The sequence below is a fragment of the Dolichospermum sp. FACHB-1091 genome, assembly GCF_014697585.1.
In the GTDB taxonomy this organism is placed as follows: Bacteria; Cyanobacteriota; Cyanobacteriia; order Cyanobacteriales; family Nostocaceae; genus Dolichospermum.
Genome location: NZ_JACJSB010000004.1, coordinates 1 through 57671, shown reverse-complemented (window position 1 = coordinate 57671; position 57671 = coordinate 1). Strand labels below are relative to the sequence as shown.

The following is a 57671-nucleotide window of genomic DNA, read 5'->3' as shown; positions in this document are numbered from 1 at the left end:
TCCTAATTCAATAACCACATTAGAAATGAGTCCAGTTTCCTTTTCAATGCTGGCAGCTACCGCTCGAAAAAAGGCATTGATGCGAGAAATTGTAGCGGGGTCAACTTCACCTTCTACAGAAATTTCTCGTTTCTTTTGTTTAGTAACAATATAGGGTTTGAGGATTAATTCATCAGTCCAATTTCGGTAGAAACCATAACTATCTTGCGCCCGAATTTGTTGAACTAATGATTTCAAAAAAGGGGTTAAAATTACCTCTAAATTGTTACCAGTCCCATTCACATTATTTGTACTCATACTGTTGCTTCGTTTTCAATTTCTTCAGCAAAACTAGGTTTTTTCTGTTGTAAAGCTTTTCGTAACCAAGGTGGAGGATTACCCTTGAGAGTTTTGACTAATTTATCGAGAATTTCTGCAATTTTTTCCTCTTCAGATTTAGCCTTAACTGGGGTTACACCTTTCTTAATTAAACGAGCCGCTGCACTACCACCAATAGCCACAACATAAACAATTGTGCAATCATTAAGTGCTTGAAGTTTAGGGGTAATTTTATCCTCATTACCATCTTCTTTTAGATCACCTTCAAATTTGAGAGTTTCTACAAATTCATAGCCGTTGTCGGAAATTTCATAAACATCAATTTCCTTAGCCCAACCAAAGTGAGCATTAACATGAATTCTGTCATTTGTCGTAAAAGCAATTTTCACTTTCATTTGTCCTTTATTGGTTGTCAGTTGTCAGTTGTTATTTGTTAATTACTGATGACCATTGGTTCATCATTGATGATTCTTCATGTTCTATGAATAGGTTTCCCATGCCGAAAAGAAGCTCAATAGTACCGCGATAGCCTACTTTGGTAAATAGACCATTTCCTAATCGGTCATAAATGGGAATACCTAAACGATAGAGGGGAATAGAAAGGCGTTTAGAGATGGTATTTACGTGAGAATTACCAATTAATAAATCAGAACCTATTGCCAATTTTTCAAAATCTTCTAAATCGCCAATGGTGACATCTTTAATAGGAAGTTCTTGAAGTAAGGGAGAACGAGTTGTGGTGACAGCATTATGAATTTCTGCCCCCATTGATTGCAAAAATTTAACTATAGTCCATAATAAATCTGGTTCTAAAGCTAAAGATACTCTTTTGGCACTAAAATAAAAGTGAGTATCTAACATTGCATCTTGCAATTGACGACGTTGACGACGATATTTTTCAGGAACGGGATTTCCACTTAATAAAGATAATTTTTGCAGAAATTCATCTACAGGTTCTAATCCTATTAGATCTCTGAATACTTGATAGTTAGTTCCGAAGCGTTCTTCTAAAATTTTCGCCGCCTGGCGCATACTTTCACCTAAGGCTAAGGTAAAAGCTGAACTACCCAAAGAACGTAATTCTTTTAAAGTTGTTCCACTAGCAGTTATAGCAGTATAACCATCTTCTAAATGTCCATCTAATGAAGCTCCTAAATCAGGAACAAATATGGGTTCTAGTCCGAAAGATGTAACTATTTCTCGAATTTCTTGAACATCTCCAGGAGTGAGAGCAGCACCAGCTAAAATTGTGATTTGTTCTGGTTTAATTCCCCCTGCTTTGGGAATTTCCTTAACAATACTTTCTACTGCGACTGCAAAACCGTCTTGTAAAGCACCTTTAAAATCGGGAGTGGGAGCAAAAATAATGGCTAAATGATTAAGTTCGGGGTGACGTTCTCGAATATCTTTTAAAAAACGTTCAATATCATCACCTCTAGTTTCTGTTAGCCCAGTAGTGCATAAACCAATGATTTCCGGTTGTACCTTTTCGACTAAAGTGAGAATAGCTTGCTCCACATTTTCCTCACCACCCAAAATAGTAGTAACTTCTGTCATTGCAGTGGTCGCAAGGGGAATTGCTTCCCGAAAATGTCGAACTAAAACTACTTTTGCAAAGGCTGTACAACCCTGAGAACCATGAAATAAGGGCATAGTTCCCTTTAAACCCAAAAAAGCTAAAGAAGCGCCTAAAGCCTGACTTTGTTTGAGGGGGTTGACAGTCACAGACTTTTCTGGAACAATTGCGATCGCCATAAATTAATCTTTGATAAATTATAGAACATCTAGAACATCTAAAAATCTTGTGGGATGGGCTTCTAGCCCGTCTGGGGTAGTGCTTCTAGCCCGTCTGGGGTAGTGCTTCTAGCCCGTCTAGGGTAGGGCAGGCAAGATGCCTACCCCACAATAATTAAATTAACCAAGATAGTTTTCTGTTTTTACTCCCTGTGTAAGACAATTACTCCCAAGGAGCCGGCTTGCGAATTTGCTCCCACACAGGACTATATAAAGCCTCTGTCAACTCCTGCGCCATTTCCACCATACCCACATAACCCGCGTAGGGATGATGACGTTCTTGGTTAATATCTAAAAAGGGAATTCTGGCTTTTAAAGCAGTATATTGATTTCTACCGCCAGCAATCAGCATATCTGCGTTAGTCTCTGCAATTAATTTCAGGAGTTCGGAAGCGTTTCCTTTCTCCAGCATAATACCATCATTACCCAACAAATTTTTAATTTTAGCTTTATCTTCTTCCGTACTTTTGCGGGTACTTGTGGCCACAACTTCAATTCCCAAATCCTTCGCAGCGGAAATAATTGACCAACTTTTCACACCACCAGTATAGAGAACAATGCGTTTTCCTTTTAATTTTTCTCGATAGGGAGCAAGAGCAATATCTAAGGCCGCAGTTTCTTCAACAATGAGTTTTTCTGTGCGTTCCTGTAAATCAGCATCACCTAATTTAGCCGCCACAGTTCGCAAACAACGGTTAATATCATTAATGCCATAAAATGACTCTTCAATATAGGGAATACCGTAACGTTCCTCCATTTTTCGCGCCATATTTAAAAGCGCTCGTGAGCAGATCATGACATTTAATTTTGCCCGGTGAGCATAACGCACTTCTTGATAACGAGCATCACCTGTAATTTTTGATAAAACCCTAATTCCTAACTTTTCAAATAAGGGTAAAACTCCCCACATTTCCCCCGCAATATTGTATTCACCTATTAAATTAATATCATAAGGGGTAGTATATTCAGGTTCAGCAGTTCCCACTACATATTCTAGTAAAGCTTCACCACCAAAACGATTACCTAAGTTTTTACTACCAATAAATCCCGGAGCAATAACAGGAATGACAGGAGTTCCAATTTTTTCCGCTGCTACCTTACAAACCGCATCAATATCATCACCAATTAGGGCTGTAACGCAGGTGGCGTAAACAAAAATCGCAGCAGGTGTGTAATTTTGATTAACTTCTAAAATCGCTTTATAAAGCTTTTTTTCACCGCCGAAAATTACATCATTTTCCCCAACATCGGTAGTAAAACCGGTTTTATAAAGCATTGGACCTGAAGACAAACTCCCACGACTTCCCCAGGAATTTCCAGCACAAGCGATCGGACCATGAACCAAATGAGCCGCATCAGTAATTGGGACTAAAGCAATCATCGCACCATCAAAAGCACAACCCCCTTGAGCCGCACCTGGTTGAGCTTGTTGGGTACAAGATTTATTCTTTTTTTCTCCCTGTTTTTTTTGATTATGTTCACATCCTGATTCACTCAGCAATTCGTTAATTTTACTTTGGGTGATTTTCATTTTTATTCTCGCTATTAACAGTACAAATCTTGATGAAAGTCCATCATCAAAATGATGATTTCTACAAAATTACAGCCGACTTCACATATTTAGACTACAGTTTAAATTAATATATTTCTTCCTTTGCGTCTTTGCTCCTTTGCTTCTGAACGAGAAGCAAGATTAACTTAATATTTACACAGATCAACCTGCAAAAAAGATATGTATTTATCTATATTGTCCAGAGTGGGGTTTTCATAACATTGATTAACGCTGATGAAAACAGATCATTTTTCTAGGAACTTATGGGAAAATTCATCTGTCAGGTAGATGAAAGGAACAAAGATTAGGCTAGTTAAGCTAATGGAACTGAAGATAGGGGAGAGGATTTTAGGGAATTTACCCAATTTCCTGTCCCCTTTACTTATTTGCGACGGAAAGGAGGGGAAAATCCCACCCCTAGATAATTCTTAACGAACTAAGTCGTAGGAAATATCGGTTTGACCAGGAACATTAGTAGTACGGTCAATTTCTTCAAAGACTGTGTTAACAATCCAGTTCAACAGGTTAATAACACCTTTATAACCAACAGTTGCGTAACGGTGGTAGTGGTGACGGTCCATGATAGGATAACCAATTCTGACCAAAGGTACACCACAATCACGCCATAAATACTTACCGTAGGAGTTACCAATTAATAAGTCTACGGGTTCGGTAAATAACAGAGAGCGTAAGTGCCACAAGTCTTTACCACCCCAGATTTTAGCAGACTTACCGAAGGCGCTAGAATCTAACAATGCTTGCAATTCTTTCTCAAATACTTCATTGGTGTTGTGAACCAAGATGTGTACTGGTTCAGCACCCATTTCTAACATGAAACCAACTAAGCTGTAAACTAAGTCAGGATCACCATAGATAGCGAAACGCTTACCATGTAACCAAGCATGGGAGTCAGTCATTGCGTCAACTGCGCGACCACGTTCGATTTCTAACTCTTCAGGAATAGCCTTACCAGTCATTTCGCTGAGTTTCATCAAGAACTCATCAGTTCCCTTGATACCCCAAGGACGAGAAACACAAACGTCTTGACCCCATTCCTTAGCAATGTATTCACGGGTCTTGGCTGTGGAGTAAGCTTGAAGAGCAATAGTAGCTTTACCGTTAATGGAATCTGCTGCATCTTCTAGCTTAGTACCACCTGGGTACATATTGTACGCACCATCACAAGGTGAGTCAACATAATCACTGTTGTCAGATAATAAGGTGTAGTCAAAACCGAATAGGTTAGCAATGCGCTTAACTTCGCGGTTGTTTTCTACGTAGGTATCAAAACCAGGAATAAAGTTGATTTTACCGTTGCTCTTGGCTTTCTTCTTACCTGCGGTTAAGGTAGAAAGGATTCCCTTCATCATGTTATCGTAACCAGTGATGTGAGAACCAACAAAGCTAGGAGTGTGAGCAAAAGGAACTGGGAAATCTTGAGGAACTGAACCAGCTTCTTTAGCGTTACCAATGAATGATTGTAAGTCATCACCGATAACTTCTGCCATACAGGTGGTACAAACAGCAATCATTTTAGGATTGTATAGTTTGTAAGAGTTAGCCAAACCATCAATCATGTTTTGCAAACCACCGAATACAGCCGCGTCTTCTGTCATGGAAGAAGAAACACCAGCAAATGGTTCTTTATAGTGACGGGTTAAGTGGGTACGGAAGTAAGCCACGCAACCTTGAGAACCTTGAACGAAGGGAAGAGTACCTTCAAAACCTACGGCCGCAAACATAGCACCTAAAGGTTGACAACCCTTAGCTGGGTTAACGGTTAAAGCTTCCCGCGCAAAGTTCTTTTCCCGATATTCCCAGGTTTTTGTCCAGTCTGCTACCCGTTGTACTTCTTCGGAAGTGTGGCCATTTTCAAACTGTTTTTTGTTTTCAAACAGTTGTTGGTATTCTGGTTGGTGGAATAGCTCAACGTGATCCTGAATCTTTTCTGGATTCTGAGGCATTTTCTGTATCTCCTGCGGTGTATGATGTTTGCGTTTGGTGGAGAGTCGGAAATACCACTCAAGATTCAGAATGCAAAATTCAAAACTGAGAATTTTTAATTTTGAATCTTGAATTTCCAACTCTCCTGGGGTAAAACCCCAGATTTTTGTTCCCTAGACGGCCGCTTTAGCTTTAACTTTAGCTTGAGCTTTTTTGTTCCAGGGAGCGCCAATTAATCCCCAGGTTGGGCTGTTGAGCGCCAAGTCCATGTCACGAGCGAAAATTGCAAATCCGTCGTAACCGTGGTAAGGACCGGAGTATTTATTCTGCTGGTTTAATAGATATCTCCGAAAAAAAATTGTAGGGACAACTCATAAATGAGTTGTCCCTACAAGGGTTTGAGTTTATGCAGATTTAGTTACCGCAGATACCTATTTCATTGACATTAGACATCTCCAAAAAAAAATCTGAATTTACGGAGAGGTCTATTTTATTTATGTCTCCTTCAAAGGGTCTGAAATTTTAACACTTTGCATCATACCGTTATCTTCATGATCCAGAATATGACAGTGTAAAACAAACTCGCCTGTAAACTTAGTATAACGAGAACGAATCCTTAGAGGATTTTTCGTGGTAACTAGTAGTGTATCTCGCCAAATACGCTCTTGATTTCCATCAGGTCCTATACGATCATATTGAAAGGGATTGACATGAATATGGAATGGATGGTTAGCGAGTAGTGATTCTAATTTCCATTCTTCAGCTTGATTAAGTTGCAGATATCGGACTTGTTTAGGATCAAAAGGTTGACCATTAACTTGGTATTCGGTTGGTTTTTTGAGAGGGTCAATGTTAAAAGAAACAACTTGATGTTGATCTCTCCTTAATTCATCATCACGGATATCTTCAGGTGCATCATCTTTTTTAGCTTTAGCTAATCTATATTTAGTAGGTAAAGACATATTCAATGGTTCACCTTTAACAATCACTGTAGCTAAGATATGTTTTCGCTCTGGAACTCCTAACAAAGATTCGTTAGCATTGGTGGGTTTGTCAATTAGGACATACTCTTGACTTTGTTGTCCAGGTAATAATTGTTTGGCTTGAACAAGTACATCACTGCGATAACCAGATTCAAGCTCAACAGGATCATTATTCCAAGAGTCGAGCTTTCCTAAAGGAATACCATCAACAGCAATTTCATGAAGTGGAATCTGTTGATCAGTATACTGCTCTCGTAATTCTAAGTTGATACTTTCTCTGATACCTCCGTGAATAAAACGCCAACGTTGTACTTCTCCTGGTCGCATTGTAATTTTTGGCATGATCTGACCATTAATCGTGATAAAGCGCCCTGATTCTTGCCATTTTTTAGGTCCAAACACATCATAATTTTCTATTACACCGTTGTTATCATAGGCAATTTCCTCGAACATAAATACTTGTTCTTTGGCCTTGGCAATTTCTGGGATTTTATCTAGTCCACCACCTTCAATAATTAATGCTCCAACCATACCACTAGAGACTTGTAATGCTGTTGAGCCATGAACATGAGAGTGATACCAAAAGGTTCCCGACGGATGATCTTCAGGGATTTTAACTTTAATAGCATACTCTGGTGCAGGGTCTCCGTCTTGTTTCCTCGGATTCATCACTCGTAAAACGTTGTCACTACAACTGCCTGGATCAACATGAAGACCATGGGTATGAAAATTAGTAGTATTGAAGTTGTGTGGTATATTTATATTGTTGGTCGTGGTTTCTAGCTCGTATGAGCAATCTGGAGATGAGATTTTAGATGACATTTTAGCGGTAACGTGATCTGAAACGTGATCTGAAGAAGTTGGGTTGGGAGGCAAATCATTAACCAGTGTAATCTCCAGCGTATCTCCTGGTTTTGCTCGCAAAGTAGGACCGACTAACTTGCCATTGTAAGAACGAAGGTTAACCTGACAGTCAGCAATTTTGTTTTGTGCATATTTGACCGTCAGGGTTGTCTTTAATGTCTTTGAGTCCTTTTCGGGCTTAATAGATTCTGGATTCTGAAATGGATGCCCAACATAATCAGTTTGATTAATGTCGAGGGGTACTGCATATTCGCAACCAGGCTTAGAATCAGTAGTGCCAGTTGCCGCATCTGCGTTATTGGTAGGATAAGCTAACAACAGTAAAATTATGAGAATTGTCAACAGTCTTTTCATCGTTACCTCAAGGTTAAGTTACAAAGTTGTGATTCCGAAATTACGGTTAAACACGGACACACATCACTCTTCTCATAAGGGTGACATTAAAACCCAACAAGCAGTTTAAGTGAAAAACACGGTCAGTATAGCATAGGTAGTTTTTTAACTCTGAAGTTAGAAATATTTTGTAACATTGGCGATCATTACTAACCTTTCTGAACCCACCGGTAAAGCAGAATCTCCGATGAAGGCAGATATACGCCAAAAATTTAAAATTTAAATTTAATACATAAGATTTATATAGGAATAATATTTGATTTTTGATAGCTTGCGTGGCGTAGCCCTGACTCAGTAGGTATCAATTCTGTCTTTCTTCCAGTTAAGAGTTTCCTGTTCCCTGACCACACAAGTAAATTCACAGAATCAAACCGGATTCCTATATTAGACATCTCCAGAAATTAAATATGCGTTTCCTAGAACCCTTGTAGAGACGTGACCTGGGTAGGGATTCTCGGCTCTACATTCTTTTTTGGAGATGTCTATTATATTGCCGATACCTAATCCTGTAAATCCTCAAATCCAGCACATCCTGATTCTGACAAGTGCTATAATGCTATTTTAGCAAAGCTTAGTGAGGACATTATGACCATCACGACCTTAACAAAATTAGACTTTGGACAATTCTTACAACAACGTCCCGATGATGGTATTTATGAATTAGTAAATGGAGAAATTGTTAAAGTGGAAGCAATTAGAGCGCGTAAAAATGTAGCCCGATATTTAATGTTTGGTTTTAATGATGAAATTCGGCGGTTACAACTTGATTATATTGTAGATAAAGATATTGTCATTAGAACAGTTACCAATAGGGGCGATCAAAGAGGAAGAAACCCAGATGTGAGCGTAGTCAGTGCATCTTTATGGAACTCTAATGTCACAACTTATGGAGCTTTAATTGACGCGATTCAATTAGCAGTAGAATTAACATCAACAAATTGGGAAGATGACTATATTGATAAATTAGAAGAATATGAAAATCTGGGAATTAAAGAATATTGGATAGTGGATTATTTAGCAATCGCTTCTCGAAGTTATTTAGGAAATCCTAAATTACCAACAATATTTGTTTATGAATTAATTGACGGAAAATACCAAGTTAAAGCATTTACAGGAACAGAAAAAATTATTTCTCCTACCTTTTCTGAGTTAAATGTTACAGTTGAGGAAGTAATTAAAGCTAGTCAAATTCATAATTTATAATCATCATAAATATCGTCCAAAATTGCACTAAATATAAGATAAAGGTTCTGATTCTCTGCGTGACCCGGATTTATACATTTGATCTATCAGCCAATTTTTATTTCTGGTCGAAAGCGTGAAAAAGTTAGGGAGAAACTATGTTTGCATGAGACATATTTATTTTTCTAGTAAATATAAACTAAACAGACTTCACCCCAACCCCTTCCCTAGAAAGAGATTTTCCCCCCTCTCCTAAGAGGAGAGGGGTAGGGGGAGAGGTTTATTTGTAACTCTCGCAAAACATGAAAACAAACTTAGCACAGGAAATACAGCAGGTAAATCTGCGTTTGAAGTCTGCAAAAACCAGAGTAACAATCCGAGAATCAAATGGATGTCTGCAATTACGGGCAACTTTACCTATTAAACCAGGTGATGCAGATATCAGAAGAACGGGAAAAAAACAATACAATCTCAGTTTAAATATTCCAGCAAATTTATCAGGACTGAAAACTGCGGAGGAAGAGGCTTATGAATTGGGTAAGTTAATTGCTAGAAAAACCTTTATTTGGAATGATAAATATTTGGGAAATTTAGGAAATGAAGGTATTAAAAAAGAGTTAATAACTATTGGTAAGTTATTAGCAAAATTTGAAGATGAATATTTTAAAAGCCATAAACGCACTACTAAAAGTGAACATACTTTTTTCTATTATTTTTCCCGAATTAAACGTTATACAAATGCCAATGATTTGGCTAATGGGCAAAATTTGATTAATGCAATTGATAAAATAGATAAGGAATGGGCTAAATATAATGCTGTTCGCGCTATTTCTGTATTTTGTCAAGTTTTTAAAATTGAAATTAATTTAACTAATTATGCTAAAGTTCCTGAAAGTAATTCTCGCAATATTCCCACTGATAAAGAAATAGTTACTGGATTTTACAAGTTTGATGAATATCTAAATAACAGAGGTAAACAAGTTAATCAAGATGTCAAAGATAGTTGGCAACTTTGGCGTTGGATCTATGGAATGTTGGCGGTTTTTGGTTTACGTCCCCGTGAGCTTTTTGTTAATCCTCATATTGATTGGTGGTTAAGTGATGAAAATATAGATTTAACTTGGAAGGTTGATAAAAACTGTAAAACTGGGGAAAGAGAAGCTTTACCTTTATATAAAGAATGGATTGATGAATTTGATTTAAGAAATCCTAAATATTTGCAAATGTTAGCTAGAGAAATCAGTAAAAAAGACCAGAATAATCATGCAGAAATCACGGCTTTAATCCAAAGGGTGAGTTGGTGGTTTAGAAAAATTGGTTTGGATTTTAAACCCTATGATTTACGTCATGGTTGGGCAATTCGAGCGCATATTTTGGGCATTCCTATTAAGGCTGCGGCGGATAATTTGGGTCATAGTGTGGAAATTCACACGAAAACTTATCAACGTTGGTTTTCTTTAGATATGCGGAAATTAGCAATTAATCAGGCTTTGAATAAACGGCATGAAGTTGAGTTGATTAAGGATGAAAATACGGGGTTGAAAATGGAGAATGAACGGTTGAAGATTGAGGTGGAAAAGTTGAGAATGGAAATGGTTTATAAAAATAGTTAAGTTTGCTTATAAATTGATATAAGCTGTACTGCATTTAATTTGTGTAATTATAGCGGGCATTACTTGTACTGAGCTTGGCCGTTGTATGCCTGCACCACAAGATTTAGCCATATTAGGATTCTACAATTTAGCTGCGGCAAAGCTTACTTATAACAAAATATATAAGTATTATCTAAGCTTGAATTAGGATGCGTAAATTAATCGCTAATAATCGCAAATACATATACTTATTTAATAAATAGGCATTGCTGATATAGATTATCAAATTTAAAGCGAAACATAATTCATATTTGCATGATGCAACGCATAAACTTAACCATTTATTGTACTTTGCTTATTTTATTGTTAACCTTCCAGTGCCAATATCTTAACTGTTCAGATTAGTTCTTTGTTACTTAATCGTCCAATCAAAACTGAGTGTCTCATGCTGTACCTAGTTCTTGTATCGAAGAAGAGATAATAGCTCAACTACAGTCTCCAAAGACCCAATGACGAGTTTTTATATCTTTTGTTCCTTGTCAAGAAAGATTTTCAGAGCATGGTTGCTCAAGTTTTAGGTTAGACCCCCTGTGGGAATAAAAACCTGGTTTCTGACCTGACGGGTAATGTAATTAAAAAACTGAACTGGCACGTAAAAACGAAATCAACAAAAAAATTCTTAATATAATATGCCTACAACACTAACCGGCTTCTCTTCCTTTCCGGCTGCAACCTACTCCAGTAGCGTCTTTTGGGACACATTTACATCCGGTGGTCAAATTACTGGTAATACCAATGGTGTCACCGTACCTTTCACTACTCTTGGTCTGCCCCTTGGTGGTTTCAGTTCCATGCAAGTTGGTAACAATGGCACTTACTGGTTTCAACCAGATAACGGTTATGGTCAAAAAACTAACAGTGCCGACTTTTTGTTACGTGCTTACCAAGTTAACCCAAACTTAAAAACAGCGACAAATCCTACAGGTGGTAGTGTCCAGTTCTTGAACTCTATTCAATACCGCGACCCAGACAGGAAGATTAACATTCCTAACTTCACTCTGGTTAACGAAAACACTCCTGAGAGAAACTTAACAGGTGCTGACTTTGATATCGAGTCATTCGTCTTTGATAAAGACGGCACAATCTGGGTGGGAGACGAGTTCGGTCCTTACCTATTGCACTTTGATGCTACTGGTAAGTTGCTAGAAGCTCCCATTGCTGTACCTAACGTCTTCGCTCCCCAAAACCCCAGCGTTAGTCCTACAAACCCAGCTAACTTAGGTTCTAGAGGGTTGGAAAGTACAGCAATCAATACCAGCAAGACCAAGCTCATCACCGCTTTGGAAGGTCCCGTTACTGGTGACAGTGCTACCAACGATATTATCCGTGTCTACGAATTTGACTTAACCAGCAAAACCTTCGGCACACAATACAAATATAAACTGGAGAAGACTTCTAACTCCCAGTCAATCAATGACTTGACAGCTATCAATGATAATGAATACTTGGTCATTGAAAAAGACCGCTTAACTGGGGCTGCTGCTGAATTCAAAAGGATTTATAAAATTAACTTGACCCAGGTAGACGCAAATGGCTTTCTCATCAAGCAAGAAGTCGCTAACCTATTAGACATTCAAGACCCCAATGACTTGAATGGTGATGGTTCAACCAGCTTTAAATTGCCATTCCAAAACGTTGAAGCTTTCACTATCGTTGACAAAAATACCATTCTGGTAACAAACGACAACGATTTTCCTTTCGTTGCCGGCAGCAGAACCCCCGGTCAAGTAGATGGAACTGAAGTCGCTCTATTGAGACTAGACACTCCTCTTAACATACCCAGAAGATTGAGCATCAGTGATGTAACTGTGGTAGAGGGAACAGATGCTGTGGTGAGAGTGACTCTGAATGAAGCTAGTACTACTGCTGTAACAGTTAACTACGCTACCACTGCTGGTACTGCTACTGCTGGTACTGACTACAGTGCTGCTCCTGGTAACGCACTCAGCGGCACACTCACCTTTACTCCAGGGCAGACCAGCAAGACTATCACCTTTAAGACTACATCTGATACAACTGCTGAAGCGGATGAAAAATTCACCGTCACATTAAGTAACCCCGTTGGTGCAACTATCCCCTTCGTTACTGGCACAGTAACTATCGCTGATACCGTTAACTCTGCTGCTACTGCTACATTAGCGACAACAAAAACAAACCTAACCCTAACTGGAACTGCCAATGTTAATGGTACAGGTAACACCGCTAATAACACCGTTACAGGTAACAGTGGTAATAACCAGCTTAATGGTGCTGATGGTAATGACACCCTCATTGGTGGTGCTGGTAATGACACCCTCATTGGTGGTTTAGGTGATGACAATCTTGATGGTGGTGCAGGTAATGATACTTATCTCTTCACTGCCACTGCAACTGCCAATGCACTAGGTAACGACATCATTAGGGATGCCTCTGGTATAGATACCATTAGCTTTGCTAGTACTACATTAGCTGCTCGTGTGAATTTGGGTGTCACCACTGCTCAAACCGTTGTGGGTACTACAAAAATCACATTAACTGCGGTAGATGCCATTGAAAACGCCATTGGTGGTTTGGGTAATGACCGTCTCATCGGTAATACTCTTAACAACCGCTTAGACGGTGGTGCTGGTAATGACACCCTTGTTGGTGCTGCCGGTGATGACACCCTTGTTGGTGGTTTGGGTACTGACCAGTTAATTGGTAGTGCTGGTAATGACCAGTTCGTATTCAATGGCACTGCAGCTTTCAGTGCAGCTTATGGTTTAGACAACATCGCTGACTTTAGCGCCGGTGACAAGATAGTTTTGAGCAAGACAGTATTTACGGCTCTAACCAGTGTTGCTGGTGCCGGATTTAGTGTGGCCTCAGACTTTGCAGTTGTTACAGATGATGCTGACGCAGCAACAAGCAGCGCTCTAATTGTTTATAACGCAGTCTTCGGTAGCCTCTCCTATAACCAAAATGGTAGTGCTGCTGGTTTTGGTACTGGTGGTGAGTTTGCATCTGTAAGTATCCTTGGTGCTCCTACTTTGGTTGCTAGTGATTTCATTGTTACTGTTTAATCTGGGCTTATTACTTAGACTCGGATTTTTCACAAACAATAACTTAGTTGATTGATTTTACTCATGCGGGGAAGTTTGACTTCCTCGCTTTTTTTGATTGGATATTTTTGTAAGTTGCTATAATCAAAACAAATTGATAAAAATCCTGAATTGATAAAAATCCTGATATGATAGCCATTCCTCAACAACCGGCAAAAATGACCATTGAGGAATATCTTGCATGGGAACTTGACCAGGATATTCGCTATGAATACAATACATCAACGGCGAAGTTTTCGCCATGACAGGTGGTTGAAAGAAGAATTAGGATATTCTCGTAGATTTTTAGAAGAAGCGATAGGTAGTTGGGAAGGTGAAACGCTTGGATTGAGGATTGATGATTAAAATCCTAATGTAATTTGATGATATTATGAATACAGTTGTTTAAGGTACTTTAAAATTCGTGCTTCTATGAATTTAACCGATAGTTTTCAAGATCAACTACAAACATATCAAGACATTTTAAAAAGTGCTAAAGATTCAGGTAATCTTTATCAAGAGGCTAATGCCTATACAAATCTTGGTTCGACTTATATGTCTATGGAAGAATATGCTGAATCCCTCAAATTGTTCAACCAAGCATTAACTATTTTCCAGAAGACAGGGAATCTAAGGGAACAGGTATGGGTACTTAATAACATTGGTACACTTTATTTTACGATTACTCAGTATAATGAGGCTATTGATGCTTATCAAAGAGCAATCCTGGCTTCTAAATTAGCAGGAGTTCTTGTCAGAGAAGGCTGGGTTTGGCGCAATCTGGGAGGCACTTATCGTGCTATGTCCCAATATGACAAGGCAATTGAAGCCTTTCTGGAAGCAATTAAAGTTTTTCAAGCAACTGGCAGTACAGAAGATCAACTAGAAACTGTTCATCTTTTACAAGAGGTTCAGCAAGAGTTTAGCTGATTGACTCCTAATTCCTAAAGCTCTTTCTTTATTTGTGAGATCGCACTCTTCCAAATCCCAAAGAGCGATCGCACCAAAATCTCAAATATCCTAAATATGGAAAGATGATAGAATTATTAAGACATCAGGGTTTTTTAGATGCACGTTATTACTCGTAAACGACTGAATGAATTTGCTAAAATCTATCCAGATACAAAAAATTCTCTAGCTCAGTGGTATCAATTAGTCAAGGAAAATGAATTTACCTCATTTGTAGAACTCCGGGAAATGTTTCCATCAGCAGATCAAGTTGGTAAATTGACAGTATTTAACATTGGTGGTAACAAAATTAGACTCATTGCTGCAATTCATTACAACCGCCGAAAAATCTATATTCGTGCTGTATTAACTCATCCAGAATACGATCAAGGAAAATGGAAAGAATAATGCAAAGTTTAAACATCAATCAAACTATTACCGCTTGGTCATCCATTGCCGAAAATGTTTTTGTCCCTCACACAGAAGCAGAATATGAATACTTGGTTAATATACTTGATTCTCTTATTGATCAAATTGGTGAAGATGAAACCCATCCTCTCGCATCTCTTATGGAAGTCATTGGTGCATTAATTGAAAATTATGAAAATGAACATATTCCTGAGTTATTGTGATCTATAAAAATATGCTAGAAAAACTAATCCTTCATAATTTCAAAAGCCATAAATCAACAGAACTCAATTTCGATAATTCCCGATTACATGGACTTGTAGGCAAAAACAGTGCTGGTAAAACAACAGTTCTCCAAGCATTACATAATCTTAGTAGGCTTGCCGCTTCACCATTTAAAAATATTTTTCAGTATGATAAATCACCTGAATTTCTGACAACAATGGGGGAAAGAAATATGTCTGTTACTGCTAGTGGTTTTTGGGGTTACAAAAATCGCCAAAATTGGCAATCTGCCTATAATTGGAAACAAGAAAATAATGATTATTGGCATCCCACAGCATCATGGAAAATAAATGGAAAAGAAAATGCTTTAGAAGGATGGTTAAGTTCTTTAAGTGATTCTCCAGATGCAATTCGCAAATCTTTAAGACATACTGTTTACCTAAAATTAATTGCCAGCAACCTTGCCAAAGCAGCTTACAGTGAAGAAATTACACCGAGAGTTGAGTTTGATGGTTCATTATTAGCACCAACCTTAGATTTTTTGCGTGATGAAGCACCAGATAAATTTCAATTAATAGAAGAAAAACTGAGTCGAATTGTCCCAAATGTCCGCAAAGTTGGCATAAAACGAGCAAAAGTTCCAGTCATTCGCAAACGTTTAATCGAAGTAGATGGTAAATCTATTTCCTATGAAGAAACTCAGGAAATGACAGGACAAGAGGTGGTACTAGACATGAATACAGGTGAACGTATTCCAGCCCATGCAATTAGCGAAGGAACAATGTTAACATTAGGATTATTAACTGTACTAATGAATCCTAATCAACCTAATTTAGTTTTATTAGATGATGTGGAACAGGGACTTCATCCTCAAGCACAACGGGAGTTAATGACTGTGTTTAAAGAAATCATCGCAGAAAATCCCAACTTGCAAATTATTTTCTCTACTCATTCCCCTTATATTATTGATGCACTTACTCCTTCTCAAGTTCACATCTTAAATAACAGTAAATCAGGTTTCACAATGTCCAAACGTTTGGATGAACATCCTGATGTAGAATGGGCAAAAGAAACCTTGACAACAGGTGAATTTTGGGATGCTGAAGGTGAAGATTGGGTAACAGAAGGAGAAGTCTGTGATTGAGTTTATTGTCATAGTTGAAAGTGGTGCAGATGCCAGAACAGCTACTAAATTAGCCGAGCGAGTTTTACAAGAAAAATTCGATTGGTTAGATGATGATAGTCTTCAATATCATTTTCAGTGGACTGGGTTAGAGGAAGGAACACAACATTCTTGTTGGAGAGACATTAGAAAAATAATTGATGATGCAAAATCACAAATAAAATATAAACATTCTAGATTTATAGGTCATCATAGTATACCTTTAAAAGCTGATGGAGCAGCATCTATTAAAGTTCTTAATTTGGTACGGTTTCTGCAAAAAACACGACATATTAAAGCTGTTTTATTTATTCGTGATTTAGATAATCAACCGGAACGTAAAGAAGGAATTGAACAAGCACGTTCAGAACATATTAATAAAACGCCGAAATTAGAAATTATCATTGGTGCTGCTGATCCAAAACGTGAAGCATGGGTTTTAAATGGGTTTATTCCATCAAATCAGCAAGAAGAACAAATACTAGAAGAAATCAAAAATAAATTGAGTTTTGATCCTTCCATAGAGTCTCACAGATTACGTGCTACTTTAGAGAAAGAACCTGAACGAATCAGAAATGTAAAAGTAGTTGTCGAAGAACTCACAGGAAAGGATATGGAACGGGAAAAGCTATGTTGGGAAGAGACAAATTTAAAACATCTACGAGAAAGAGGAGTTGATACAGGGTTGACAGATTATATCTGTGAAGTTGAGGAACGATTAGCTGCAATTCTTTGGTCTGATTAAGAACTATTTTCCTATCAATTGCTATAATCAAAACAAACCGATAAAAATCCTGATATGATAGCCATTGCCCAACAACCAGCAAAAATGACCATTGAGGAATATCTTGCATGGGAACTTGACCAGGATATTCGCTATGAATACATCAACGGTGAAGTTTTCGCCATGACAGGTGATACAATTCCCCATAATGATATTGCTCTAAATCTTTACACATCTTTACGTCCACACCTCCGTCCTAGAGGTTGTCGAATCAATGTATCAGATGTAAAAGTACAAGTTACCTCTAACGGTCCATACTTCTATCCTGATCTTATCGTCAGTTGTCACCCTGAAGACATCAATACCCGTAAATTTATTCAAAATCCTAAATTAATTGTTGAAGTTCTTTCTCCCGGTACAAGCGGTAAAGATAGAGGGGAAAAATTTAGATATTATCTCACCATACCCACCTTACAAGAATATATCTTGATTGATTCTGAAAAAATTTCTGTTGAACGTTATTGTCGAGGAGAAGGAAGATTATGGCTTTATTATCAATATACAATGGGAGACATAATCACCTTCTCAAGTATTGCATTTGAATTTCCCATAGAAATGCTGTATGATAGTGTGGGACTGGAAACAGAAACATAAAATCACATTTCCCAAATAAATTCGATTAATGTCAGCTAAAATTTAATCCCTTATTAAAATTATGGCCAAGCGTAAAAAAAGCAATCTTCAATGGATTAAAGAAACCCTAGAATTAAGCCCAGACCATCACTGGGAAGGACCTGATGATTATAAGATTTTTGTGGCTGGGAGGGGTGCAGTTCGCTTCAATGTTCCCCAAAATTGGGTATTTGAACCACAGGAAAAATCTTTCAAGTTCATGGATAAAAAACCACCTGATGATGACTGTTGTTTAGAGTTATCTTACAATCATTTACCTCCTAATGACTGGACACTTTTTCCCCTTAAACACACTTTAAAAAAAATCATGGAAGATGATAGTCGTAATGTGATTGAAAGAGGAGAAGTTATAACTGTAAAAAGACAAACTGCTAAAATAATGTGGTGTGAAATTAAATTTATTGATACTCAAACCGAACCCAGGGAAGCTTTTTCTCGGACTTGTGTTGGTTTAGGTTCTAATATTCAATGTTTAATTACCTTTGATTATTGGGCAGATCAAGCAGAGCAATTAATACCTGTTTGGGATGAAGTCATGCGGAGTTTAACACTAGGATTATATATCAGAGATCCTAGAACCGGTTTAGCTTTTCCTGATTAAAAGGTTAATTAACAAATCATCTGTGTTTATCTGCGTTTATCTGCGTTTAATTATGATTTATTGTACCTAACTTGAATGGTAATTACTGATGGTAACTATTTATAGTAGTTATAGTAGTTATTGGACTAGATTGGCACAATGTGGTTAGATGTTATGGAAAACGTAATTTCCTTTTTCATACTTCCTCTTAATATGCAAACCGATCTTATTAAACAATTACAAGTCAATCTTTCTGTAACTACTGCTACTATAGCCTTGTTGGTGACAGCGCCATCCATGGCTCATGGTCAGGTTAATCGTACCATCACTAAGCCAGCCTCATCAACTCCTAAGACATCAGTAGTTAATATATCCATTACTGAGGCTGAGGTGCTGGCTGCTCAGAAAGCCTGGGGTCAAGCATTGGTTAATATCAGCACTACCTATGATGAGAAAGGAATGGCCGCTGCTAAGAAATTAGCTGACGATATAATAGATACACTATACGCTTATCAATCAGGATTGGTGTTGTTTAAACCTACCTTAACAACTGGAGATCAGACCTTCCGCACAACACACAAAGGAGCTTTGTCTTATTTTGTGGGTGGTGATTCCTCTTTCCCTAAAGATACTGGTTTTGCTCTCAACGGATGGCGAAAGGTGGAAATTCGCAACGCTGGTATTTTTATTGTTGGTAATACTGCTACCACTATGGGTAATGTTTCCATAACTGATAAAACAGGTAAAGTGACAACAGTAGATAAAACCTGGCAGTTTATTAGAGGTGGTGATGGGAAATTGCGTATTATTCTACACCATTCTTCTCTGCCCTATAGTCCAAAATAAATATGAAATAGATCCCCGAATTCTCCCAGAAGTCGGGGCTATGAAATATCTCTATTAAAGATCAAAATGATTTTACATTTCTTTACAGAGTTTATTTTTCATGCCAACTTATTTATTTTCAAGATATTGGGTAAACTAGAAGCGATAAAGTAAACCATTACACAGATTGGTAATTCAATATTCATGGCAAATCCCACCGCAACTCTGGAAACTTCCCTTGGTACTATTACTCTTGAGCTATTTACCGATGTTATGCCCATAACGGCGGGAAATTTCATCAAATTGGCCAAAAGTGGGTTTTATGATGGGCTACATTTCCACCGTGTGATCAATAACTTCATGGTGCAGTTTGGTTGTCCCTACAGCAAAGATCCTAGCTCCCCCCGTGCAGGAACAGGTAATAGTCCTGATGGGTGTATTCAAGATGAGCATCCCGCAGATGGGAAACTTTCTAATGAACCGGGAACTCTATCTATGGCTAATACCGGGAGGCCTAATAGTGGTAGTTGCCAGTTTTTCATCAACACTGTCCACAACTCCTATCTGGATTGGTTTACCCCCGGTCAATCTAAGCATCCCGTGTTTGGTCGAGTTACTGAAGGCATGGATGTATTAAAAGCCATCGAAACAACTCCAACAGGATCTGGCGATCGCCCCAAAACTCCGGTGAAAATGATCAAAGTAACTATCCACGAATAAACTAGAATAAACCGAAAAATTGGTGCGGGGATTTTCGCCGCACATCCCTATTTTCAGGCAAAATCCTCTGTTTTTTTCATTGTTCACCCGACAAACTAGATCCCCAATTTCTCAGATCATTAAATGATAGCATGGTAATTACTGATGGTAACTATTGACTGGGTTGGCACAACGTGGTTAGATGTTACTGAAAACTTTTGTAACTTGCTCTTAATATGCAAACCAATCCGATTAAACAATTACGAGTCAATCTTTCTGTAATTGCTGCTACCATAGCCTTATTGGTTACATTGTTGGTGACAGCGCCATCAATGGCTTATGGTCAAGTTAATAGTACCATCACTAGGCCAGTCTCATCAACTCCTAAGACATCAGTAGTTAATATATCCATTACGGAGTCTGAAGTGCTGGCCGCCCAAAAAGCCTGGGGTAATGCGTTAGTTAATATCAGCACCACCTATGATCAAGAGGGGATAGCCGCCGCTAGAACATTGGCTGAGAAAGTGATAGATGAATTATATGCTTACCAGTGGGGATTGGTGTTGTTTAAGCCAACCTTGACAACTGGAGACCAGACCTTCCGCACAACACACAAAGGAGCTTTGTCTTATTTTGTGGGTGGTGATTCCTCTTTCCCTCAAGATACTGGTTTTGCTCTCAAAGGATGGCGAAAAGTGGAAATTCGCAACGCTGGTATTTTTATTGACGGTAATACTGCTACAACTATGGGTAATGTTGACATTACTGATAAAAAAGGTAAAGTCACAACGGTAGATAAAACCTGGCAGTTTATTAGAGGTGGTGATGGTAAATTGCGTATTATTCTACACCATTCTTCTCTGCCTTATAGTCCAAAATAAACATGAAATAAACCGCCGACTTCCCCCGGAAGTCGGGGATATGAAATGCTGTTGCTTAACTCAACCTACAAATTACTCCTGTGTTTCTTCCTCAGTAAAAACAGGAGGCCATAATTCAGAAATAGGCAATTCCCAACCTGGTAAAAGTTCGGGTAAAGTTAAAATATCATTGTTTCTAAAAACAATTGGTTCACCTAATGTGCGATAAACTGTAACAGTTTCTTCATCAGGATCAATTAAAATTCCGACTACAGCACCCAAATTAATAAAATTGAGAATCTTCTTTTTTAAAGTCTTAATTCTATCACTTTGAGATTTAATTTCTACTACTAAATCAGGTACAAGTTCACCAAAATAACGAGGACTTTGACGTAACCTTGCAGCACGGACAAAGGAAACATCGGGAGCAGTTAAATTACTATCTGGTAAAATAAAACCTCCCGCAGAATCAAATACTCTTCCTAAGCGACGGGGATTTATCCAAGCAAAGAGGAAAGCAATTAAACGACTGCTAATTTCACTAGATACAATATCCGATGGACCCACAATAGAAATTCTCCCGTTTTCTAATTCCATATCATAATCTAAACCTGCATCATTGATAGCAGTTTGCAGTTTTTCTACATCTTTAATAGTCATGATCGGCATAATTTGGGACTCCTGAAAGATAAGATATAGTTGATTAATATTTTACATTAGACCTGTTGTGAAATGTAAAAATATGCTGTTAACGAGAAAAGATATGGAACAAGAAAACGTGATTAATTAGTGAGCGATCGCTGTGGTACATTGTCTGATAGCGTAGCGTGGCGCAAGCCATATCAGGATTTCCAGGATTTCAGGATTTACAGGATGAGGTATCCGGCGGTTAATTGTCTGATAGCGTAGCGTGGCGCAAGCCATATCAGGATTTCCAGGATTTCAGGATTTACAGGATGAGGTATTCGGTGGTTAATTTGTGTTTTGCATTATCATAGCGAAATATTAAGTTGTTTTCATTATCTTGATAATGGAATGAATAAGAGAGCTTTTCTAATGATTCTTGTAGATCAATATATTCTTTGAAAAATAAGCGACTCCCCCGTGAAAATTCTAAATTTCCCTGGATAAACCCGACATAGTTTCATCTAGCATCTAAGGAGAAATTAAAGGATATAATCCACCCTTGGTTCACGTATTTTTGAATAACGACAAGAATATCAGCTTGGTAATTGTTGAGTGACATATTCTATAGTATCCAACTTTTGTAAAGCATTAATTAATTTGTCCTTAATTTTAATTTCTCCTGCCCAACTTACATATTCATCGTCCCCTCCTGATAGGTTTTCTGCTGTCCAATTAGTCAAGAAAAATTCTGATGAAACTTGATATTTTGTTTCAAATTCTTGCAATAATTTATTAGTTTTCTCTAAGGATCTTTGTAAATTTTTAATCTCAGATTCAATAGCTCCTTTAATTAGGTTTTGGACGATTTCAACGTCGGGAGAATCAGATTTAATTTGTACTTGTAACATAAGGTTTACTGTTTGTCGTTACTAATTAATTGTAGCATTTATCTGATAGCGTGGCGCAAGCTATATGAGGATTTACAGGATGAGGTATTCGGTGGTTAATTTGAGCGATCGCTGTGGTACATTGTCTGATAGCGTAGCGTGGCGCAAGCCATATCAGGATTTCCAGGATTTCAGGATTTACAGGATGAGGTATTCGGTGGTTAATTTGAGCGATCGCTGTGGTCAATTGTCTGATAACTTACAGGATGTGATTTATCATTTTAAGCGATCGCTTTCTAGTATCAAACATTAATTATTTAAAAGCTTCAATCTGATCCAAATAAATATTAATTAACTGATGATCAGCCACTAAAATTTCAATTTCTGGCCAAACTCTGGACAGGAGTGAGTGAAATTGACGTTTTCGCACATTCCCAAAGCGTAGATGTACTACTTTAGGCGGGAGTAAATCAACCATTATGCGATCAGAAAAATCTGCATCTTTGGTAACAATTACCAGTTTTCTTTCTTTCGCATACTGCCATATTTGGGTATCACTTGGACTGTCACCTAAGATGGAAACATGGACAATGGGTAAAGATGGGGTAAATTGAATTTTCACGGGTAGATTTTCATCGAATAAAAACCCATTCATGCGATTTTTCTCACTTCGTAGTGATTCCCCATCAACTTTGCTGCAAATTGAATACAAGCATAAATATCTTCTCGTTGTAGAGAGGGGTACTCTTCCAGAATTTCCTCAATTGAATCACCAGCACCTAAAAACTCCATAATTGTTTGTACAGAAATTCGAGTATTAGTAATAATAGGTCGTCCATTGCAAATATCTGGATGAATAGTTATTCTACTTTCCATTTTGTTTACTGTTTGTCGTTAATAATTAATTGTAGCATTTATCTGATAGCGTGGCGCAAGCTATATGAGGATTTTCAGGATGAGGGATCTGTTTGCAGATGAGGTTGCTAATTTGACGGTGATTAATTGTCTGATAGCGTAGCGTGGCGCAAGCCATATCAGGATTTCCAGGATTTTAGGATTTTCAGGATGAGGTATTCGGTGGTTAATTCGAGCGATCGCTGTGGTCAATTGTCTGAATCAGGATTTACAGGATGAGGTATTCGGTGGTTAATTGTCTGAATCAGGATTTCCAGGATTTCAGGATTTACAGGATGAGGTTGCTAATTTGACGGTGATTAATTGGTGAGCGATCGCTGTGGTCAATTGTCTGATAGCGTAGCGTGGCGCAAGCCATATCAGGATTTCCAGGATTTTAGGATTTACAAGATGAGGTATTCGGTGGTTAATTTGTGTTTTGCATTATCATAGCGAAATATTAAGTTGTTTTCATTATCTTGATAATGGAATGAATAAGAGAGCTTTTCTAATGATTCTTGTAGATCAATATATTCTTTGAAAAATAAGCGACTCCCCCGTGAAAATTCTAAATTTCCCTGGATAAACCCGACATAGTTTGATCTAGCATCTAAGGAGAAATTAAAGGATATAATCCACCCTTGGTTCACGTATTTTTGAATAACGACAAGAATATCAGCTTGGTAATTGTTGAGTGACATATTCTATAGTATCCAACTTTTGTAAAGCATTAATTAATTTGTCCTTAATTTTAATTTCTCCTGCCCAACTTACATATTCATCGTCCCCTCCTGATAGGTTTTCTGCTGTCCAATTACTCAAGAAAAATTCTGATGAAACTTGATATTTTGTTTCAAATTCTTGCAATAATTTATTAGTTTTCTCTAAGGATCTTTGTAAATTTTTAATCTCAGATTCAATAGCTCCTTTAATTAGGTTTTGGACGATTTCAACGTCGGGAGAATCAGATTTAATTTGTACTTGTAACATAAGGTTTACTGTTTGTCGTTACTAATTAATTGTAGCATTTATCAGAAGTAGAATTACTGCATTTTCTAGCTAGTCAAAAAGGGTCAGTTTTACTAAGTGAACTGGAAAATAGTTATCAGGTTTATGAGCCAATAGTTAGTAGTATTCAATCCCTAAAAAGGCGTTTCCTTCTTTCTACTCAACAGATAAATGCAGAAGTGAGTTTAGAGATTTCATCTCTGATTAGGAAATTTTACCACAAACTAGATTATAATTAAATCCCTAAATTCCCGACTTTTTCAAGAAGTCAGGGATCTAAATTCTAAATTAGATTCTATCTGGATCAATATTTAATTCTCGCAACTTTGCTGCTAACCGTTGAGCTTTTTCATCAAACATTGTTGCTCTTTGGGCTTCAATTGCTGCTCTTTGAGCTTCAATTGTTGCTCTTTGGGCTTCAATTGCTGCTCTTTGGGTTTCAAATTCTGCACTTTCTTCCGGTGTAGGAACTAAAGATCCAGTAGATGTAAAATACCTTAATAAACCCTGAACAATTCCTAAATATAAACCTAATTCTTGACTCCATAAATGTCCCTTTTCATTAGGTTCTACAGGTTGATATTTACCATGTATTAAATAAAAACCTGCAAATTCTAAAGTATAGGGATCAAACCAAAAATACTCAGGTGTGCGGAAAATATCTTGATAAAGTTCTTTTTTAGTTTCTCTGTCAGTTTTCGCTGTGGTTGGTGAAAGAATTTCCACAATCAGGTTAGGATATTTACCATTTTCTTCCCACACAACCCAACTTTTTCTAGTTTTTCTTTCTGTTCCTAACACTACGAAAAAATCTGGGCCTCTAACATCTTTTGATTTTTTTTGATGGGGACTATAGTAAATACTGAGATTTCCTACAGCATAAAAATCATTTCTCTCTTTCCATAACCATTTGAGAGATTTTATTAAGAGCATTATTTGTTCAAGATGCAGTTCTGTTTCCACGGGAGGTTCATCACTATATAAGTCACTGGGTGGGAAAATTATCTCTTCTGATATATCTTCTAATCCGTGAGATGGAGATTCTGGCGCTTGAGTAATCATCATGATATGATATCAAGTAGTTATTTGTTAATTATAACATGACTCTGAAAATGTTAAGTTATACCTACACAACACAAAAAATTTCTAATTATGTTTATGAAAATGTTACGATATCAGCGGTAGTAGAGGAGGAAAACAAATGAAAAAAGCATTGATGATCAAAATACTCATTTCATCCCTAACTTGCTTAAATATATTTACTCCTCATCAGGTTGCGGCTCAACTTTTACCACAACCTTGGGTAACGGTGGGAAGTAAAGATAGTGAAGTTACCTATGGTGCGGGTGTTAAGGTTTTAGGTTTTGGTGTTGAAGTAGGAAGGGGTCCTCAAGGTGCTATGGGAGCAGATTTTTTAAAATTCTTGAGTTTACCATTTATTTCACCTTATGTCGGAATTGGTTGGTATTCGGAAGATCAAGGAGTGGCTGTTTCCGGTGGTGTACAAGTAGTCACTAGCGATCATATTTTTATCGGTGCTGGTTACAATTCTGTGCGAGGAGTTAATGGTCAAATCGGTGTGAAATTTTAGGGAATGTTTGGATTTTTTAATTCTTTTTTTCAATTCCCTTGTTGTCCGTTAAGCCTTCTATTTCTTCTTCAGTAAAAATAGGAGGCCATAATTCAGAAACAGCTAATTCCCAACCCGGAAAAAGTTCTGGTAAAGTTAAAATATCGCCATTATGAAAAACTATTGGTTCACCTTGAGAACGATAAACTGTTACTGTTTCTTCATCAGGATCAATTAAAATTCCAATAATTGCACCTAATTTGATTAAGTTGAGAATCTTGTTTTTTAATGTTTTAATTCTATCACTTTGAGATTTAATTTCTACTACTAAATCTGGTACAAGTTCGCCAAAATAGCGGGGACTTTGACGCAGACGTGCAGCACTGACAAAAGAAACATCGGGAGCGGTTAAGTTGCTATCAGGTAAAATAAAACCTCCCGCAGAATCAAATACTCTTCCTAAACGACGGGGATAAACCCAATTCGCTAATAGTCGGCTAAAAAGAATACCAATTTCGCTAGATACAATATCTGATGGACCCACAATAGAAATTTTCCCGTTTGTTAATTCAACATCGTAATCTAAACCTGCATCATTGATAGCAGTTTGCAGTTTTTCTACATCTTTAATAGTCATAATTGGCATAAAATAATACTCCTAATATACAAAGTTGGGGTGATTCAAGCAAACACAATTTGATTTGAGATTTGCTTAAATTGTATCTGGATCAATATTTAACTCTCTTAATTTTGCGGCTAACCTTTGAGATTTTTCATTTGATATTTTCGCTTTTTCTGCTTCCATTGCTGCTCTTGTTGCTTCCATCTCTGCGCTTTCTTCCGGTGTAGGAACTAAAACTCCTGATGATGTAAAATATCTTAATAAACCCTCATGAATCCCTAAGTATAAACCCAATTCTTCACTCCATAAATGTCCTTTTTCGTTAGGTTGTAAGGGTTGATATTTGCCACTAATTAAATTAAATCCGGCAAATTCTAATGTATAAGGATCAAACCAGAAATAATCAGGTGTACGGAAAGTATCTTGATAAAGTAGTTTTTTAGTTTCTCTATCAGTTTTAGCTGTAGTTGGTGAAAGAATTTCGACAATGACATGAGGATATTTGCCATTTTCTTCCCACACTACCCAACTTTTTCTAGTTTTTCTTTCTGTTCCTAAAACTACGAAAAAATCTGGACCTCTCACATCTTCTGATTTCTTTTGATGAGGACTATAGTAAATACTTAGGTTTCCGACAGCATAAAAATCAGTTCTCTCCTTCCATAACCATTTGAGAGATTTTATTAAGAGCATTATTTGTTCGAGATGCAGTTCTGTTTCCACGGGAGGTTCATCACTATATAGGTCACTGGGTGGGAAAATGATATCTTCTGATATATCTTCTAAGGTATTAGTTTGTGATTCCAGCGCTTGAGTAATCATCATGGTATGATACCAAGTAGTTATTGGTTTATTGTAGCATTAATTGTCTGAAATGGCTAACGCCACGCTTTGCTATCGGGATATCCATGATTTTAGGATTTATCAGTAGGGTGCGTCAGACAGATATAGGGTTTTCCAGTCTGGTGAAGTACAAAATTATCTGCGTTTATCTGCGTCCATCTGCGTTCAATTATTACTGCTTGTACCTCACTTGAATGGGAATGGCTATAACCTAGTAAAAAAAAGATAAATTAAAAATCTGACGCACCCTAAAGCTAGAAAATGATGTAAACCTTAAACATTAATGATAGCGATTCCTACGGAGGGCTTGCGCGATCGCACTTTCCCAAATATTCAATGATAAAATCAAGAAAACTAAAAATAATCTACCTATGACAGCTACACTCATTAAACCTTCCCAATTCCTACCAGAAGGAATCTGTATCAAGCGTATTAAAAACCTCATGTTATTCAAATTTACCGATAAACTAGGGGAGCGAATGCAAGAACTCCTTGATAAAAATAAATTGAATACTCTTACCCCAGAAGAAGCAATAGAATTAGAAGCAATAGGGGAACTTGATGACATTTTCAGTTATATTAACGCTACTATTGCTGCTCAAGAAAATGGCCATTCCTAAGGACGAGCAACCTGTGAACGAAAATCTCGACAAAGATGGGTTGAAAGTGGTCTACATCCTCCTGAAGATGATCCACAAGAATAATGGAAAAAATAGTTATTAGGGTACATTGGACAAATAATCTAACATACCCTACTATTTAGGCTAATAAAATCCACCCACGAAAACTGATCAAATTTAACAAAATCTCCAAAATCCAAAAATTAATAACGATCTCAAAATCAGATATAATAGGACTTTTACTACTTGCAGTTATTCACAAACAATGTTATTATTAAACATAATAAAATCCATTTAGTCTAAAAATTAAACTCTCTTAATTCCCCAACTAAAAAACCTTAAACTAACGCACCTTTCCAGCAACATTACCAAGTTCGGAGTAATCCCAAGAGTGCATTTGACGGAAAGGAAGACCCATCTTTTGGAAGACATACTTCTCTTTCACACCAGAAGCAACTAGGTCTGGTTTCAATGCTTTGATAAATTCTTCAAATTCGTAAGCGGTAACGTCGTCATAAACGATAGTTCCGTTTTCAATGTAGTGAGTAGTACGTTTATAGTCGTCATTATGAGCGAACTCATAACCAGTACCAATCATCTTCATTCCTAAGTCTTGGAAAGCGGGAACAACGTGACGGGGACGTAAACCACCAACCATCATAGCCACTGTCTTACCTTCCAAACGGGGGCGATATTTAGCAACGATCGCATCCATGGTAGGTTGGTATTTAGCGATTACTTTCTCTGCGTTTTCTTGAATCTTAGCATCAAACTTAGAAGCAATTTCGCGTAAAGAAGCAGCAATCTTGGTAGGACCAAAGAAGTTATATTCTAACCAGGGAATATAAATTTATATTCTGAAAAATATCCATATATAAGATTTTTGATTCTGCTATTTCTCAATCAGCTTATTTATAGATTAAAAAATATTGTTTCTGCATCTAAAAACTAATTATAACCTCAAATTAATTCACAAAATTTGCTTAACCTTGGCTTAAAATTCCCAAATTAATAAAATTGTTTATCTCCAACAGTTTTTCATCTTGATAGATGAATACTGTTTATAGATTTTCCCAATCTAATCAAGTACACACCAATTTATACCCTATTCCCTAGGAGCTTGGGAACTGCTATAGTCTATTTCCATACCTCAGCAATTTGATATTTTGCTAAAGTTTGTCTTAACTGTTTTATCTCAGCTTTTAACTGGAGATTTTCTTGTTTTATAGCTTCGATATCATCCTTTTTATCCACAGCTTGTTTAATTACCTTTTTCCGGTTTTCTAAACTAAACCACTTTTGATAAATTTCTGTATGAATTTCTACAGAATGTCCTAAATTATCAGCAGCAGCCTTAATTGGTACAGCCATAATATGCGCTCTAATTGCCCAAGCATGACGCAAATCATAAGGACTAAAGGGAATATCTACACGTCGAAACCATGAAGAACAATTAACTCGAATAGTATTAATTTCTGTATAACTACTTTTTCCAGAAACTTGACTATTTAAAAGTTCTAAACATTCTAAATTTTTTAAATCAAATAATTCAACCCATTCGGGATATAAGGGTAAAGCTTCCCGATATCCGGTTTTAGTATCAGGGTGTACCTTCCAAGTGTGATCTTTATTTTCAGGATTAAACCACCAACTAATATCAGGATTTACAAATAACTCTCTAGGACGTAAACCATAAGTAGCTAACATTCCATAAACCCATTGCCACATTTTCCAACTTGTTAAACAATCTCTTTTAATTGTCCCTTTTCTCGTCAGTGCATAATTGGCAAATGATTGATAATATCTGACTATATCCTCATCACTAGGAATATCTCTGGGTTGACTTTTTGGTTGTTTATTTTTGATTCCTTCTAATGTAAAGCTAGTTAAGTTAAGTGTTGATCTTAATATCTTTAAGCTTTTAATCGTACTGTACTTTGCATACTCATTATTTAACTCCTGCAATTTTTGATCTATTGCTGATTGCGTCAAAACTGTATCCAATCCGACTAGCCTTTTTAGATGACTGATATAATAAGAAAAAGTGTGTTTACTTTTTTCTGTGAGTTTGTGAGTTTTAAAATATTGAGTTTCAAATTCTGCCAATATTTCACCAATAGTTTTAACTGGATCTTCAAATTGATCAGTAGTTTGTCCTAAGTATTTATCATTCCATGTAAACTGTTTACGAGCAATTAATTTACCTAACTCATGAGCTTCCTCTTCTGCTGTTTTTAAACCATCTAAATTAGCAGGAATATTTAAAGAAAGTTTATATTGTTTTCTCCCAGTTTTTCTGACATCAATTTCACCAGGTTTTAAAGGTAAGGACGCTTGTAACTGAATAGTACCTCCACTAACAACTAGTCCGACTTTTATCTTAGCTGCTTTTAATCGAGATTTGACATCTATTAAACCTTGTTGAAATTTCTCTTCCAGATGTTGCCGAGTAGCTTTCATTTGTGTCTGCGTTCCTAAATAGCTGCCATCGGTAGATGCTGGTGGTGTAAAATCGGTAAAAATTTCCTCTAACCCTTTTTCTCTCATTATCTTAAATTTGGATTAAAATTTAGTCCATTTAGAACAATGAGCAAATTAAACAAAGTTATATATAGACTAAATTCTGGTAGATTTAAGACACATTATCATAGTTTAGACAGGGAATACCATAAGCCTCTTCCATGTGACGGCTGATATAGTTCATAGAACGATAGCAGTGGATGAGGTTCATCTTCACGTTTGGTGTCATCAACATTTCGTTGATTGTACCGTCACCAGACCATTGTGCAACAACACGCAAACCGATTTCTTCTAATAAAATCCGGCTCGCCCAAGCGTCACCACCGATGTTATAGTCACCAATGATGGCTACGTCATAGGGAGTACCTTCAAACTTGAGTGTACCGTCTTTCTTGCCTTGATCTGCTCTGGGGAATACCCAGTCACGAATCATGTCGTTAGCAATGTGGTGTCCTAATGATTGAGACACACCACGGAAACCTTCGCAACGTACGGGAATAACTGGCTTACCGATGGTTTTAGATGTCTTCTTAGCTACTGCTTCGATGTCATCACCAATCAAACCGATAGGACATTCAGATTGAATAGAAACCCCGCGATTTAAGGGGAATAATACATCTAATTCTTCAATTAATTTAGTGAGTTTCTTGTCACCACCAAATACGATGTCCCGTTCTTGGAAGTCGGAGGTGAAGTGCATAGTACCGAAGGTATCAACACCTGTTGTACCTAAGTAGTAGTTACGACGACCGGACCAAGACCAATAACCGCAACCAACTGGACCATGGCTGATGTGGATCATGTCCTTGATAGGACCCCAAACCACACCTTTAGAACCTGCGTAAGCACAACCACGGGCGGTCATTACACCGGGTAAGGATTTGATGTTAGATTTAACACCACAATCGGTTTTACCTTCTTCGTGAACGTTTAAGTGCTTCTCGCGCTTTTTAGCAGCTTTTTCGGGGTAAGCTTTGAGAACTTCTTTAATTAGTTCTTTTCTTTCTTCAACAATCTTCTTGTTGTCTGGAACTGTCATGTCTGGCCTCTTCTGGCTTTTAAAGATATTAATTGGGTAGGGATGGGGAAATTAATCCCCAAGGGCAGAAAGGAAGGTAAAAAGGAGGTAATGTAGAGTTTTCCTTTTTCCTATTCCTCAATTTCTAAATACTACTTGGTAGCAGCAGCGGGTTTACCGATGATTTCAGCGTGCTTGGTGTCATCATCAAGAATACCAAATTCAACCAACAATGCTTCCAACTCATCCATTTCGATAGGTGTGGGGATAGTGAGTTTTTGGTTGTTGATGATTTTCTTCGCTAATGCGCGGTATTCATTACCTTGAGTGCTATCAGGTGCATATTCGTTAACGGTCATACGACGCAATTCTGCGTGTTGAACGATGTTGTCGCGGGGTACGAAGTGAATCATTTGGGTGTTCAAACGTTCAGCTAAGGTTTCGATCAATTCGATTTCGCGGTCAACCTTACGGCTGTTACAAATCAAACCACCTAAACGTACACCACCGGAGTGAGCATATTTCAAAATACCACGAGCGATGTTGTTTGCAGCGTACATCGCCATCATTTCACCAGAGGTAACGATGTAGATTTCTTGTGCTTTACCTTCACGGGAAAGAGCAATAATATAATATTAAAAACCGGAAAGTGTTCATTTTCAACTATGTTTGCTGCAATCATTGTCTGAGGTGAACAGTTTTTTTATGAGGGTAAATCTAGGGTATGGACAGAACACAGGAAGCATTTGCCGATTTTCACCAAACAGCTATTACCGACGGGGGATATTTAGGCAGAATGCAAGCAGTAGAAAATCAAGAAAATCATCTAACGGCAAAACTGATAACAGAATTAAAAGCAATTAATGCTAGACTAAGAGCCGCAAGAGTGAGTGTTTCTGTCAGAAAATCCGGCAATTCATTACAGTTGAGAACTACCCTACCTATTAAACCAGGTGATTTTGATAAAAACGGTAGCAGGACAAAACAATATGATATTTCTTTGGGTATTCCTTTTAGTTTTGATGGTTTAAATACGGCAGAAGAAGAAGCGAATGAGTTAGGAAAACTGATTGCTAGAAAACAATTTATTTGGACTGATAAATATTTAGGAAAAACTAGATTTAAGGCTAATTCAAAAACTATTGGAGATTTAATTTCTGAATTTGAGCAAACCTATTTCCAAACTAGAAAACGCACTCTCAAAAGTAACAATACTTTTAATAGTTATTTCTATATTGCTAATGCACATTTACCAAAGGATAAATTAGCGATAAATGCCAATTTTATTGATGCTGTGAAATTTTGCCCTTCATCGGATAGTGTGAAAAATGAATTAATTAAGGTAATTAGGGTTTTGTGTAAATGTTCTGGTTTAGAAGTTCCAGAATTGAGTAATTTAAAAATCAAAGCTATTTATCAACGTCAACGTGATATACCAACTGACGCAGAGATAGAACAAGAATATCTAAAGTTTGAAAATTATGCTATTAATCGTTCTAGTAAGTTGATAACTAGAGAAGATAGAAATAATTGGAAGTTGTGGAGATGGGTATATGGGATGTTAGCTACTTATGGATTAAGACCCATTGAACTTTTTGTTAATCCTGATTTAAATTGGTGGTTATCTTCAGAAAATACCATGAATACATGGCGTGTTAATGAAGAATGTAAAACGGGAGCAAGGGAAGCTTTACCATTATATCCCCGTTGGGTAGAAACTTTTAATTTAACTACAGATATAGAAGCAATTGAGTTATTAAAAGCGAAAATTAAAGATAAAGTTACAAGTCGAGAAATCAATTCTGCGCGACATGGAACAGACAGATGGTTTAGATTTGTGGGGATTCCCTTTCAACCCTATGATTTACGGCATGGTTGGGCAATTAGAGCGCATTTAATGGGGATTCCTATTAAAGCTGCTGCGGATAATTTGGGTCATTCTGTGAATATGCACACATCCATTTATCAAAAGTGGTTTAGTTTGGAAAATCGTAAGGTTGCAATTGAGGAAGCAATTAAGAAAAAATCGAAAGTCGAAGATTTACAGGATATAGTGATTAGATTAGAACAGGAAAATGAGAGGTTGAGAATTGAGAATGAAAGATTAAGGTTACAGGTAGGAAATCAAAGTTTGATGAAAATGATTAATTAAAATTATAATCTGTAGGTTGGGTTGACGCAAGGAAACCCAACAAATATTGGTGGTGTTGGTTTACCCTTTTCTGTCATACGACCTGCAAGATATTCTAAAATATCATATACGGTTATTCGCATTCCTCGAATACAAGGTTTGCCGCTGCGTTTGCCAGGTTCAATGGTGATAATTTTGTGGTAGTCCATAAAATATGATAATTTTTCCATTTTAATAATTATAGCAATAGCTCTCTCAACAACACCGGAAATGCGATCGCAAACCTCACCGCAAGTATCGCTCTCAAAACCCACAACACCAGAAATGCGATCGCTCTCAAAACCCAAAATACCAGAAATGCGATCGCTCTCAAAACCCAAAATACCAGAAAAGCGATCGCTCTCAAACCACAACACCAGAAAAGCGATTCCTACGGAGCGCTTCGCTATCGCTCTCAAACCACAACACCAGAAAAGCGATTCCTACGGAGCGCTTCGCTATCGCTCTCAAAACCCACAACATCAGAAATGCGATTCCTACGGAGCGCTTCGCTATCGCTCTCATAACTCACAACACCAGAAATGCGATTCCTACGGAGCGCTTCGCTATCGCTCTCATAACTCACAACACCAGAAATGCGATTCCTACGGAGCGCTTCGCTATCGCACCCATAACCCACAAACAGTGATCAAAATTACTGTTGCTATGTTATTAAGATCACTTATTTATTAAGATAAAGTGATATATGTAATACTTAATTACTTAAAACATAAATTAATTATGAATATTTTTAAGATCACTTACTTGTTGGGATAAAGTGATATATGTAATACTTAATTGCTTAAAACATAAATTAATTATGAATATTTTTACGCCTATTGTACCTGATACAGAGCAACATCAACACTTTCGTCTTATTGCTCAATCAGGACTATATGAACCAGAGATTGAAGTTCTGAAAAATTGGGCAGATGGATTTGTGGATAGAGACGGTAAATTTATCAGAGAGTTTCAGACAACATTTAACTCTTCATTCTGGGAATTATATCTTTTTGCTTGTTTCAAAGAACTTGGTTTTAGTGTTAATCTATTCCATGCCACCCCAGATTTTATATTAACTTCTTCTTATGGTGAGTTTATAGCTGAAGCGACTACATCAAATCAACCTCAAGGTTTCCGTCCTGAATGGGATAAAGATTTAAATATGCTGGATGGAATCACCATTGATGAAATGTTAAGACTATCTACACTTCGCCTCTTACAATCAATTACAGAGAAACACAAAAAGTATGTTTCAAAATATTCACAACTTAATCATGTGAAAAATAAGCCTTTTATTCTATGCGTTACTCCATTCGATCAGCCATTCTTTTTTCTTCAGGACAGTTTAGCACTTGTTCGTGTTCTTTATGCCTATGACCAACCCCTAATAATCCAAGATACTCAAAAAAACGAAATAATTATTATTGGTGAATCCAGAAAATATCAAGTACAAAAAAAACCAGGTGTAGATATTTCTCTAGGCTTGTTTACGAATCCTAATATGTCTGATATTAGTGCAGTTATGTTTAATAATAGGGCAACTCTTTGTAAAGTTCGCGCTATTGCTGAAGGAGGAAAATACCCTGTTATTTTCTATGGTTATAGAGCTATTGAATCAGAACATGAAACAGGAGTAGAAAGATTTAGTCTTGAAAGAACCGAATATAAAGAAACGTTACTTGATGGTTGTCAAATTCTATTGAATCCGTTTGCCAAACATCCTTTAAATACAAAAATATTTGAAGGAAGAGAAATAGCAATTCATAATTATGAGATATCTACAGACAGATATCAATTGCAAATTCCTAACGGATTTCTTTACCAACGAGTATGTATGCCTATTTATTGTGGTGATTATGGTGAAAAGGCTATTGAAACTATAAAAAAATACAAAAACTCGACTTCTGACACAACAATATATGAAGACTTACCCTCAGAAAAATGGTCAGAAGATCAACTAATCTACATTGGAGGTCAAATTGGACCGTTCTCCAAAAATCACATGGCTCATTATAGAGGTTGGACTATTCTAGTTTCTCTTGACTCCATTGATGAAGATTGGAGTGCTTTAGCAGTCAAGAAGCTATGTTATAGTCATCCTCAATTTATGGTAGCTAACGAGGATCAGAATAACACAGCTATAGATTTATCAGAATGGTTGCCAACGAAAGAAGATGCCTATGCTACCATAAAATCTAAAATTGATAGCATTTTTGAAAATAATAATGGAGATATATAAGGTAGGTTAGATATTTCTATTGCCAATTAAATTGTAAACAAAAAATCAGTAATCCATTTATCAAAAATCATGTATCTCTCTTGACACTAGGGACAAAATAGGGTAAACAAAAGAATAAACCCTAACAAAAACCCCATTTCTAGTTCATCGTACGTATCGCTTGCAATTACAGCGATTTGCAATCATATAAGGTACATCTTAGCCCCCTCATCGCTTGCGGGGAGGGGGTTTTGGGGGTGGGGTTCTTATTCCGGGTTTGATGACAATTTGCTGTAAGTTAATATCCTGTTTTGGGATATCCCATATTAGGATACTAAACTGCTTATTGTTTTTCTAGTTAAGTACCCATGACTTTATCTATTTTTACAGAGCAATATGCAAAATTTCGAGAACTTCTTATAGAATATCGTCAACGCATTTCATTCACTCAAGCACAATTAGCACAAGCACTAAACCGTCCACAATCTTTTGTATCGAAATATGAAAGTGGTGAACGCAGACTTGATATTATAGAGTTTTTGGAAATTGCAGAAGTTCTTCAATTTGATCCTTGTGAATTACTAAAAAGAGTTAATGATGATACATTAGCAACCCAGACTATTATGGATGAATGGGAAGTTACAGCAAATGAATTGACCATTTTACTCGCAGAAAATCCTAGTTTGAGAGGAATGCTTTTGGGCTATGTTGCTGAACTTAAACTCAGGAAAATAATTGCTAATTTTCCTGGTGTAAAATATATGAAAAAGTTTGATGATCATGATAGAAAAAAGAAAGGAGATTTGCACATTATTTATCATCATCGAGCTTTTAGTATTGAGTCTAAATCTTTACAAAAAACTCAAAGTAAATGGGACAAAGAAAGTCAAATTTGGTTTGGAAAAGCTCAAGTAGATGCCAGTGATAATCGTGAAATTATTCTTCCTAATGGTAGAAAATTAAAAACAACCCTTCTTATCAGAGGAGAATTTGATATTCTTGCTGTTAATTGTTATGGATTTAATAAAACGTGGAACTTTCAATTTGCTAGAAACTCTGATTTACCATGTTCATCCTACAAAAAATATACAGAAGAAGAAAGAAACTTTTTAATATCTAGTTTGATACCTGTGAGTTGGCCACCACAACCCCCATTTTATAGTGATTTGACAGAATTACTGGATCAAATGCTGGCAGATGGGGAAGGTTATGATCCTTCAGAGTTTGGATTAGAACAGGAAATATAGAAATTATAAATTCTATCAATTCCATATATAAATTCTACTTCTTTTTTATAAATACAAGGAAGTATGAATGATTTTTTCGAGCGTGTACTTGCTTTTTTAATCTGCTGACTGAAGGCTTATTAGTTCTCATAACAACAAATAAGTCTTTTGTGTAGTAGCCATTTTTTTCATATTCGTTAATTATTTCTACATGAGTTAACCATTGCTTTCCGGCACTAACTTCATCTTGGCATTTAACTATTAGTATTCCATCTTTTCTTAAAATTCTATAGGCCTCTTTACCAGCTTTAAAGTATATATCGGTAACTGCTGCGTGCCATTTCTTCGTACCAATATTTTCAGTATCTTCATTAATTTCATTTCCATTTGAGTAAGCATCAGAAAATGAATAATGTGTACCAGAACCAGCTTTTTGTGAGGCTTCTTTTCTATAAAAGCCTTCCATATATGGAGGATCTAAAACTACACAATCTATTGATTGATTTTGATATGGTAATTTACGACAGTCTACTCCTGTGGATATGTCAGTAGCAAGAAGTTTATACTTATCTTTAAGCACATTTTGCCAAAAAACTCCTTTTCCCCAAGTAACATCCGCTACAATAGATCCCTCTGGAACGTGCAATTGGAGAATATTGGCAAAAACTTCGGCGTTTCCTGATAAATAAGCAGACATGATCAGGTCTGAAGTTGGTTGACCACTTTGCTTACGCTTGTTGAGAGAGATATTTTCGCTATCAGATTGTAAGATTGATCTCTGTATGTATTGCATAGGTTTCGACATTATCCTTCTTTAAGGTACATATAATTAAAGTTATTATAAACCATGAATCAGTAACCCATTTATCAAAAATCATGTATCCCCCTTGACAATAGGGACAAAATAGGGTAAACAAAAGCAGAAAAACAAAACAAAAACCCCATTTCCCCAAAAAATACTAGGGCAAAAATAGGGCATAAAAAAATCAAACTTCCCCACCAATTGCACCAACAAAAACCCTAGAAAAAACAGCTTAATCTTCACGGATAGGCATAGCAAAACCACCACATACAACGTCACCTAATACGTCGTAAGATACGAAGTCTAAATCTTGGTAAGCACCGTTTTCTTCTAGGAAGTTAATAGCGGTGATAATACCACGACCAGCGCAACCTACACCGGGTTCTGGACCACCAGATTCTACGCACTTAACACCACGGAAACCGGTTAACATGACTTCGTGGAGTTCCAAATCTTCAACAGCGCCTCTTTCAGCAGCCAAGTGTAATACGGTGGTTTGAGCCTTGGAGTGAAGCATCAAACGGGTGGAGTCAGCTTTAGGGTCGCAACCTACGATCATGATGCGTTGACCCATTTCAGCCATAGCTGCGAGGGTGTTTTGAGAAGTGGTAGATTTACCGATACCGCCCTTGCCGTAGAAAGCTATCTGTCTAATATTTGCGTCAGTAGTCATTGTTCGTGTTTTCCTAGAATTGGTTGATTTGGTGTTTTTCGTCTGTCGGTTCTCACGGCCAAGTTCTACGGCGGTGAGCGTGTGTAGAACGTCGCTACGGGGGCGATCGCTCTACAAAACATCTAGTGGTGTTCATAGTATTTATTGGGTTGTAGGGATTTTTGTTTGTGAGTGGTCAGTTGTTTTTTCCTAGTAACTAATGACCACTGACTAATGACTAATTTCTAAACTGCTTCGACAATAATTTCTTTGCTGATGCGATCGCGTAATCTCGCTTCAATGGCAATCTTTAAGGTAGCGGTACTGCTAGAACATGAACCGCAAGCACCTTGAAGAATTACTTTAACTTTATCACCTTCGACATCATAAAGTTCTACATCTCCCCCGTCGGCGATTAACACGGGTCGGACTTCTTCATCTAATACTTTTTGAATCAGGGCAATTTTTTGGACTGTAGTTAATGGTTTTTGTTGCCCGACAATAAACTCTGAATTAGGAATTTCTGTTTTAGCTTTCGCCTTGTAGCTGTAGAGATTTTTGTTGGCGGCTTCCTGCTTTACTTCTCTGATTATATCATCAATCTTCGTTAAACAAGAACCGCATCCGCCACCAGCTTTTACATAATTTGTTACTTGCTCTGCACTGAAGAGATTGTTTTGTGCAACTGCTTTCTTTATCTTAGCATCAGTTATTCCGAAACAACTACAGATGAGGACACCTTCTTCATCGTCATGTGCCTCTAGAGGAATGCCACGATAATTATAAATGGCAGCTTCTAAAGCCTCTTGACCCATAACAGAACAGTGCATTTTCGCTTCAGGTAAACCACCTAAATAATCAGCGATTTCCTTATTTGTTACTCCCAAAGCTTCATCTAAAGTTAAACCTTTAATCATTTCAGTTAAAGCACTAGAAGAAGCGATCGCACTAGTACAACCAAAAGTTTGAAAACGTGCATCAAGAATTTTATCTGTTGCTTCTTCAACTTTCAAATGTAATCTTAAAGCATCACCACAAGCAATACTTCCCACTTCACCAGTTGCCACTTTCACACCAGCTTCACCGGTTTCTTCAATTGCACCTTGATTTTTAGGATCGTAAAATAACTCTAATACTTTATCAGTGTAGTCCCACATAATTGATTTTGGATTTTGGATTTTGGATTTTGGATTTTGGATTTTGGATTTTAGATTTTGGATTTTGGATTGGTAATTGGTAATAGAGGAATCCCATTACCTATGACCCATTACCTATTACCTATTTACTAAAGTTTGTCCTTGTAGTCCCACGTAATTGATTTTGGATTTTAGATTTTAGATTTTGGATTGGTAATTGGTAATTGGTAATTGGTAATAGAGGAATCCCATTACCTATGACCCATTACCTATTACCTATTTACTAAAGTTTGTCCTTGTTGTTGTAACCAATCGGCATTATCATTTTTGAAGGGAGATAAAGCCCGCAGACGGTCAACAATTTCCGGCATGACTGCAATTACTTGATTAATTTCTGCTTCCGTAGTATAACGAGAAAGACTAAAGCGAATTGAGCCATGTAAAGTAGTGTAGGGTAAACCCATAGCTCGTAAAACATGAGAAGGTTCAAGAGAACCAGAAGTACAAGCAGAACCAGAAGAAGCGCAAATACCGTACTTATTTAAAGAAAGCAAAATTGCTTCACCTTCAATATATTTGAACCCGATATTTGTCGTATTTGGTAATCTATTTTTAATATCACCATTTACTTGACAATCAGGAATTTTAGCCAGAAGAGATTGTTCTAAATAATCGCGTAACTTTCTTTCTTTCTGAGTTGCTTCTGCTAAATGTGATAATTCCAATTCCGCAGCTTTCCCTAAAGCAATAATTCCGGGAACATTCTCTGTACCTGCTCTACGTCCTCGTTCTTGATGTCCACCAACTAAGAAAGGACGGAAACGAACCCCACGTCTAACATACAAAGCACCAATACCTTTAGGAGCATGAATTTTGTGACCAGATATAGTTAACATATCTATGGTGCTGGTCTTCATATTTAAGGGTATTTTACCTACCGCTTGCACTGCATCAACGTGGAAGATAGCTCCATATTCTTTAACTCTAACACCAATTTCTTCAATGGGAAAAATTGTGCCGGTTTCATTATTGGCATACATTACTGTTACTAAAGCAGTGTTACCAGTTAAAGAAGCTTCTAACTCATTCAAGTCTATTTGTCCTTGAGAATTAACTGACAAATAGGTAACTTGATAACCTTTAGATTCTAATTGTTTACAGACATTTAAAACCGCAGGATGTTCTACTTGAGAAGTGATGATATGACGTTTTTCTGGTTGAGCTAATAACGCTGCATGAATAGCAGCATTATCACCTTCAGTTCCGCAACTGGTAAAAACAATTTCCGATTCTTCGGCTCCCAGTAAAGCAGCAATTTGTTCTCTAGCTGTTTTTACAGCTTTTCCCAATTGTCCACCAAAAGTGTGCATACTGGAAGGATTAGCATAATAATCCGTCAAATAAGGCATCATAGCCTCAACAACTTGAGGATCTATTTTAGTGGTGGCATTATTATCAAGATAAATGCAATTATTTTGCATGGTTTCCATATAAAGATTATGAGTAATTAGCTAGAATTATTAACTGGTAATTGGTAATAGGTAATGGGGGAAAATATTACCTATTACCTATCACCCATGAAATCACCTATATAATTACTTGGCCTTGATGCTTTTGCAACTGTTGGGAAAACTTCTGAGAATAAGAGCTATACCAACGCTCCCAGTAGTCTTGTTTATTTGTTAATTTTGCTAAAACACGGTGGTAATAAGCAAACCAACTTTCCCAATAATCACTAGATTGTTGAACACAACCATCAGCAGTCGGACAAGTGGCCTTACATTGAGGTACGGTGTGAATACTACCAGCGCAATTTGTGCAAAGTTGAGAATCAATCCAATAATTACCATCAACTTCTTGAATTGCACCAGTAGGACAAACAGGTAAACACAACTTGCAAGAAATACACTGGCTAGTAATTTTGTAAGCCATGATTATTTACCTTTGTGTAAATTGGTGAAGAGGTAAAAGGTAATAGATTAGATGATTAGGTGTTGAGAAAGAGGTGATTGGAAATTATTACCCATTACCTATTACCTATTACCTATTACCCATTAACCTGAACATATTGCTCGTAAAATTCTAAAGCAACCTTTTCAATTACGTCGTAGGCTTCAACAGCTTTTATTCCTGCTGCTTCTAATTGTTCTTTAGGACAGTTGCCTATTTTCGATACCAAGACTGCTTTACAATCTGCGATCGCTTTCATTATATTATCTGCGGTAGCTGCTTCGCTGTAACCACCTTGACAATATTGATCAATCTTGCGGTGACTAACAAAACGAACTTCATTTCCATCAACTTCATACACTTGAAATTCTTTGGCGTGTCCGAAGTGTTGGTTAACTAATCCACCGCCTTTTGTGGCTACTGCAACCAAGATTTTAGGATTATTAGCAGATTTTTTGCCAGTCAATACTTTATCTTTTGCGGCCTTAATTTCTTCTCTAAATTTCTCAATACCTTCGTGAACTTCTTGGCGGGTTTCAAAGTTATATTCTGGAGTCATTTCCATGAACTTATCTTTGGTAAATTCCTGGCTCCGATCTTCTCCTAATAATCCTACCGCATCTGCTCGACACTGACGACAGTGGCGCATCATTTTCATGTTACCAGAACAATTATCTTGGACTTCTTTCAGTTCTTTTCCTGTAGGTCCACGTTGACCAGTTAAACCGAAATGTGTACCATGTTCGGGTGCAGAAATTAGCGGCATAATGTTATGTAAAAACGCGCCTTTCTCCCGAATTGCTTGATTAACTTCTACCAAATGTTGGTCATTAATTCCCGGAATCATTACAGAATTAACTTTACATAAGATATCAGCTTCTTTGAGAGCTTGTAATCCTTCTAATTGTTTTTCTAGAAGAATTTTTGCTCCTTCCACGCCTCTGTAACGCTTGCGTTTATAGTGAACCCAAGAATAGATTTGTGCGCCTATTTCGGGGTCAATGGTATTAAGGGTAATGGTAACGTGATCTATATTTAATTGTTTAATGCGATCAATATATTCTGTCAGCATCAAACCGTTAGTAGATAAGCACAATTTAATATCTGGGGCTTTGTCTGCAATTAGTTCAAAAGTCCGAAAAGTTTTTTCTGGATTAGCCAAAGGATCACCAGGTCCTGCCACTCCCAATACAGTCATTTGCGGAATTTTACCCGCAATTACTAACACTTTATGGGCTGCTTCTTCTGGTGTGAGCAGTTCACTCACTACCCCCGGACGACTTTCGTTAGCACAATCATACTTGCGGTTACAATAGTTACATTGAATATTGCAAGCAGGGGCAACAGCAACGTGCATCCTTGCATAGTGATGATGAGCTTCTTCGCTATAACAGGGGTGTTTAGCAATGCGTTCTCTAAGTTTTTCGTCCATTTCTGGAGTTGTGCTGCTGTCGCAACCGCAATTACCAGATTTAGCGGGGATGATAATAGAATCCTGATCTCGCAGGTTATCGGAGGTGAGAATGTTGGTAGCAGGTAGTGTCATTGAATTTCGCTGTTTGCGGTGGACTTGAGAGCCACTGTGGGAGATGCTGTTACTACTGCCAATGTCTAAATTATAGACATGGTGCTAATCTCATCCCTCCACTCACTTTTGACTATTAACTTTGTTTTGTTAAGGAGCGTTAAGTGATTGGCGATAAATGATTTATAGCAGCCCTTTTTTTTGTCCCCCTTGGTTGACAAAGGATAGAACTTATTAGATTTATTATGTTTGTACTCAAATCCTTAAATCCTTGTATTGCAACGATACAAAAATTAAAAAAGATTTTTTTGGGTTGGGGTGCAAGTATTTATAGTCAGGGGTACGAGTATTTATAGTTAGGGGTTCAGGATTTCTTTGTACTCATCTCCAAGTCAATATCTGTAAGGATTTCAACTAGATTTTTATCGAGTTTTCTTGATATTGAACTGTACTCAACTTTCCTACAACATCCGGTTTTTACTTCACCAAAGCCCCTCCTTTGATCAAGCAGAGGGGACTAAATTCCCCTTTCGGCTGAAAGCATTGGGGGATTAAGAGTTAGAGTACCTGACAAGCCTGGAATTTACCGTATGTATACAGCCTATCATTTTTTTCTCTAGAAATGCAATTTATATTTTTTTAATTTTTCGATGATTTGTGATGTAAATTGTGGTTACATCTCTTGCTGGATCAGGGATTTGGACTTAATAAGGCATCCATCTTAATGCAGATTATTTGCAAAAGATTTAATTTTTTGATCATTATTTATTGGTCATTTTCGATAATTTGGTTAGCCATAAACTTTCCATGATTAACAAGGTATATCTATCATAAACAAATCAAATTAGGAAAAAGTGATCAAAGTCGTTGTTGGCGGATGTTTGAAAAGTCGTAAAGTTTACCTTTAGCGAACGTGTGGGGTGAGAGGCTTTGAAACAACGTCTTAAAGAACCTATTGGTAGACCGAAAGTGACAAAGCAGCAAAGTTAGAAATTTTTAATTTGATACTTTGACAGTTCTGCAAGCTCAGGGCAAGCTATTCCCGCAAAGCCTCTCATCTTAGTACTTTCTGCTATACTTGTAAAAGTGATGTTCTTGTAGCTATTACACAATCGTAATACATTCACAAGATGGCTGGATAAAATATTAGTTCTATTTAATAGAGGGTAAATTAGTTAATGAAAGAACAGTTAAAAATCGCCTTACGGCAAGCATCAAGTCAGGGACTAATAGCGTTACTTCCTATTTTGGGAAGTTTCCTATTTTTAACTAGTGCGAGAGCAGATTTTAATGGTAATTTGACGATTAATGTGGTAGGCATAAAAAACCAATCTGGAAAAATTTGTGCTAGTCTTTTTTCTGGAAGTAAGGGATTTCCTAGTAATAGTAAAAAAGCTGTACAATCTGAATGTATCAAGATCACAGAAAATCCTCAAAAACTGAGTTTTAAGAACTTAAAACCAGGGAATTATGCCGTTGCTTTAATTCATGATGCTAATGAAGATGGTATGATGAATACTAATTCTTTTGGTATTCCCATAGAAGGTTTTGGGTTTTCTAACAATCCAGCAATTCTGACAGGTCCACCTAAATTTAATCAAGCGGCTGTTTTCGTAGCAGGTTCAAATACTGATCTTCAAATCAAAATGCAATATCTTTTGGGTCGTTGATTTACAACAATTTCAGCTTGAGTGAGGTAGACTTTATGCGGGCAAGATGCCCGCACCACAAGAGTTTTATCATTAATATCTGTACTTTGTGAATACCAGTAACTGCTGTATGTTGATGTAAATATTGGCGTTGCATAATAGCGGTATGAATTTAGCAACGCCTAAATATTCTGAGGGAGTCATTATTGATAATGCTTGGAAGTTTTGTATCCCCACATACAGCTAACAAACCATAAAACAAAATAAAGAAATCCAGCTTTCATCTAGCAAACCCATAAAATAATAATAGTATTAGGTAATACATAAAAACTATATTTACTGTCATCAAAGCAACGATTCTGAAGCAATGAGTACAACTGAATATATCTGAAAATATCTTACCTAAATAGCTGCAAAGTCTTACTGGTTAAGGGATTTGTTTTGAGTACAAAAATGCTGCATCCCTCAACCAAAAATACCAGTACCCCAGTTAGAAAAAGCTAGTACCCCTACCCCAACAGAAAATGTAAAGTTCTGTTAAAGAGGGGTTTAAACCTATTGAGTACAAAGGTAATAAATTTAATAAATCTAATCTGCGTTACTAATTTTGTCCCTTTGAAAGTTATCTGATATAAGCATGAAAACACTACAGGATCTTTTCACCTCACAGTATCAATGCACCAGTCTTTAAACAGTATCAGTAAAGCTGAAAATGTCAATACAAACCTGAAAAAAAATCAAAGTCCTGGACTATTTTTAGAACCGTTAATTAGTGATTTTCGGATTATTTTTGAGCGTGATCCAGCCGCTTATAATTGGTTAGAGGTTATATTTTGTTATCCTGGGTTTCATGCCCTTTGTTTACATCGTCTTGCCCATTGGTTACACCTCCATAAAGTCAGTTTTATTCCTCGGTTTATTTCCCATTGGGGACGGTTTTTGACAGGAATTGAAATTCATCCAGGGGCAAAAATTGGCAAAGGTGTATTTATTGATCATGGTATGGGTGTGGTAATTGGTGAAACTGCCATTATCGGAGATTATGCTCTTATTTATCAGGGTGTAACATTGGGAGGAACTGGTAAAGAAAGCGGTAAACGTCATCCTACTTTGGGTGATAATGTTGTCGTTGGTGCTGGTGCGAAAGTATTAGGAAATATTCAAATTAGCGATCGCGTTCGTATTGGTGCAGGTTCAATTGTCTTGAGTGATGTGCCTCCAGATGCCACTGTAGTCGGCGTTCCGGGAAGGATTATTTCTCGTAAGTCGAATAACCACATTTCACCCTTAGAACATGACAAATTACCCGATATAGAAGCAGGGGTAATTCGTTCTTTACTTTCCCGAATTGACCAACTGGAAAAACAAATACAAACTCTCACAAATCATCATCAAGATGATTAATAAAGTCAACTGTATCCAGGTTGAATTACTCATGGCACACAATTGTAATTTTTTAAATATTGGTGAACAAATTTTGCAAATTCCTCTGGGTGATAGATGGTGTATTTATCACCGTTTGCAAGAGTTAATGATTTCTTGTTCCTGTCCCCCGGATGGGTCTTTGCGTATCCAAGTCAATAACCTCCAAGAAGCGATTCTAGTTCGTAGTACATTAATGCAATTTTTTGCTTCTCGTCATCAACTAGTGACATGGTTAGAGAATTGTTTGTGTAACAGTGTGGAGTTTTGATCAGTATGAATGATGACTATTAAGTAGATGAACAGAAAAATTTAAAGGTATGTGAAGAAAAGTAAAATCACTCAAAACTCTCTTCCTGTTTCCTGTTTCCTGTTCCCTGTTCCCTGTTCCCTGTTCCCTTGCCCCAACGACAATTTTTAACGCCCACCTACTTAATGATTTTGGGAATATCTAATCAAAAGCATATCAATCCTAAGTCATTGTTCGCTCACAAACTATCTTGCATATTCAAGATAATTCACCTAAGCTTAGGTTCACCCAGTTTGCTCAAACTAAAATAATTAGTCATTGCTTATGGGAATAACTTGTACTTTATATTGATTTCGATTGTCAATGTCCAATTATGGTGATTAATAGTAGTAATAAGAAGTTATTGCAATTCCTACAAAAAGAACTAGCACTTTCCACCGCTGATATTGCAGTAGCAACGCGACACCCTGAATTTAATCATTGTCCTTTACCGATGCTGCTTTGGCAATATGGTTTAGTGGATTTACAGCAATTAGACAGAATTTTTGATTGGCTTGCAGAACATTCTTAGTTAAGGTAGATGAAAAATTATCAGTGAACATCAGAGGTAAAATTATGATTACTAGCTTAATTGCTGGCTTGAGTATGTTATTTTTTACAGGATTTGTTAATGTTTATCTGGGTTATTGGCTGCTGACAAAATCCACAAATAATACTACCAAAAATACTTGAGAAGTGATACCAATTTTTGGTTTCTTATCATACAGATGCAACAGAAATATTGGAGTAATAATTAAGGATCGTAAATCATGAATCATGATTTATTCGCTCAATCAAATATTTATTGTCCATCCAAGACTTTAAAGAATTGTAGCGAACAAGGATATTAGAAAAAACTCCGCTAGAGGGATGTTAAAATGTATCAAATCATGATTAATGATACGACATTACGTGATGGAGAACAGGCGGCAGGTGTTGCTTTTAACTTAGAAGAGAAAGTAGCGATCGCTCAATTCTTAGATACCATTGGTGTCCATGAATTAGAAGTAGGAATTCCCGCCATGGGAGAGGAAGAAATTCGCGCCATTGTTGCCATTCGTAACTTAGATTTACAGGCTAAATTATTAGGTTGGAATCGCGCTGTATTATCAGATATAAAAGCTTCTATAGCCTGTGGATTGCAGCGAGTACATATTGCTATTCCTGTATCTGGAGTACAAATTGCGGCTAAATTTCATGGTCAATGGCGCGTAAGTTTACAAAGACTAAAAGACTGTATTAGCTTTGCATTAGATGAAGGTCTTTGGGTATCAGTTGGTGGCGAAGATTCTTCTAGAGCCGATGAAAATTTTCTCCAAGATGTTGCGTTATTATCCCAAGAATGGGGAGCGTCACGGTTTCGTTTTTGTGATACAGTTGGGGTACTTGATCCCTTCAGCACTCACATAAAAGTTCAGCGTTTAGTATCAACCCTATCAATTCCTATTGAGATTCACACCCATAATGATTTTGGACTAGCAACTGCTAACGCCTTAGCCGGAATCAAAGCTGGTGCTATGTCTGTAAATACCACCGTTAATGGATTAGGAGAAAGAGCCGGAAATGCAGCCCTAGAGGAAGTAATTATGGCTCTCAAATGTATCTACGGTGTTGATTTAGAAATTAAAACTCAACATCTGTTAAAACTATCTCAATTAGTTGCTAGAGCTTCCGGTGCTAATGTTCAACCTTGGAAAGCAATTGTGGGTGAAAATACCTTTGCTCATGAGTCTGGTATTCATGCTCATGGTGTACTCCAAAACCCCATTACTTATGAACCATTTTCTCCTGAAGATGTGGGCTGGGAACGGCGTTTAGTCATAGGTAAACACTCTGGCCGCCATTCATTATCTAACTTATTAGAACAGCATGGAATCTTTCTTGATTCTCAAGAAACCCAAGCTATTTTAGATATAGTTCGTCAACAATCAATTCTCAAAAAACGTAGTCTCACTACAGAAGAATTATTAAATTTAGTCAGCGAAAAAAGGTATTCCCATGCAACGTGATGAAATAGAACTGAACTCGCAACCTATTTTTGAAATTGGTCAAAAAGTCCGAGTTAAGAAACTAATCAAAAACGATGGAACTTTTCCCGGTCGAGAAATTGGGGAAGTTTTAGCAAGAATTGGTGATGTGGGTTATGTATCCAGTATCGGCACATTTTTGCAAGCTTATTATATCTATGCTGTACATTTTTTGGAAACAGGGTACATCATCGGTTGTCGAAAAAGAGAACTAGAATCTGCTGAGGAAAAACATGAAAGTAATGTTGCGAATGAATGATGTTGGTACTTTAGTTGTCTATGTCGCTAAAAAAGACTTAGAAGAAGAAGTAGTCAAACAAACAGATAGTGAAACAGGTAAAATTCTCACTTTAGCTAATGGTTGGGAATTAGAATTTAGTGAAATACCAGATAAAAGCTGTTTACCTTTAACTGTGGAAGCTAAACGTCTTTCTTAAAAACTGAGAAAATATCAAGAAGGTAACAGTTAAAAATCTCTTTTTTTCTCTTCCTTCTTGCTGGTAATTATCAACACTACCCCAATAAAATGGGGTTTATTATTTTTCTTGAAAAAGTTGAGTTATTGAAAATGAATGAAAAATATCTGAGATTATCGGAATTAAATATTGAGGGACAATTTTTAGGATTTGTGGATAAGGAAACAGAAAAATGTAAATATTTACGGTTGGGAATTGGCGCAGGAAACATCAAAATCAAAATTCCTAAAAATTTACGTTGTTCTCTAGGTTTATCTTTATTACCTGGTGAACAAATTCGCGTTAATGCTATTAGTAAATTAAACCCTCGCACCAATAAACTAAAACTCCAAGCTTATCAAATCCAAGCAGTTGGTTTTTGTCCTCTGAAAAATCCCCTTTCTCAACCGAAAGCCAAGATTATGGTATGTCAAAAATCTGGTTGTTTGAAACGAGGTGGAAAGGGGTTATTATCAGACTTAGAAAAAACTTTGTGCGATCGCGGTTTATCTGATCAAGTCATAATTGAACATACCGATTGTCAAAAACGTTGTAGTAGCGCCCCCAATTGTGTTTTAATGTTAGGTAAAAAGCAATATAAAAAAGTTCATCCAGAGGCTATAGCTTCTTTATTGGAGGATCACCTGAGTTAATAGATCCGTAAATAATTTGAAATTTCAGAATCTGATCGATTATAGCCACAATAGCTGTACTAATTCCTATAGTTTACCACCTAACCACAATCTAGCGCGACAGTCCTACAACAGCGTTATTACCTGATTACCAGAATTGTAGGAATTGACAGCAGTATGCTAGATGATTACCTTTTTTTAAATCCGTCAAGTACAGTTTTCTGAGAACTAATATTTAAGAAAACTTTAATTCTTTCTTTAGAATTACTCCAAACCATTGAAAAATCAGACTGAAGAAAGATTTATTAGTAATTGAAGTAGTTTTTATTACCTATAAAATGCTAATTCCAATACTACAAACTAAAATAAAACAATGTATATTGTTTACATCTAGCACAGTAGGAAACATCAAGACAGAAACAAGGTAATAGTAAAAGGTAAATTTACTTCTTTCTACCCTCTAAATATTTCATCTTGATGTTTCTCTTTTTTTTCCAATTTCTAAATTAAATTATTCCCGCGCTCCAGCTTCTCTTAATATTTTACTAATACCCCGATAATTATTAAATTCTGCAATCATTAAAGCTGTATAACCACCCTGATTTTTTAAATTTACATCTGCACCAAATTGGATTAATATATCCACAGCTTGACTATAACCTTCAGCTACAGCCCACATTAAAGCCGTTGCTCCCGAAGAGTTTTGTAAGTTTATATTTGCTCCTTTTGCTAGTAATAGTTGGAATATTTCGGGATAATTTGCAGTTATGGCTTTAACTAAGGCGGTTTTACCATCATCTGCTAATTTATTAATATCTGCACCATAGTCAAGCAATGATTTCACTGTTTTGAAATGTCCTTGAGATACTGCTAAGGTTAGCGCAACTTCTCCAAAGTTTTTCTTTTCCATATCTGCTCCCGCAACCAGCAAAACTTCTGCTATATCGCTATATCCCTGGAATGCTGCTATTAGTAAAGGAGTATCTCCCAGGTGGTTTCTAGTTTCCACATCTGCCCCTCTTTGTAGTAATATTTTGACTACATCAATATGTTCTTCTACAACGGCCAAATGTAACGCTGTTTCCCCTTCTTTTTCTTGATGATTAATTTCTGCACCCGCGTCTAATAAAGCAGTTATAATATCAATATTTCCCGTTGGTGTAGCTGCTAGTAATGCTGTTTCATTATCAACATTCTTGATATTAACATCAGCCCCAGATGATAACAATGCTTGTACTATTTCTAAGTAGCCTAAATCAGCGGCAATCATTAATACTGTCTCACCTCCGCGATCTTGGTTATTGACAATATTATTATTTTGTGTTAATGCTTTGACAATTGCCGGATGTTTGTGTTTAACTGCGAGTTTTAACGCGGTATCATCATCTTTGTCGGTAATCTCTAAATCCGCACCAGCCTTTAATAAGATTTGTCCAATCTCAAGATTACCTTTTAGCGCTGCTATCATTAATGCTGTACTACCATCTTCATTCGTAGCATTAACATTTGCCCCTTTAGATACTAATAGCTTCACCACATCTATCTGATTAGCACTAGCAGCCAACATTAATGCTGTTAAATGATAGGTTTTTCTGGCTAAGTTAATATTAGCACCAGCATCTAAGAGCGATCGCACAATTTCCGTATAACCTAAATTCGCAGCTAACATCAATACCGTATTTCCATGGTGATCGCTTGTATCCACACTAGCGCCATAAGTAAGTAGCGCGGACACTTTTTTGATATCCCCACTTTTCACAGCCTTCAGCAATGTGGTATCTTTATTTTCTATATTTTCTGTCATTCGTTATATCCTGTTTTAGCAGATGTGTATGAATTATCTTTAAACCTACAAAGGAAGAAACGCGGAAAGTAAGAGTTTAGGAGAGAGAATTTTTCACTTTCATATCCTAATTCAGCCACGCCGGAAAATTGCTGAGTCAAGAAAATAAATATATGCTAAATATGCTAAGTTTTATGAAGATATAATAAAGGGAAGTAAAAAATATGGCTCTTGAACTGACTCCAACAATAAAATTTTGGCTGAATTTTGCTCACCCAGCTATCATGTGGGTACTATTAGCGCTTTCCCTCTATGCTGCATATTTAGGGTTACAAGTACAGCGTACCAGAAATGCTCAAGGTGAAGAAAAGAAAGAGCTAGTTAAAGGACGATATACTATCAAACACCACCAAATAGGTTCTATCATCTTAGCTTTGATGGTAGCAGGTTCTATTGGTGGTATGGCTGTTACTTACATTAATAATGGTAAATTATTTGTCGGACCTCATCTCCTAGCTGGATTAAGTATGACAGGTTTAATTGCTTTTTCTGCATCTCTGTCTCCTTTTATGCAAAAAGGAGCAAATTGGGCCAGGATGACGCATATATTGTTAAATTTCGCTATTTTAGGACTTTTTGCATGGCAAGCTTTCTCTGGTATCGAAATTATCCAGAGAATTTTAACTAATGCTTAGATTATCATTAGTCATGGGTAATGGGTAATGGGTAATGGGTAATGGGTAATTGACTGATTTTCATTGCACCATTTCCTATTTCACTGCGGTCAAATTCCTAATTCCTGTACCTCAGTGAGATGGAAAGTGCTATATTACTTGTGATTACTTGTGTTTGCTTGGTGGAAAGGGAATATTTAAAGATTGATAAAAGTCTTTTTTTACCTTGCGTGTGAGACGACGGGAAATTTGATGAACAATTTCATTTAGGATGCGATCGCCTGTAGACTGAATTAAAGTACGGGGTAATCGTTGAATAAATTTGGGAAAGTGTAACTCAACTACTAAATACAATTCCCATTCTACCCTTGTAATCCCATCTACATCATCTATTAACCGTGTTAATGATTTATAATCTACCTCATAACCCGGGGCTTGATAATCAGGTAAAGAAATACTGCGAATGTGGTATTCTCGATCTTGAGGGGCTGATAACTCCAAACCAATCTTTGGTTCTACATCATAACCAAAAGCACCGAATTTACCCACAACCAAAGCATAACTATTTTCACTCAAAGCGCTCACCTTCATAGGTTCTGCACAACGACTAAACCATAAAGCATGGGCGTTAAAATAAGATTCTACCTGATCCAGACTTGCATATATTTCCATGCAATCTTGATAAGTTCCATAAAATTTAGTTTGACTTATATTATCTCCTGTTAACAAGTCATTATTTGCTGACACGCTTCTATTAATGGCTGAAGTAGAGTTTTGTAGTTCCAAAGATTGATATTCCCCCTTGTTTATAACCATAAATTTGTTTTTTGTATATCTTGAAGTTTGTTTATTTCTCTATGTTAATGATTTTTAATATAGCCAACACCATCTTACTGCTCTGAAAATTTGGTAAATATCATTTATGATTCCTATATGGTGGTCTTTTTTTACCTTTTAAATCTCCTGCATCAATTGTTGATATTCTCATAGTATAAAAAATAGATTCATTCACGTCATATTACTGAGGTTGTAAATTTCCTGAAATCAAAAGATAGATTTTTGTTAGTAGCAAAAAATTGAATTGAAAGGAGTTGAATTCTGAAAAGCTTTGAACTAAAAGGTGTAGAAAAACTCATTGCTCCCATAGCCTCACTTTTGGGATTTGTGTACCTATTTCAGTGGTATATTTATGGGGACATCCAATTATCCCCCGAACCGGTATTTAATAGAAAACAACCTCCTCTAGTTATGCGAGGTGGAGATCCTTATATCCGGGCATTAATGCGAACTATTTCTGCTAGTGAAGCCAATAGTAACCGTCCTTACTCTATCTTATACGGTGGCGAACAAGTTAATGATCTGAGTCATCACCCTGAAAAATGTGTGACTATCATTACTGGACCAAATATAGGTAACTGTTCCACTGCTGCTGGCCGTTATCAAATTATTAACACAACTTGGCATCACATTGCCCCTCGGTATCACCCAAAACCTCAACATAAGATATTTTGGACTAACTATAGTTTTGAACCAGAGTATCAAGATACTGTAGTTTACCGTTGGTTAAATGACTCACGGGTTTGGGGTGTGGATATTTCAGCGCTATTACGTCAGCAAAAATTAAATGACGTTTTACGAAAACTTTCCCCTACTTGGACAAGTTTAGGATACGGTATAGAAACTAATTCTGTTAGTCGGTCTTTACCTAATATCTATCAGCAAATGTTAAAAGAAGAACTACATCAAATCAATTAGTGTTAATTGTTGTTAAGTTTTAGATAAACCTTCCCAACATAACATTAAAAGATAAACCATCGGTTAAGAAAAGAAAAAATCTATTTATTGCCCTGATGTTAATCAATCATATCACCTAATAAATGTTTGCTGCATCGAATCAACTACTATGGTCTATGATAGGCTTGCTCCTGACAATGGGTGGTACTTTCCTAGAAGCTTATGGTGTTACCTCCCCTTGGAATTGGAGTCAGCACGGAATTCAAACCCTTTCATTAGGTGTCAGCTACCAAATTGGTGCAGTGCTGCTGGTAGGCTGTTTAGGAGGTCAAAATTCTGGGGCGCTCTCACAAATTGCCTATTTAGTCATGGGATTAACCTTATTACCTGTATTTGCCGAAGGAGGTGGTATCGGTTATGTTAAACTATCTCAGTTTGGGTATTTATTGGGTTTTATCCCTGGAGCTTGGATTTGTGGTTATTTAGCCTTTAAAGCTAGACCCCGACTAGAAACTCTGGCTTTTAGTTGTGTTTGTGGCCTGTTCACTGTTCACTTGTGCGGTATTACTTATTTGATTATCAGTTATATTTTGCCTTGGAAAGCCACGGAAAATCTATCTTTGATTCAGGCTATTCTCAAATACTCTTGCTTTCCATTACCCGGACAACTAGTAGTTGTTTGTGCTGTCACCATAGTAGCTTACATCCTCCGACATATAATGTTTTATTAGTCAGTGGTTATTGGTCATTAGTCATCAATCAAGAAAAAACAACTGACAACTGACAACCAAAAAATTTATCATGGGTATAAAAAACCGATACTTCTGGATTGCTGCTTCTATGGCATTCTTATTAGATCAACTAACAAAATACTGGGTAGTACAAACCTTTAAATTAGGACAAACACTGCCATTACTACGGAATATATTTCATTTCACTTATGTTACCAACACAGGAGCAGCTTTTAGTTTGTTAAGTGGCAAAGTAGAGTGGTTACGCTGGCTATCTTTAGGTGTAAGTTTAATATTGATCACCATTGCATTGTGCGGACCATTGTTAAGTTTTTGGGATCAACTGGGTTATGGTTTGATTTTAGGAGGAGCAATGGGCAATGGTATTGATAGATTTAGATTGGGGTACGTCGTTGACTTCCTCGATTTTCGGTTAATTGATTTTGCCGTATTTAATATGGCCGATTCTTTTATTAGTGTAGGAATTGTCTGTCTGTTAATTGCCTCATGGCAAAAAACACCAAGCCATTAAAATTGTTTATGTGTTTATGAGTTCACCCCAATCTCCTCAAAAGCCAAAAACTCTACTTGGTCAACTGACTCAAGCAGTAAATACCATTCAAGCTAGAGTTGATTTTTCCAAGTTGGCGCTCAAACCCAATGCCAAAGTACCAAAACTATTAGTTCATGATGCCGGAGTCAATCAAACCTTAGAATATCCATTATTAGGCGATCGCTATATTCTGGGACGTAGTTCTAAATCCTGTGATATCGTCGTCCGTAACCCAGTTGTCAGCCAAATTCATCTCTCACTGTCGCGGGATTCTACCCAAAACACCCCCATTTTCACCATCAAGGATGAAAACTCCACCAATGGCATATATCTTGGCAAAAGACGGATAAATGCCCTGGAAATGCGTCATGGTGATGTGATTACCTTGGGTCCCCCCGCATTAGCCGCTTCTGTACGTCTGGAATACATTGATCCACCATCCCATTATGTCCAAGCCGCTACTTGGACGGCTTATGGTGTTCTTGGTATTACCGCCCTGACAGCCTTAGCTATAGGTGTGGAATGGCTAAAATTTTCCGTTAGACCTTTACCTACAGCCACACGGGCCCCTGTGGTTGTCTATGCTCGTGATGGTTCAACCCCACTCCGTGAACCTCGGAATATCGCTCACGTAGATTTAAAAAACTTATCCGACTTTGGACCCTATTTACCTGCTGCTGTTGTCGCTTCCGAGGATAGTCGTTATTATTGGCACTTTGGTGTAGATCCTTTGGGTGTGTTGCGAGCCGTATTTATTAACAGTCGTAGCGGTGATTTTCAACAAGGAGCGAGTACAGTTACCCAACAAGTAGCTCGCAGTTTATTCCGTGAATATGTCGGTAGTCAAGATTCTTTAGAACGCAAATTAAAAGAAGTTGTTGTCTCTCTCAAATTAGAAACGTTTTACAGCAAAGATGATATTTTACTAACTTACTTAAACCGGGTATTTTTAGGTGCAGATACTTCAGGTTTTGAAGATGCTGCTAAATATTATTTCAGTAAATCAGCCAAAGAATTAACTCTAGCAGAGGCAGCAACTTTAGTAGGAATTTTACCCGCTCCCAATGCTTTTGATTTTTGTGGAACAGGTCCGCGCAAACTCGGAGCCGCTGATTATCGAAATCGAGTTATTAAACGAATGCTAGAAATGGGTAAAATTACCCAAGCAGAAGCTAACCGGGCCCGCCGTTCGACGGTGCAAATCAATCCTAAAGTCTGCGAAACACAAGCAAAAACCATTGCCCCCTATTTTTATGATTATGTCTTTCAAGAACTGATATCAAAACTCGGTCCGGCTGCGGCCAGAGAAGGTAACTATATCATTGAAACCCAATTAGATCCAGGTATTCAAGCTCAGGCCGAAACCGAGTTAAAAAAGTCCATTTCTCAAGCCGGCTCAAATTTGGGTTTTTCTCAAGGGGGGTTGGTAACTCTGAACTCGAAAACTGGCAGTATTGTGGCTATGGTAGGAGGGACTGATTACAGAAAAAGCCAGTTTAATCGCGCTGTACAAGCCCAACGACAACCCGGTTCTACTTTTAAAATTTTTGCCTACGCTGCGGCCCTAGAAAAAGGTATTTCTTCTTATAGAGGTTATTCTTGTAGTCCCTTACGTTGGCAGGGCTTTACCTATAAACCCTGTCGGGCTGGCGCTGGTGGTAGTTTAGACATAGCTACTGGTTTGGCACTTTCAGAAAATCCTATAGCCTTACGGGTAGCAAAGGAAATTGGGCTGAATAAAGTGGTGGGCATGGCCCAGCGTTTGGGTGTGAGGTCTAATCTGGAAGAAGTACCCGGTTTGGTCTTAGGTCAAAGTGTAGTTAATGTTTTAGAAATGACTGGTGCTTTTGGGGCAATTGGTAATCGTGGGGTCTGGAATCCTCCCCATGCTATCAGTAGAATTTTGGACAGTAGTGACTGTCAGGATCTCAAAAATAGAGAAACCTGTCGTGTTATTTACTCCTTTGATCAAAATCCCGATGCTGATAAAAAAGTCCTAAAAACCTCAGTTGCCAAACAAATGACTAATTTGATGCAGGGGGTAATTACTCATGGTACGGGTCGTAGCGCTGCTATTGGCTTAGGGGAAGCGGGTAAAACTGGAACAACAAATGATAATGTTGATCTCTGGTTTATTGGCTTTATTCCCAGTCGTCAACTTGTTACCGGTATTTGGCTAGGAAACGATAATAATTCCCCTACATCTGGCAGCAGCGCCCAAGCCGCACAACTTTGGGGTAATTATATGGGTAAGATTACTAAGTAGGGCTTACTGATAGCTTACGTGGCGTAGCCATAAAAGTTTTTTGTGGAGAAAAGAGTTGAGGGCAGAGTCAAGAGAGGCTGACCACTGACCAAAAAAATGGGACACAAGCCCCGTCCTTCTAGGACGGCTTTTCTTGATTCTTAATATAGGGCTTGCTGAATATAGCCATCAAGATTAGGACATAAACTAAGCTGTTGTGCAGCTTGATTGTATAATAAGGTGTTAACTAAATAAGCGATTCCTACGGAGCGCTTCGCTATCGCTAGGGAAGTATGCCAGCAAAAAATCATCTATCTCAAA

At 37.2% G+C, this 57671-nt stretch carries 57 protein-coding genes and 6 pseudogenes (1 of these 63 running past the window's edge); 33 read left to right on the top strand and 30 right to left on the bottom strand.

Annotated features, from left to right (window positions below):
* From H6G25_RS03540 to H6G25_RS03510, 6 genes are all read right to left on the bottom strand, one after another.
* On the bottom strand, window positions 1–297 hold the 5' portion of the coding sequence (locus tag H6G25_RS03540) for a NifX-associated nitrogen fixation protein (protein ID WP_190391295.1). Its footprint begins 180 nt before the window's first position; only the first 297 of its 477 coding nucleotides appear in the window; its start codon is at window positions 295–297; its stop codon lies off the left edge, out of view.
* Window positions 294–713, bottom strand: coding sequence for a nitrogen fixation protein NifX (gene nifX / locus H6G25_RS03535; protein ID WP_035371594.1), 420 nt, complete (start codon window positions 711–713; stop codon window positions 294–296). Before nifX ends, H6G25_RS03540 begins: the two co-directional genes overlap by 4 nt.
* Window positions 714–744: 31 nt before the next feature.
* Window positions 745–2073: a nitrogenase iron-molybdenum cofactor biosynthesis protein NifN gene (gene nifN, locus H6G25_RS03530; protein WP_028084339.1), complete on the bottom strand. Its 1329-nt coding sequence runs from the start codon at window positions 2071–2073 to the stop codon at window positions 745–747.
* Window positions 2074–2275: 202 nt separating this feature from the next.
* On the bottom strand, window positions 2276–3643 hold the full coding sequence (gene nifE, locus H6G25_RS03525) for a nitrogenase iron-molybdenum cofactor biosynthesis protein NifE (RefSeq protein WP_190391294.1): 1368 nt from the start codon (window positions 3641–3643) through the stop codon (window positions 2276–2278).
* 449 nt (window positions 3644–4092) lie between these two features.
* Window positions 4093–5628 (bottom strand): nitrogenase molybdenum-iron protein subunit beta, encoded by a 1536-nt coding sequence (gene nifK / locus H6G25_RS03520; RefSeq protein ID WP_190391293.1) that lies wholly within the window; start codon window positions 5626–5628, stop codon window positions 4093–4095.
* A gap of 474 nt (window positions 5629–6102) precedes the next feature.
* Window positions 6103–7809 carry a multicopper oxidase domain-containing protein gene (locus H6G25_RS03510; RefSeq protein ID WP_190391292.1) on the bottom strand — a complete coding sequence of 569 codons (1707 nt, stop codon included), beginning with the start codon at window positions 7807–7809 and terminating at the stop codon, window positions 6103–6105.
* 624 nt (window positions 7810–8433) lie between these two features.
* Here H6G25_RS03510 and H6G25_RS03505 point away from each other — a divergent pair.
* The 14 genes and pseudogenes from H6G25_RS03505 (at window position 8434) to H6G25_RS03440 (ending at window position 20886) form a co-directional block, all read left to right on the top strand.
* Window positions 8434–9051 carry a Uma2 family endonuclease gene (locus H6G25_RS03505; RefSeq protein WP_190391291.1) on the top strand — a complete coding sequence of 206 codons (618 nt, stop codon included), beginning with the start codon at window positions 8434–8436 and terminating at the stop codon, window positions 9049–9051.
* 281 nt (window positions 9052–9332) lie between these two features.
* On the top strand, window positions 9333–10643 hold the full coding sequence (locus tag H6G25_RS03500; protein WP_190391290.1) for a site-specific integrase: 1311 nt from the start codon (window positions 9333–9335) through the stop codon (window positions 10641–10643).
* Window positions 10644–11311: 668 nt separating this feature from the next.
* The gene (locus H6G25_RS03495; RefSeq protein ID WP_190391289.1) at window positions 11312–13723 is read left to right on the top strand and encodes an esterase-like activity of phytase family protein; all 2412 of its coding nucleotides are present in this window, start codon (window positions 11312–11314) and stop codon (window positions 13721–13723) included.
* Window positions 13724–13890: 167 nt separating this feature from the next.
* Window positions 13891–14015, top strand: a pseudogene (locus H6G25_RS21010) (Uma2 family endonuclease); the annotation flags it as partial.
* Window positions 14016–14173: 158 nt separating this feature from the next.
* Window positions 14174–14671 carry a tetratricopeptide repeat protein gene (locus H6G25_RS03485; RefSeq protein WP_190391287.1) on the top strand — a complete coding sequence of 166 codons (498 nt, stop codon included), beginning with the start codon at window positions 14174–14176 and terminating at the stop codon, window positions 14669–14671.
* Window positions 14672–14809: 138 nt separating this feature from the next.
* Window positions 14810–15097, top strand: a complete 288-nt coding sequence (locus tag H6G25_RS03480) for a type II toxin-antitoxin system HigB family toxin (protein ID WP_190391286.1) — start codon at window positions 14810–14812, stop codon at window positions 15095–15097.
* On the top strand, window positions 15097–15321 hold the full coding sequence (locus H6G25_RS03475) for a hypothetical protein (RefSeq protein ID WP_190391285.1): 225 nt from the start codon (window positions 15097–15099) through the stop codon (window positions 15319–15321). The genes H6G25_RS03480 and H6G25_RS03475 overlap by 1 nt, the downstream gene beginning before the upstream one ends.
* Before the next feature lie 11 nt (window positions 15322–15332).
* A complete protein-coding gene (locus H6G25_RS03470; RefSeq protein ID WP_190391284.1) occupies window positions 15333–16466 on the top strand; it encodes an AAA family ATPase in 1134 nt (377 codons plus the stop codon).
* Window positions 16459–17229, top strand: coding sequence for a hypothetical protein (locus H6G25_RS03465; RefSeq protein WP_190391283.1), 771 nt, complete (start codon window positions 16459–16461; stop codon window positions 17227–17229). Before H6G25_RS03470 ends, H6G25_RS03465 begins: the two co-directional genes overlap by 8 nt.
* A 54-nt stretch (window positions 17230–17283) precedes the next feature.
* Window positions 17284–17862 (top strand): Uma2 family endonuclease, encoded by a 579-nt coding sequence (locus H6G25_RS03460; RefSeq protein ID WP_190391282.1) that lies wholly within the window; start codon window positions 17284–17286, stop codon window positions 17860–17862.
* A 61-nt stretch (window positions 17863–17923) separates the two neighbouring features.
* Window positions 17924–18502: a hypothetical protein gene (locus H6G25_RS03455; protein WP_190391281.1), complete on the top strand. Its 579-nt coding sequence runs from the start codon at window positions 17924–17926 to the stop codon at window positions 18500–18502.
* A 192-nt stretch (window positions 18503–18694) separates the two neighbouring features.
* A complete protein-coding gene (locus H6G25_RS03450) occupies window positions 18695–19327 on the top strand; it encodes a hypothetical protein (RefSeq protein ID WP_190391280.1) in 633 nt (210 codons plus the stop codon).
* Window positions 19328–19510: 183 nt separating this feature from the next.
* A complete protein-coding gene (locus H6G25_RS03445) occupies window positions 19511–20026 on the top strand; it encodes a peptidylprolyl isomerase (RefSeq protein ID WP_190391279.1) in 516 nt (171 codons plus the stop codon).
* Window positions 20027–20241: 215 nt separating this feature from the next.
* Entirely contained in the window at window positions 20242–20886 is a 645-nt protein-coding gene (locus H6G25_RS03440) for a hypothetical protein (protein ID WP_190391278.1), read from the top strand.
* A gap of 72 nt (window positions 20887–20958) precedes the next feature.
* Here H6G25_RS03440 and H6G25_RS03435 read toward each other — a convergent pair whose 3' ends face one another.
* The 3 genes from H6G25_RS03435 to H6G25_RS03425 form a co-directional block, all read right to left on the bottom strand.
* Window positions 20959–21534 (bottom strand): Uma2 family endonuclease, encoded by a 576-nt coding sequence (locus H6G25_RS03435; RefSeq protein WP_190391277.1) that lies wholly within the window; start codon window positions 21532–21534, stop codon window positions 20959–20961.
* 117 nt (window positions 21535–21651) lie between these two features.
* Window positions 21652–21789: a hypothetical protein gene (locus tag H6G25_RS03430; protein ID WP_190391276.1), complete on the bottom strand. Its 138-nt coding sequence runs from the start codon at window positions 21787–21789 to the stop codon at window positions 21652–21654.
* 296 nt (window positions 21790–22085) lie between these two features.
* Entirely contained in the window at window positions 22086–22400 is a 315-nt protein-coding gene (locus tag H6G25_RS03425) for a hypothetical protein (RefSeq protein WP_168358372.1), read from the bottom strand.
* Between the two features lie 79 nt (window positions 22401–22479).
* On the opposite strand from H6G25_RS03425, the gene H6G25_RS03420 reads away from it, so the two are divergent.
* A complete protein-coding gene (locus H6G25_RS03420; RefSeq protein ID WP_190391275.1) occupies window positions 22480–22692 on the top strand; it encodes a hypothetical protein in 213 nt (70 codons plus the stop codon).
* Here the strand turns inward: H6G25_RS03420 and H6G25_RS03415 are convergent, their stop codons facing one another.
* From H6G25_RS03415 to H6G25_RS03395, 5 genes are all read right to left on the bottom strand, one after another.
* Window positions 22693–23034 carry a DUF5615 family PIN-like protein gene (locus H6G25_RS03415; RefSeq protein WP_190391274.1) on the bottom strand — a complete coding sequence of 114 codons (342 nt, stop codon included), beginning with the start codon at window positions 23032–23034 and terminating at the stop codon, window positions 22693–22695. It abuts the gene before it with no gap.
* Window positions 23031–23255, bottom strand: a complete 225-nt coding sequence (locus H6G25_RS03410) for a DUF433 domain-containing protein (RefSeq protein WP_039201637.1) — start codon at window positions 23253–23255, stop codon at window positions 23031–23033. The genes H6G25_RS03415 and H6G25_RS03410 overlap by 4 nt, the downstream gene beginning before the upstream one ends.
* 422 nt (window positions 23256–23677) lie before the next feature.
* Entirely contained in the window at window positions 23678–23974 is a 297-nt protein-coding gene (locus H6G25_RS03405; protein ID WP_199319648.1) for a DUF6516 family protein, read from the bottom strand.
* Entirely contained in the window at window positions 23949–24263 is a 315-nt protein-coding gene (locus H6G25_RS03400) for a hypothetical protein (RefSeq protein WP_190391273.1), read from the bottom strand. Before H6G25_RS03400 ends, H6G25_RS03405 begins: the two co-directional genes overlap by 26 nt.
* Window positions 24264–24569: 306 nt before the next feature.
* A complete protein-coding gene (locus H6G25_RS03395; protein WP_190391272.1) occupies window positions 24570–25346 on the bottom strand; it encodes a Uma2 family endonuclease in 777 nt (258 codons plus the stop codon).
* Between the two features lie 136 nt (window positions 25347–25482).
* On the opposite strand from H6G25_RS03395, the gene H6G25_RS03390 reads away from it, so the two are divergent.
* Window positions 25483–25872 carry a hypothetical protein gene (locus H6G25_RS03390; RefSeq protein ID WP_190391271.1) on the top strand — a complete coding sequence of 130 codons (390 nt, stop codon included), beginning with the start codon at window positions 25483–25485 and terminating at the stop codon, window positions 25870–25872.
* A gap of 16 nt (window positions 25873–25888) precedes the next feature.
* Here the strand turns inward: H6G25_RS03390 and H6G25_RS03385 are convergent, their stop codons facing one another.
* A complete protein-coding gene (locus tag H6G25_RS03385) occupies window positions 25889–26497 on the bottom strand; it encodes a Uma2 family endonuclease (RefSeq protein WP_190391270.1) in 609 nt (202 codons plus the stop codon).
* Window positions 26498–26563: 66 nt separating this feature from the next.
* Window positions 26564–27298: a Uma2 family endonuclease gene (locus H6G25_RS03380; RefSeq protein ID WP_190391269.1), complete on the bottom strand. Its 735-nt coding sequence runs from the start codon at window positions 27296–27298 to the stop codon at window positions 26564–26566.
* A 389-nt stretch (window positions 27299–27687) separates the two neighbouring features.
* On the opposite strand from H6G25_RS03380, the gene H6G25_RS03375 reads away from it, so the two are divergent.
* A complete protein-coding gene (locus H6G25_RS03375) occupies window positions 27688–27936 on the top strand; it encodes a hypothetical protein (protein WP_190391268.1) in 249 nt (82 codons plus the stop codon).
* A 373-nt stretch (window positions 27937–28309) separates the two neighbouring features.
* Here the strand turns inward: H6G25_RS03375 and H6G25_RS03370 are convergent.
* The 4 genes and pseudogenes from H6G25_RS03370 to nifH form a co-directional block, all read right to left on the bottom strand.
* A pseudogene (locus H6G25_RS03370) lies at window positions 28310–28780 on the bottom strand (nitrogenase component 1); the annotation flags it as partial.
* A 293-nt stretch (window positions 28781–29073) separates the two neighbouring features.
* Complete coding sequence (locus H6G25_RS03365) at window positions 29074–30483, bottom strand: site-specific integrase (protein WP_190391267.1); 1410 nt, start codon at window positions 30481–30483, stop codon at window positions 29074–29076.
* 97 nt (window positions 30484–30580) lie between these two features.
* Window positions 30581–31495 (bottom strand): annotated as a pseudogene (locus tag H6G25_RS03360) (nitrogenase component 1); the annotation flags it as partial.
* Window positions 31496–31626: 131 nt separating this feature from the next.
* Window positions 31627–32088 (bottom strand): annotated as a pseudogene (nifH, locus tag H6G25_RS03355) (nitrogenase reductase); the annotation flags it as partial.
* Window positions 32089–32198: 110 nt separating this feature from the next.
* On the opposite strand from nifH, the gene H6G25_RS03350 reads away from it, so the two are divergent.
* Window positions 32199–33626 carry a site-specific integrase gene (locus tag H6G25_RS03350; protein WP_190391265.1) on the top strand — a complete coding sequence of 476 codons (1428 nt, stop codon included), beginning with the start codon at window positions 32199–32201 and terminating at the stop codon, window positions 33624–33626.
* A gap of 68 nt (window positions 33627–33694) precedes the next feature.
* On the opposite strand, the pseudogene H6G25_RS03345 reads toward H6G25_RS03350, so the two are convergent.
* Window positions 33695–33814 (bottom strand): annotated as a pseudogene (locus H6G25_RS03345) (DUF433 domain-containing protein); the annotation flags it as partial.
* Window positions 33815–34464: 650 nt separating this feature from the next.
* Between H6G25_RS03345 and H6G25_RS03340 the strand changes: the two are divergent.
* Both H6G25_RS03340 and H6G25_RS03335 read left to right on the top strand, forming a co-directional pair.
* Window positions 34465–35886 (top strand): hypothetical protein, encoded by a 1422-nt coding sequence (locus H6G25_RS03340; protein ID WP_190391264.1) that lies wholly within the window; start codon window positions 34465–34467, stop codon window positions 35884–35886.
* 347 nt (window positions 35887–36233) lie between these two features.
* Window positions 36234–37112, top strand: a complete 879-nt coding sequence (locus H6G25_RS03335; protein ID WP_190391263.1) for a helix-turn-helix transcriptional regulator — start codon at window positions 36234–36236, stop codon at window positions 37110–37112.
* Between the two features lie 34 nt (window positions 37113–37146).
* On the opposite strand, the gene H6G25_RS03330 is transcribed toward H6G25_RS03335, so the two are convergent.
* The 6 genes and pseudogenes from H6G25_RS03330 to nifB form a co-directional block, all read right to left on the bottom strand.
* Window positions 37147–37884, bottom strand: a complete 738-nt coding sequence (locus H6G25_RS03330; RefSeq protein WP_199319647.1) for a DNA methyltransferase — start codon at window positions 37882–37884, stop codon at window positions 37147–37149.
* A gap of 247 nt (window positions 37885–38131) precedes the next feature.
* Window positions 38132–38566 (bottom strand): annotated as a pseudogene (locus H6G25_RS03325) (AAA family ATPase); the annotation flags it as partial.
* 224 nt (window positions 38567–38790) lie between these two features.
* Entirely contained in the window at window positions 38791–39702 is a 912-nt protein-coding gene (gene nifU / locus H6G25_RS03320) for a Fe-S cluster assembly protein NifU (protein ID WP_190391260.1), read from the bottom strand.
* A 251-nt stretch (window positions 39703–39953) separates the two neighbouring features.
* Complete coding sequence (nifS, locus tag H6G25_RS03315) at window positions 39954–41162, bottom strand: cysteine desulfurase NifS (RefSeq protein WP_190391259.1); 1209 nt, start codon at window positions 41160–41162, stop codon at window positions 39954–39956.
* Between the two features lie 106 nt (window positions 41163–41268).
* A complete protein-coding gene (locus tag H6G25_RS03310; protein WP_028089573.1) occupies window positions 41269–41613 on the bottom strand; it encodes a 4Fe-4S binding protein in 345 nt (114 codons plus the stop codon).
* Between the two features lie 115 nt (window positions 41614–41728).
* Window positions 41729–43177 (bottom strand): nitrogenase cofactor biosynthesis protein NifB, encoded by a 1449-nt coding sequence (gene nifB, locus H6G25_RS03305; RefSeq protein ID WP_242034871.1) that lies wholly within the window; start codon window positions 43175–43177, stop codon window positions 41729–41731.
* Window positions 43178–44334: 1157 nt separating this feature from the next.
* Between nifB and H6G25_RS03300 the strand changes: the two genes are divergently transcribed.
* From H6G25_RS03300 to H6G25_RS03265, 8 genes are all read left to right on the top strand, one after another.
* Window positions 44335–44826 (top strand): DUF2141 domain-containing protein, encoded by a 492-nt coding sequence (locus tag H6G25_RS03300; protein WP_190391258.1) that lies wholly within the window; start codon window positions 44335–44337, stop codon window positions 44824–44826.
* 654 nt (window positions 44827–45480) lie between these two features.
* Window positions 45481–46209: a serine O-acetyltransferase gene (cysE, locus tag H6G25_RS03295; protein ID WP_190391257.1), complete on the top strand. Its 729-nt coding sequence runs from the start codon at window positions 45481–45483 to the stop codon at window positions 46207–46209.
* A gap of 31 nt (window positions 46210–46240) precedes the next feature.
* A complete protein-coding gene (locus H6G25_RS03290; RefSeq protein ID WP_028090089.1) occupies window positions 46241–46498 on the top strand; it encodes an Asr1405/Asl0597 family protein in 258 nt (85 codons plus the stop codon).
* Window positions 46499–46850: 352 nt separating this feature from the next.
* Window positions 46851–47048: a DUF2949 domain-containing protein gene (locus H6G25_RS03285; protein ID WP_028083314.1), complete on the top strand. Its 198-nt coding sequence runs from the start codon at window positions 46851–46853 to the stop codon at window positions 47046–47048.
* Window positions 47049–47394: 346 nt separating this feature from the next.
* The gene (nifV, locus tag H6G25_RS03280; RefSeq protein ID WP_137907130.1) at window positions 47395–48525 is read left to right on the top strand and encodes a homocitrate synthase; all 1131 of its coding nucleotides are present in this window, start codon (window positions 47395–47397) and stop codon (window positions 48523–48525) included.
* Entirely contained in the window at window positions 48515–48802 is a 288-nt protein-coding gene (locus H6G25_RS03275) for a nitrogen fixation protein NifZ (protein ID WP_028083316.1), read from the top strand. The genes nifV and H6G25_RS03275 overlap by 11 nt, the downstream gene beginning before the upstream one ends.
* Complete coding sequence (gene nifT, locus H6G25_RS03270; RefSeq protein ID WP_190391256.1) at window positions 48777–48980, top strand: putative nitrogen fixation protein NifT; 204 nt, start codon at window positions 48777–48779, stop codon at window positions 48978–48980. The genes H6G25_RS03275 and nifT overlap by 26 nt, the downstream gene beginning before the upstream one ends.
* Window positions 48981–49111: 131 nt before the next feature.
* Window positions 49112–49651, top strand: coding sequence for a (2Fe-2S) ferredoxin domain-containing protein (locus H6G25_RS03265; RefSeq protein ID WP_190391255.1), 540 nt, complete (start codon window positions 49112–49114; stop codon window positions 49649–49651).
* Between the two features lie 490 nt (window positions 49652–50141).
* On the opposite strand, the gene H6G25_RS03260 is transcribed toward H6G25_RS03265, so the two are convergent.
* The gene (locus H6G25_RS03260) at window positions 50142–51434 is read right to left on the bottom strand and encodes an ankyrin repeat domain-containing protein (protein WP_190391254.1); all 1293 of its coding nucleotides are present in this window, start codon (window positions 51432–51434) and stop codon (window positions 50142–50144) included.
* A 203-nt stretch (window positions 51435–51637) separates the two neighbouring features.
* On the opposite strand from H6G25_RS03260, the gene H6G25_RS03255 reads away from it, so the two are divergent.
* Window positions 51638–52108 (top strand): DUF4079 domain-containing protein, encoded by a 471-nt coding sequence (locus H6G25_RS03255; RefSeq protein WP_028083127.1) that lies wholly within the window; start codon window positions 51638–51640, stop codon window positions 52106–52108.
* 144 nt (window positions 52109–52252) lie between these two features.
* Here the strand turns inward: H6G25_RS03255 and H6G25_RS03250 are convergent, their stop codons facing one another.
* A complete protein-coding gene (locus H6G25_RS03250; RefSeq protein WP_190391253.1) occupies window positions 52253–52903 on the bottom strand; it encodes a DUF1997 domain-containing protein in 651 nt (216 codons plus the stop codon).
* Between the two features lie 282 nt (window positions 52904–53185).
* Between H6G25_RS03250 and H6G25_RS03245 the strand changes: the two genes are divergently transcribed.
* The 4 genes from H6G25_RS03245 (at window position 53186) to H6G25_RS03230 (ending at window position 57371) form a co-directional block, all read left to right on the top strand.
* A complete protein-coding gene (locus H6G25_RS03245; RefSeq protein WP_199319652.1) occupies window positions 53186–53842 on the top strand; it encodes a glycoside hydrolase family protein in 657 nt (218 codons plus the stop codon).
* Window positions 53843–53964: 122 nt separating this feature from the next.
* Window positions 53965–54552: a biotin transporter BioY gene (locus H6G25_RS03240; RefSeq protein WP_190391252.1), complete on the top strand. Its 588-nt coding sequence runs from the start codon at window positions 53965–53967 to the stop codon at window positions 54550–54552.
* 70 nt (window positions 54553–54622) lie between these two features.
* Window positions 54623–55084, top strand: coding sequence for a signal peptidase II (gene lspA / locus H6G25_RS03235; protein WP_190391251.1), 462 nt, complete (start codon window positions 54623–54625; stop codon window positions 55082–55084).
* Between the two features lie 16 nt (window positions 55085–55100).
* Window positions 55101–57371: a transglycosylase domain-containing protein gene (locus H6G25_RS03230; RefSeq protein ID WP_190391250.1), complete on the top strand. Its 2271-nt coding sequence runs from the start codon at window positions 55101–55103 to the stop codon at window positions 57369–57371.
* A 140-nt stretch (window positions 57372–57511) separates the two neighbouring features.
* Here H6G25_RS03230 and H6G25_RS03225 read toward each other — a convergent pair whose 3' ends face one another.
* Window positions 57512–57661 carry a hypothetical protein gene (locus H6G25_RS03225; protein WP_190391249.1) on the bottom strand — a complete coding sequence of 50 codons (150 nt, stop codon included), beginning with the start codon at window positions 57659–57661 and terminating at the stop codon, window positions 57512–57514.
* Window positions 57662–57671: the final 10 nt, after the last annotated feature.

Coding starts and splice junctions, on each gene's coding strand:
- nifX (WP_035371594.1), bottom strand. CDS start 713: ATGAAAGTGAAAATTGCTTTTACGACAAATGACAGAATTCATGTTAAT.
- nifN (WP_028084339.1), bottom strand. CDS start 2,073: ATGGCGATCGCAATTGTTCCAGAAAAGTCTGTGACTGTCAACCCCCTC.
- nifE (WP_190391294.1), bottom strand. CDS start 3,643: ATGAAAATCACCCAAAGTAAAATTAACGAATTGCTGAGTGAATCAGGA.
- nifK (WP_190391293.1), bottom strand. CDS start 5,628: ATGCCTCAGAATCCAGAAAAGATTCAGGATCACGTTGAGCTATTCCAC.
- H6G25_RS03510 (WP_190391292.1), bottom strand. CDS start 7,809: ATGAAAAGACTGTTGACAATTCTCATAATTTTACTGTTGTTAGCTTAT.
- H6G25_RS03505 (WP_190391291.1), top strand. CDS start 8,434: ATGACCATCACGACCTTAACAAAATTAGACTTTGGACAATTCTTACAA.
- H6G25_RS03500 (WP_190391290.1), top strand. CDS start 9,333: ATGAAAACAAACTTAGCACAGGAAATACAGCAGGTAAATCTGCGTTTG.
- H6G25_RS03495 (WP_190391289.1), top strand. CDS start 11,312: ATGCCTACAACACTAACCGGCTTCTCTTCCTTTCCGGCTGCAACCTAC.
- H6G25_RS03485 (WP_190391287.1), top strand. CDS start 14,174: ATGAATTTAACCGATAGTTTTCAAGATCAACTACAAACATATCAAGAC.
- H6G25_RS03480 (WP_190391286.1), top strand. CDS start 14,810: ATGCACGTTATTACTCGTAAACGACTGAATGAATTTGCTAAAATCTAT.
- H6G25_RS03475 (WP_190391285.1), top strand. CDS start 15,097: ATGCAAAGTTTAAACATCAATCAAACTATTACCGCTTGGTCATCCATT.
- H6G25_RS03470 (WP_190391284.1), top strand. CDS start 15,333: ATGCTAGAAAAACTAATCCTTCATAATTTCAAAAGCCATAAATCAACA.
- H6G25_RS03460 (WP_190391282.1), top strand. CDS start 17,284: ATGATAGCCATTGCCCAACAACCAGCAAAAATGACCATTGAGGAATAT.
- H6G25_RS03455 (WP_190391281.1), top strand. CDS start 17,924: ATGGCCAAGCGTAAAAAAAGCAATCTTCAATGGATTAAAGAAACCCTA.
- H6G25_RS03450 (WP_190391280.1), top strand. CDS start 18,695: ATGCAAACCGATCTTATTAAACAATTACAAGTCAATCTTTCTGTAACT.
- H6G25_RS03445 (WP_190391279.1), top strand. CDS start 19,511: ATGGCAAATCCCACCGCAACTCTGGAAACTTCCCTTGGTACTATTACT.
- H6G25_RS03440 (WP_190391278.1), top strand. CDS start 20,242: ATGCAAACCAATCCGATTAAACAATTACGAGTCAATCTTTCTGTAATT.
- H6G25_RS03435 (WP_190391277.1), bottom strand. CDS start 21,534: ATGCCGATCATGACTATTAAAGATGTAGAAAAACTGCAAACTGCTATC.
- H6G25_RS03430 (WP_190391276.1), bottom strand. CDS start 21,789: ATGGCTTGCGCCACGCTACGCTATCAGACAATTAACCGCCGGATACCT.
- H6G25_RS03425 (WP_168358372.1), bottom strand. CDS start 22,400: ATGTTACAAGTACAAATTAAATCTGATTCTCCCGACGTTGAAATCGTC.
- H6G25_RS03420 (WP_190391275.1), top strand. CDS start 22,480: ATGAGGTATTCGGTGGTTAATTTGAGCGATCGCTGTGGTACATTGTCT.
- H6G25_RS03415 (WP_190391274.1), bottom strand. CDS start 23,034: ATGAATGGGTTTTTATTCGATGAAAATCTACCCGTGAAAATTCAATTT.
- H6G25_RS03410 (WP_039201637.1), bottom strand. CDS start 23,255: ATGGAAAGTAGAATAACTATTCATCCAGATATTTGCAATGGACGACCT.
- H6G25_RS03405 (WP_199319648.1), bottom strand. CDS start 23,974: ATGTCACTCAACAATTACCAAGCTGATATTCTTGTCGTTATTCAAAAA.
- H6G25_RS03400 (WP_190391273.1), bottom strand. CDS start 24,263: ATGTTACAAGTACAAATTAAATCTGATTCTCCCGACGTTGAAATCGTC.
- H6G25_RS03395 (WP_190391272.1), bottom strand. CDS start 25,346: ATGATGATTACTCAAGCGCCAGAATCTCCATCTCACGGATTAGAAGAT.
- H6G25_RS03390 (WP_190391271.1), top strand. CDS start 25,483: ATGAAAAAAGCATTGATGATCAAAATACTCATTTCATCCCTAACTTGC.
- H6G25_RS03385 (WP_190391270.1), bottom strand. CDS start 26,497: ATGCCAATTATGACTATTAAAGATGTAGAAAAACTGCAAACTGCTATC.
- H6G25_RS03380 (WP_190391269.1), bottom strand. CDS start 27,298: ATGATGATTACTCAAGCGCTGGAATCACAAACTAATACCTTAGAAGAT.
- H6G25_RS03375 (WP_190391268.1), top strand. CDS start 27,688: ATGACAGCTACACTCATTAAACCTTCCCAATTCCTACCAGAAGGAATC.
- H6G25_RS03365 (WP_190391267.1), bottom strand. CDS start 30,483: ATGAGAGAAAAAGGGTTAGAGGAAATTTTTACCGATTTTACACCACCA.
- H6G25_RS03350 (WP_190391265.1), top strand. CDS start 32,199: ATGGACAGAACACAGGAAGCATTTGCCGATTTTCACCAAACAGCTATT.
- H6G25_RS03340 (WP_190391264.1), top strand. CDS start 34,465: ATGAATATTTTTACGCCTATTGTACCTGATACAGAGCAACATCAACAC.
- H6G25_RS03335 (WP_190391263.1), top strand. CDS start 36,234: ATGACTTTATCTATTTTTACAGAGCAATATGCAAAATTTCGAGAACTT.
- H6G25_RS03330 (WP_199319647.1), bottom strand. CDS start 37,884: ATGCAATACATACAGAGATCAATCTTACAATCTGATAGCGAAAATATC.
- nifU (WP_190391260.1), bottom strand. CDS start 39,702: ATGTGGGACTACACTGATAAAGTATTAGAGTTATTTTACGATCCTAAA.
- nifS (WP_190391259.1), bottom strand. CDS start 41,162: ATGCAAAATAATTGCATTTATCTTGATAATAATGCCACCACTAAAATA.
- H6G25_RS03310 (WP_028089573.1), bottom strand. CDS start 41,613: ATGGCTTACAAAATTACTAGCCAGTGTATTTCTTGCAAGTTGTGTTTA.
- nifB (WP_242034871.1), bottom strand. CDS start 43,177: ATGACACTACCTGCTACCAACATTCTCACCTCCGATAACCTGCGAGAT.
- H6G25_RS03300 (WP_190391258.1), top strand. CDS start 44,335: ATGAAAGAACAGTTAAAAATCGCCTTACGGCAAGCATCAAGTCAGGGA.
- cysE (WP_190391257.1), top strand. CDS start 45,481: ATGCACCAGTCTTTAAACAGTATCAGTAAAGCTGAAAATGTCAATACA.
- H6G25_RS03290 (WP_028090089.1), top strand. CDS start 46,241: ATGGCACACAATTGTAATTTTTTAAATATTGGTGAACAAATTTTGCAA.
- H6G25_RS03285 (WP_028083314.1), top strand. CDS start 46,851: ATGGTGATTAATAGTAGTAATAAGAAGTTATTGCAATTCCTACAAAAA.
- nifV (WP_137907130.1), top strand. CDS start 47,395: ATGTATCAAATCATGATTAATGATACGACATTACGTGATGGAGAACAG.
- H6G25_RS03275 (WP_028083316.1), top strand. CDS start 48,515: ATGCAACGTGATGAAATAGAACTGAACTCGCAACCTATTTTTGAAATT.
- nifT (WP_190391256.1), top strand. CDS start 48,777: ATGAAAGTAATGTTGCGAATGAATGATGTTGGTACTTTAGTTGTCTAT.
- H6G25_RS03265 (WP_190391255.1), top strand. CDS start 49,112: ATGAATGAAAAATATCTGAGATTATCGGAATTAAATATTGAGGGACAA.
- H6G25_RS03260 (WP_190391254.1), bottom strand. CDS start 51,434: ATGACAGAAAATATAGAAAATAAAGATACCACATTGCTGAAGGCTGTG.
- H6G25_RS03255 (WP_028083127.1), top strand. CDS start 51,638: ATGGCTCTTGAACTGACTCCAACAATAAAATTTTGGCTGAATTTTGCT.
- H6G25_RS03250 (WP_190391253.1), bottom strand. CDS start 52,903: ATGGTTATAAACAAGGGGGAATATCAATCTTTGGAACTACAAAACTCT.
- H6G25_RS03240 (WP_190391252.1), top strand. CDS start 53,965: ATGTTTGCTGCATCGAATCAACTACTATGGTCTATGATAGGCTTGCTC.
- lspA (WP_190391251.1), top strand. CDS start 54,623: ATGGGTATAAAAAACCGATACTTCTGGATTGCTGCTTCTATGGCATTC.
- H6G25_RS03230 (WP_190391250.1), top strand. CDS start 55,101: ATGAGTTCACCCCAATCTCCTCAAAAGCCAAAAACTCTACTTGGTCAA.
- H6G25_RS03225 (WP_190391249.1), bottom strand. CDS start 57,661: ATGATTTTTTGCTGGCATACTTCCCTAGCGATAGCGAAGCGCTCCGTA.